Annotated in this window: 41 protein-coding genes; 18 read left to right on the forward strand and 23 right to left on the reverse strand. The window is 69.0% G+C overall.

The genetic code is table 11. From position 1 onward, the window contains the following. Positions 1–32: 32 nt before the first annotated feature. Complete coding sequence (locus ABT130_RS32805) at positions 33–959, reverse strand: nitroreductase/quinone reductase family protein (protein WP_350962014.1); 927 nt, start codon at positions 957–959, stop codon at positions 33–35. 656 nt (positions 960–1,615) lie between these two features. On the opposite strand from ABT130_RS32805, the gene soxR reads away from it, so the two are divergent. Continuing rightward, entirely contained in the window at positions 1,616–2,065 is a 450-nt protein-coding gene (gene soxR, locus ABT130_RS32810) for a redox-sensitive transcriptional activator SoxR (protein WP_350962016.1), read from the forward strand. A 129-nt stretch (positions 2,066–2,194) separates the two neighbouring features. Here the strand turns inward: soxR and ABT130_RS32815 are convergent, their stop codons facing one another. Further along, positions 2,195–3,034 carry an alpha/beta fold hydrolase gene (locus ABT130_RS32815; protein WP_350962019.1) on the reverse strand — a complete coding sequence of 280 codons (840 nt, stop codon included), beginning with the start codon at positions 3,032–3,034 and terminating at the stop codon, positions 2,195–2,197. Beyond that, on the reverse strand, positions 3,031–3,462 hold the full coding sequence (locus ABT130_RS32820) for a helix-turn-helix domain-containing protein (protein ID WP_350962022.1): 432 nt from the start codon (positions 3,460–3,462) through the stop codon (positions 3,031–3,033). The genes ABT130_RS32815 and ABT130_RS32820 overlap by 4 nt, the downstream gene beginning before the upstream one ends. 419 nt (positions 3,463–3,881) lie before the next feature. Between ABT130_RS32820 and ABT130_RS32825 the strand changes: the two genes are divergently transcribed. Beyond that, positions 3,882–4,751, forward strand: coding sequence for a bile acid:sodium symporter family protein (locus ABT130_RS32825; RefSeq protein ID WP_350926104.1), 870 nt, complete (start codon positions 3,882–3,884; stop codon positions 4,749–4,751). 102 nt (positions 4,752–4,853) lie between these two features. Here ABT130_RS32825 and ABT130_RS32830 read toward each other — a convergent pair whose 3' ends face one another. From ABT130_RS32830 to ABT130_RS32840, 3 genes are all read right to left on the reverse strand, one after another. Further along, positions 4,854–5,666: an aminoglycoside 3'-phosphotransferase gene (locus tag ABT130_RS32830; RefSeq protein ID WP_350962025.1), complete on the reverse strand. Its 813-nt coding sequence runs from the start codon at positions 5,664–5,666 to the stop codon at positions 4,854–4,856. A 203-nt stretch (positions 5,667–5,869) separates the two neighbouring features. Beyond that, positions 5,870–6,418, reverse strand: a complete 549-nt coding sequence (locus ABT130_RS32835) for a permease (RefSeq protein WP_350962027.1) — start codon at positions 6,416–6,418, stop codon at positions 5,870–5,872. Between the two features lie 171 nt (positions 6,419–6,589). Continuing rightward, positions 6,590–6,883 carry a DUF2795 domain-containing protein gene (locus tag ABT130_RS32840; RefSeq protein ID WP_350926108.1) on the reverse strand — a complete coding sequence of 98 codons (294 nt, stop codon included), beginning with the start codon at positions 6,881–6,883 and terminating at the stop codon, positions 6,590–6,592. A gap of 827 nt (positions 6,884–7,710) precedes the next feature. On the opposite strand from ABT130_RS32840, the gene ABT130_RS32845 reads away from it, so the two are divergent. Continuing rightward, positions 7,711–8,100, forward strand: a complete 390-nt coding sequence (locus ABT130_RS32845; RefSeq protein ID WP_350926110.1) for an effector-associated constant component EACC1 — start codon at positions 7,711–7,713, stop codon at positions 8,098–8,100. Position 8,101: 1 nt separating this feature from the next. Continuing rightward, the gene (locus tag ABT130_RS32850) at positions 8,102–12,454 is read left to right on the forward strand and encodes a caspase, EACC1-associated type (protein WP_350962030.1); all 4,353 of its coding nucleotides are present in this window, start codon (positions 8,102–8,104) and stop codon (positions 12,452–12,454) included. A gap of 119 nt (positions 12,455–12,573) precedes the next feature. Here the strand turns inward: ABT130_RS32850 and ABT130_RS32855 are convergent, their stop codons facing one another. Together ABT130_RS32855 and ABT130_RS32860 are read right to left on the reverse strand one after the other, a co-directional pair. After that, positions 12,574–13,392, reverse strand: a complete 819-nt coding sequence (locus tag ABT130_RS32855; RefSeq protein ID WP_350962033.1) for an SGNH/GDSL hydrolase family protein — start codon at positions 13,390–13,392, stop codon at positions 12,574–12,576. Continuing rightward, entirely contained in the window at positions 13,379–13,948 is a 570-nt protein-coding gene (locus tag ABT130_RS32860; RefSeq protein WP_350962036.1) for a PadR family transcriptional regulator, read from the reverse strand. Before ABT130_RS32860 ends, ABT130_RS32855 begins: the two co-directional genes overlap by 14 nt. A gap of 93 nt (positions 13,949–14,041) precedes the next feature. Here ABT130_RS32860 and ABT130_RS32865 point away from each other — a divergent pair, with 93 nt between their 5' ends. Then, on the forward strand, positions 14,042–14,473 hold the full coding sequence (locus ABT130_RS32865; protein WP_350926118.1) for a nuclear transport factor 2 family protein: 432 nt from the start codon (positions 14,042–14,044) through the stop codon (positions 14,471–14,473). Positions 14,474–14,658: 185 nt separating this feature from the next. Here the strand turns inward: ABT130_RS32865 and trpD are convergent, their stop codons facing one another. Then, the gene (gene trpD, locus ABT130_RS32870) at positions 14,659–15,534 is read right to left on the reverse strand and encodes an anthranilate phosphoribosyltransferase (RefSeq protein ID WP_350962038.1); all 876 of its coding nucleotides are present in this window, start codon (positions 15,532–15,534) and stop codon (positions 14,659–14,661) included. On the opposite strand from trpD, the gene ABT130_RS32875 reads away from it, so the two are divergent. After that, positions 15,501–16,061, forward strand: coding sequence for an isochorismatase family protein (locus ABT130_RS32875; RefSeq protein ID WP_350962041.1), 561 nt, complete (start codon positions 15,501–15,503; stop codon positions 16,059–16,061). The genes trpD and ABT130_RS32875 overlap by 34 nt on opposite strands. 227 nt (positions 16,062–16,288) lie before the next feature. Here ABT130_RS32875 and ABT130_RS32880 read toward each other — a convergent pair whose 3' ends face one another. Then, positions 16,289–16,693, reverse strand: coding sequence for a DUF3147 family protein (locus tag ABT130_RS32880; RefSeq protein ID WP_350962044.1), 405 nt, complete (start codon positions 16,691–16,693; stop codon positions 16,289–16,291). Next, on the reverse strand, positions 16,690–17,031 hold the full coding sequence (locus tag ABT130_RS32885) for a DUF3147 family protein (protein ID WP_350962046.1): 342 nt from the start codon (positions 17,029–17,031) through the stop codon (positions 16,690–16,692). Before ABT130_RS32885 ends, ABT130_RS32880 begins: the two co-directional genes overlap by 4 nt. A gap of 101 nt (positions 17,032–17,132) precedes the next feature. On the opposite strand from ABT130_RS32885, the gene ABT130_RS32890 reads away from it, so the two are divergent. Beyond that, positions 17,133–17,468 (forward strand): hypothetical protein, encoded by a 336-nt coding sequence (locus ABT130_RS32890; protein WP_350962049.1) that lies wholly within the window; start codon positions 17,133–17,135, stop codon positions 17,466–17,468. A gap of 56 nt (positions 17,469–17,524) precedes the next feature. Here ABT130_RS32890 and ABT130_RS32895 read toward each other — a convergent pair whose 3' ends face one another. Beyond that, the gene (locus ABT130_RS32895; RefSeq protein ID WP_350962051.1) at positions 17,525–18,313 is read right to left on the reverse strand and encodes an inositol monophosphatase family protein; all 789 of its coding nucleotides are present in this window, start codon (positions 18,311–18,313) and stop codon (positions 17,525–17,527) included. 158 nt (positions 18,314–18,471) lie between these two features. Continuing rightward, positions 18,472–19,392, reverse strand: coding sequence for a LysR family transcriptional regulator (locus ABT130_RS32900; protein ID WP_350926128.1), 921 nt, complete (start codon positions 19,390–19,392; stop codon positions 18,472–18,474). Between the two features lie 116 nt (positions 19,393–19,508). Between ABT130_RS32900 and ABT130_RS32905 the strand changes: the two genes are divergently transcribed. Both ABT130_RS32905 and ABT130_RS32910 read left to right on the forward strand, forming a co-directional pair. Further along, on the forward strand, positions 19,509–20,630 hold the full coding sequence (locus ABT130_RS32905; RefSeq protein WP_350962054.1) for a diaminopropionate ammonia-lyase: 1,122 nt from the start codon (positions 19,509–19,511) through the stop codon (positions 20,628–20,630). A gap of 206 nt (positions 20,631–20,836) precedes the next feature. After that, the gene (locus ABT130_RS32910) at positions 20,837–22,024 is read left to right on the forward strand and encodes an ArgE/DapE family deacylase (RefSeq protein ID WP_350962056.1); all 1,188 of its coding nucleotides are present in this window, start codon (positions 20,837–20,839) and stop codon (positions 22,022–22,024) included. Between the two features lie 135 nt (positions 22,025–22,159). On the opposite strand, the gene ABT130_RS32915 is transcribed toward ABT130_RS32910, so the two are convergent. The 3 genes from ABT130_RS32915 to ABT130_RS32925 are packed head-to-tail and all read right to left on the reverse strand — an operon-like array spanning position 22,160 to position 24,851. Then, entirely contained in the window at positions 22,160–22,705 is a 546-nt protein-coding gene (locus ABT130_RS32915; RefSeq protein ID WP_350962058.1) for a hypothetical protein, read from the reverse strand. Continuing rightward, complete coding sequence (locus ABT130_RS32920) at positions 22,702–24,165, reverse strand: ATP-binding protein (protein WP_350962060.1); 1,464 nt, start codon at positions 24,163–24,165, stop codon at positions 22,702–22,704. The genes ABT130_RS32915 and ABT130_RS32920 overlap by 4 nt, the downstream gene beginning before the upstream one ends. Then, positions 24,162–24,851: a response regulator gene (locus ABT130_RS32925; protein WP_350962063.1), complete on the reverse strand. Its 690-nt coding sequence runs from the start codon at positions 24,849–24,851 to the stop codon at positions 24,162–24,164. The genes ABT130_RS32920 and ABT130_RS32925 overlap by 4 nt, the downstream gene beginning before the upstream one ends. Positions 24,852–24,994: 143 nt before the next feature. Between ABT130_RS32925 and ABT130_RS32930 the strand changes: the two genes are divergently transcribed. Continuing rightward, complete coding sequence (locus ABT130_RS32930; protein ID WP_350962066.1) at positions 24,995–25,273, forward strand: hypothetical protein; 279 nt, start codon at positions 24,995–24,997, stop codon at positions 25,271–25,273. Position 25,274: 1 nt separating this feature from the next. Then, complete coding sequence (locus ABT130_RS32935; RefSeq protein WP_350962068.1) at positions 25,275–25,907, forward strand: class F sortase; 633 nt, start codon at positions 25,275–25,277, stop codon at positions 25,905–25,907. A 426-nt stretch (positions 25,908–26,333) separates the two neighbouring features. On the opposite strand, the gene ABT130_RS32940 is transcribed toward ABT130_RS32935, so the two are convergent. Beyond that, positions 26,334–26,894: a GNAT family N-acetyltransferase gene (locus ABT130_RS32940; protein ID WP_350962071.1), complete on the reverse strand. Its 561-nt coding sequence runs from the start codon at positions 26,892–26,894 to the stop codon at positions 26,334–26,336. Positions 26,895–27,231: 337 nt separating this feature from the next. Between ABT130_RS32940 and ABT130_RS32945 the strand changes: the two genes are divergently transcribed. Further along, the gene (locus tag ABT130_RS32945; protein WP_350962074.1) at positions 27,232–28,041 is read left to right on the forward strand and encodes an SAM-dependent methyltransferase; all 810 of its coding nucleotides are present in this window, start codon (positions 27,232–27,234) and stop codon (positions 28,039–28,041) included. A 198-nt stretch (positions 28,042–28,239) separates the two neighbouring features. Further along, a complete protein-coding gene (locus tag ABT130_RS32950) occupies positions 28,240–28,824 on the forward strand; it encodes a hypothetical protein (RefSeq protein ID WP_350962077.1) in 585 nt (194 codons plus the stop codon). A 176-nt stretch (positions 28,825–29,000) separates the two neighbouring features. On the opposite strand, the gene ABT130_RS32955 is transcribed toward ABT130_RS32950, so the two are convergent. Next, complete coding sequence (locus ABT130_RS32955) at positions 29,001–29,435, reverse strand: IS110 family transposase (RefSeq protein WP_350962099.1); 435 nt, start codon at positions 29,433–29,435, stop codon at positions 29,001–29,003. Positions 29,436–30,054: 619 nt separating this feature from the next. Between ABT130_RS32955 and ABT130_RS32960 the strand changes: the two genes are divergently transcribed. Both ABT130_RS32960 and ABT130_RS32965 read left to right on the forward strand, forming a co-directional pair. Continuing rightward, positions 30,055–34,014, forward strand: a complete 3,960-nt coding sequence (locus ABT130_RS32960) for a metallophosphoesterase (protein ID WP_350962079.1) — start codon at positions 30,055–30,057, stop codon at positions 34,012–34,014. Positions 34,015–34,082: 68 nt separating this feature from the next. Beyond that, a complete protein-coding gene (locus ABT130_RS32965; RefSeq protein ID WP_350962081.1) occupies positions 34,083–35,216 on the forward strand; it encodes a HupE/UreJ family protein in 1,134 nt (377 codons plus the stop codon). Positions 35,217–35,302: 86 nt separating this feature from the next. Here the strand turns inward: ABT130_RS32965 and ABT130_RS32970 are convergent, their stop codons facing one another. The 5 genes from ABT130_RS32970 to ABT130_RS32990 all read right to left on the reverse strand — a co-directional run bounded on the left by ABT130_RS32970 (position 35,303) and on the right by ABT130_RS32990 (position 38,776). Continuing rightward, positions 35,303–36,733, reverse strand: coding sequence for an aldehyde dehydrogenase (locus tag ABT130_RS32970; protein WP_350962084.1), 1,431 nt, complete (start codon positions 36,731–36,733; stop codon positions 35,303–35,305). 1 nt (position 36,734) lies between these two features. Next, positions 36,735–36,941 (reverse strand): tautomerase family protein, encoded by a 207-nt coding sequence (locus tag ABT130_RS32975; RefSeq protein WP_343969653.1) that lies wholly within the window; start codon positions 36,939–36,941, stop codon positions 36,735–36,737. Between the two features lies 1 nt (position 36,942). After that, positions 36,943–37,176, reverse strand: a complete 234-nt coding sequence (locus tag ABT130_RS32980) for a hypothetical protein (protein ID WP_350962087.1) — start codon at positions 37,174–37,176, stop codon at positions 36,943–36,945. Positions 37,177–37,244: 68 nt separating this feature from the next. After that, the gene (locus ABT130_RS32985) at positions 37,245–38,135 is read right to left on the reverse strand and encodes a VOC family protein (RefSeq protein ID WP_350962090.1); all 891 of its coding nucleotides are present in this window, start codon (positions 38,133–38,135) and stop codon (positions 37,245–37,247) included. Next, positions 38,132–38,776: a class II aldolase/adducin family protein gene (locus ABT130_RS32990; RefSeq protein WP_350962093.1), complete on the reverse strand. Its 645-nt coding sequence runs from the start codon at positions 38,774–38,776 to the stop codon at positions 38,132–38,134. Before ABT130_RS32990 ends, ABT130_RS32985 begins: the two co-directional genes overlap by 4 nt. Before the next feature lie 102 nt (positions 38,777–38,878). On the opposite strand from ABT130_RS32990, the gene ABT130_RS32995 reads away from it, so the two are divergent. The 3 genes from ABT130_RS32995 to ABT130_RS33005 form a co-directional block, all read left to right on the forward strand. Continuing rightward, positions 38,879–39,457 (forward strand): PadR family transcriptional regulator, encoded by a 579-nt coding sequence (locus tag ABT130_RS32995; protein WP_350926164.1) that lies wholly within the window; start codon positions 38,879–38,881, stop codon positions 39,455–39,457. A 312-nt stretch (positions 39,458–39,769) separates the two neighbouring features. Next, positions 39,770–40,630 (forward strand): aldo/keto reductase, encoded by an 861-nt coding sequence (locus ABT130_RS33000; protein ID WP_350926168.1) that lies wholly within the window; start codon positions 39,770–39,772, stop codon positions 40,628–40,630. Positions 40,631–40,667: 37 nt separating this feature from the next. Next, positions 40,668–40,855: BlaI/MecI/CopY family transcriptional regulator (locus ABT130_RS33005; RefSeq protein ID WP_350962096.1), on the forward strand; the 188-nt coding region annotated here is incomplete at its 3' end.

Here is a 40,855-nt window from a genome sequence, read left to right on the forward strand (position 1 = left end):
AGCGCTCACGACACGCTCTCTCCGGTGCTCCGTCAGGCGGTGCTGTCGTCAGCCGGTTGCGCGGGAGGAGGCGGAGGCCACGGAACCTCGGCGAGGAGAGGGAGAAGCGACTCCTCCTCGTAGTCGAGGTGCGCGTTCAGCTCCGCCGACATCCGGTCCAGCTCGGCGCGGAAACACCGAGGGTCGGCGACGCCGATGTCGGCCAGCAAGGCCACCAGCCGGCCTTGAATGTCCGCGACGGTGCGGTGTTCGTCGCGGAGCCGGTCGAAGGTGTCGGCCAGATGGGGGTGATAGCCCGCGATTCCGGGGAACAGGTGCGCGTCCTCGCTGCTGTGATGGAATTCCAAAGACTGGCAGAACGCCAGGCAGCGCTGCCGGATCTGCAGACCGAGACCCGGTCCAGGTGGTTCGCCGGGACCATGATGGGCCGCCCGTGCGGCGAAGTGGGCGTCGACCTCCGCACTCACCTGACGCAACTGGGCACGCAGCCAGGTATGGACCTCCATCAGCTTGTCGGCGAGGCTGTGGACCTCGCGGGGACCCTCCCAGGCGTCGGGCTCGGCACGCTCCAGCACCACGACAGGCAGGGGCCGGGTGGTCCGGACCTGGTAGTCGCCGTATCCGGGCGCCATCCGCACGACATGTCCGAACAGTTCCTCGCGTCGCGCCCCTTCGGCGGGAACCGCGAGTGCTTCGAAGGTCTCGGTGCCGACCTCCACCCGTACCACGGGATGGGCGAGCAGGTTGTGGTACCAGCCGGGGTGAGACGGGGCACCGAGGTTGGATCCGACGATCAGCAGCGAATCATCGTGGCGGACGTAGCCGAGGGGAGTGGTCCGCTCCGTCCCCGACTTCGCGCCGGTGGTCGTCAGCAGCAGGAGATCCCCGCCTTCGAAGGGGCCACCGACCTTCCCTCCGTTGGCGCGGAACTCCTCGATGATCGATTGGTCGAAAGACATGGGCATACGGTTTTCTGTCTCCGGAAAAGGTACGTGGATCCGCAGTGACTGCGGTGATGGTGGATGGCGGTGATCCGCGCGGCACGGAGCGACCGCCGCGCCTCCCGCCGTACGCGGACAGCGGACGACGCGCCGCCGCTGACGGCCTGACGCGGTGCGGAAGTCCAGGGCACGCATGGCGGTGCCCGGAACTCGAAGAGTGAGAGACGACGTGCGGCTGCGCTACGTCAGATACAGGGCGCTGAGTACGAACTCATGGCGGGTCCTCTGCATGAAGGGTGTTCGCCCGATCGCCGACCGGCCCACTGCTCTTTGGTCGGCGTCACACGACACCGGAGCCATTACACACACCCGGCGGCCGCCTGTCAACGCCGAAGATCACGCACGTGCGTCGGGCCGGACTCGGCCGCTGTCACAGACGCCACTCTCACCGGCGGCCGTTTGCGAGAGACGTGTCCGGCCGTCCGCTGTCAAGGCGGTCGAGCGCGTCGCGGGCGGCGGTCGTCCAGAGCGGCGCGGCGGCCTTGTTCGCGGTTGAAGCGGCTCTTCGGGCAACAGTTTCTCCACTGGTCACAAGGGATATGCGGCATCCTTCCGGCGCCTCGCGGACCGGGTTCATTGTTAAACCAAGGTTTAGGTCAAGCTAGGTTGGCCGTATGCCGGATTCCGAAGTGATCGTCACGGAGTTGACCATCGGAGAGTTGTCCGAGCGCAGCGGCGTGCCCGCCTCCGCCTTGCGCTTCTACGAGCGCAAGGGGCTCATCGCCAGCCGTCGCACCACCGGCAACCAGCGTCGCTACCACCGCAGCACGCTGCGCAGGCTGGCGTTCATCCGCGCCTCGCAAAACGTCGGCATCCCCCTGTCGGTGATCGAAGGCGTCCTGGAGTACCTGCCGCACGATGTCTCGCCCACCCGGGAGCTGTGGCTGAAGGCGTCGGAGTGCTGGAGCGAGGCCATCAACGGCCGCATCGAGAAGCTGGAGCGCATGCGCGATCGGTTCACCGAGTGCATCGGCTGCGGTTGCCTGTCCTTCGACCAGTGCCTGCTGGTCAATCCCGGTGACAGGCTCGCCGGGCGAGGTGCGCGCCCCCTCCTCGACCCCTGATGCGGGAGCGGTCGTGCAGGTCCTGATCTACTCCTGCTCACCGACCCGGCTGGGTGCGGAAGTGTCGCCGAGAGACAGGATCAGTTTGGATCTTGTCTGTCCCCGTCACGGACGAACTGCAGCGACGGGTCAGCCGCGCAGGAACGCCGAGATCGGCTCTGCCTGGCCGGGGATCGAGTGCCCGGCCTCGGGCAGAAGGGTCACGGTCGCGTGGGGGATGCACTGCTGCACGCGCCGGGCGGTGTCGTGGGAGTCGAGCATGACGTCGCGGCCCCCGACGATCACCAGCACGGGCATGGTCAGGCGGTGCAACGCGTCGTCGGGGAACACGGGCAGTCGCTCCGTGCGCGGCTTGAACTGCGCGAAGGTCAACACCAGGTAGTCGAGGACGGGCTGGGCCTGCGGCGACGCCAGGCCTGCGACGGCCTGTGCGGACCGCCGCAGCCCCCAGCGTCCGAGCGGGCGCAGAAGCAGGGCCTTGACCAACCACCCCATCCTCTGCCGGCCCAGGCCGCCGGGGCAGAGCAACCCCAGGCGCCTCACCCGCTCCGGGCGGCGAGTGGCGTAGTCCAATGCCAGCCAGCCGCCGAGGGAGGCCCCGACGATCGCGGTGTCGGTGATCCCGAGACCTTCCAGCACGTCGTCCAGCCATAGCGTGAGGGCGTCGGAGTCCAGGGGCGGGCGGGACGGCGCGCTCAGGCCCGGCTCGCCGATGAGGTCGATGGCGTAGACGCGGGAATGCCGCGCCCAGGAGGCGACGTCGGCCCGCCACATCGTCGTGTTCGCCCCCGAGCCGTGTAGCAGCAGCACCGGCGGTGCGTCCTGGGGGCCGGAGATGACGACGAAGGTCTCGCCCTCGCGGGTGGGCACCCGCACATGCTCGGCGGGGACCGGCCAGGTGGCCAGTGCCTCCCGGTACCGCTGCTGGATCTCGCGCCCGCCGGCCTCGGATTTGTAGATCGTGCTCATGAGGCGAGCGCTCCCTCCATGTAGTCGAACAGCCGGGCGGTGTCGCCGAGGCTGCCCAGAACGATGATCTTCATTCGGCCCCTTCCCTTGTCGTAGGCCGTCTCGATCCGCAGGGGATCCTCCCCCGGGTGACGGTTGGCGGCCGCGCCCATCAGGAGAGCGGTCAGGCGATCGGCCGTCTCGGCGCTGATCGCGTCGATCTCCACGATGCTTGACACCTCGGTATGCCGTTGCCGCCCGGCAGGGGCGCGCAGGGACGCGGGCACCGGACGGCCGGTGAATGTCTCCAGGTCCTCATGCGCGATCCGGTACTGCTTGCCGATGCGGACCGCGGTGAGCCGTCCGTCACGCACGTAGTTGCGGATGGTGCGTACGTGCAGATCCAGGTATTCGGCGACCTGTTCCACAGAGTAGAAGCTATCAGTCACAAAAATACTCTATCTTTCGGTGTCTATAAGGAGCAATAGGGAAGTTTGAGGAATTTCCGGAGGGTGTTGCTGTAACGCCCGACGTCTCATGCAGTTGCTCGTCCGGCCCGCACCCCCAACGCCCGGCGGTGGGGCCGGCGTGGGGATCAAGGCCCACAGGCAGGTGAGCGGCACAGGAACGGCGACAGTCGTAGCCCTGGGCGCGGAGCCGGTCCAGGGATCACTCACCGTTGTCCTGATCGGGGGCTCGCGGTCGCCGACCTGCCGCATGGGACCGCGGCGGCGGTGTACGGCCGAAGGTGACGATCCGTGCCGATGGGTTGCTCACCGCCATGACCGTGACGATGATCGTGGGGGTGGTACCTCAGCTATGGCACTACGCCGCCCCAGCGACAGATCGCTGATAAGGAGCACCCCCCATGGCCCTTGCCGGAACCCTCCTGCCCATCGCGTTGGCGATCATCATGTTCGGCCTCGGGCTGAGCCTGACGATCTCCGACTTCCGCCGTGTCGTCGTCTATCCGAAGGCCACCGTCGTGGCGCTCGGCTGCCAGATCCTGGTGCTGCCCGCGATCTGCTTCGGTCTGGTGGTCGTCTTCGACCTGCCGCCGGCGCTCGCCGTCGGCATGATGCTGCTGGCCGCCTCGCCCGGCGGCACGACGGCCAACCTCTACAGTCATCTGTTCGGCGGTGATGTCGCGCTCAACGTGACGCTGACCGCGATCAACTCGGTGCTGGCGGTCGTGACGCTGCCACTGGTGACCAACCTGTCACTGTCCTACTTCGAGGTCGGCTCGGGCACGCTCGGCCTGCAGTTCGACAAGAGCCTGCAGGTGATGGCGGTCGTGCTGGTTCCGGTCGCCATCGGCATGGCGGTCCGCGCCATGGCACGGAGCTTCGCCGAACGGATGAACACGCCCGTGAAGATCGCCTCAGCGGTCATCCTGGCGCTGGTGATCGCCGGCGCCCTGCTCCAGGAGCTCGACAACCTCAGCGGCTACATCCAGTCGGTGGGCCTGATCACGCTGGTGTTCAGCGTGATCAGCCTGACCGTCGGCTACTGGGCGCCGCGCCTGGCCGGGGTGGAGCGCGGCCAGGCCGTCGCCTCCTGCATGGAGATCGGGATCCACAACGCCACCTTGTCGATCGCGGTGGCGCTCTCCCTGTTGAACAGCTCCCAGATGGCCGTCCCGGCCGCCACGTATGGTGTGCTGATGTTCTTCACCGCGGCAGGAGCCGGGTTCCTGCTCAGGTCTCGCGCGGTGGAGCCGATGCCTTCGGACCGGTGATCGCCGCGATCGTCCCGGTGGCCACCGTCGCTTCGCCCGCCCATGCCTGGGCAGGTGAGGTGTACGTGGCCCCGGGGGGATCTGCCGATCGGGTGTGACCGGTCACGCCATGTCCCAGAGCAGGCGGTAGTAGGCGATGCGTTCCGGGTCTGGGGCGATCCCGTACGCGTCGTACACGATGCCGTCGTACCCCGGGCCGTGGTTCCACTCCGTGCTCCACGCGGCCACCGCGAGGTCCGCCCACCGGTCGGCCACCCCGAGCGAGCCCAGGTCGACGTGCGCGGCGAACATGCCGTCGTCGCGCAGCAGGGTGTTGGGGGCGCACGCGTCCCCGTGGCAGACGACGAGGCGGTCGATCGCGGGCGGATCGCCGATTCGCGCCCGTGCTTCGGCGAGTTCCAGGTGCCGGTGCTCGGGGAACCAGTCGGCCGGTCCCTCCCCGCCGGTGATGCGCTCGTCGGCGCGGGCGAGCCGTCGATCGATGGCCCAGTCGAACGGGCACTGCTCCACGGGCAGGGCGTCGTGGAGCAGGCGCAGCCCTCGGCCGATCGCGGCCGCCGCGGCCGGTGGGTCGGCGATCCACCGGGGATCCACCGCCGAGCGGCCGGGGACCGCCGCCGTGACCAGCCACGTGCCGTCGGTGTCCGTGCCGTGTTCGATGACCCGCGGGACGGTCACCCAGCGCCGCGCCCAGGCCAGGCGCTCCGCCTCGCCGGGGAGATCGATCTCCGGGGTGCCGGCGGCGACCCATTTGACGTATCTGACGCCGTCACGCCCGTCTTCGAGGCGGAAGGTCAGGCCGCCGAGTTCGTTGCGCCATACCGGGGTGACGGTGTCGCCGCCGGCGAGCGCCACGACGACGTCGGGGACGGGCACGGGACCGATCGGGACCTCGGAGACGACGGGGTGGCTCATGAAGACAGGATCCTCCCAAGGAGGCGGCGCCGACGACAAATGGATTTCCGAGCCCGAAGCCGCGTCGCCGCGACGGCCGGGTGTTCAGTCGCGCTCGAACAGCCGCGTCACCCGCGGGAAGAACGCGACGAGGACGGTCGCGGACCGATGCGCTCGCCTTCTCCCGCGCCGTGGCTTCGGGATCGCAGGGCCCGGTCGGCTGTTCACGGCAGCGGTTCTCGCACGACACCGGAACCGTGGCGCGAACCGGCGCCGCCTGCCCCGGCCTGACGGTCCATCGGCCGCGAGCGAGGACGCCGACCAGGCTTCGCGACCAGCGCGATCGGGTTGATCGCGGGAGAGGCGAGCAGGAACGCCGGCGCGGTGGCCGGGGTCACCCCCCGGGCCATGAGTCCCGAGGCGACCGGGACGGACGCGCACTCGCACCCCGGCAGCACCGCCCCCGCCACCCCGGCGACCGGCACGGCCACGGCCGGGTTGCCGGGCAGCGCCCTGGTCCAGAACGACGCCGGGACGAACGCGGTGATCGCCGCCGACAGCGCCACCCCGAAGACCAGAAACGGCAGCGCCTGCACACAGATCGCCACGAAGATCGTGGACCAGGTCTGCAGCGCGGGCGCCGTCAGATACGGCGCCAACGTGAATCGGCCCACCACCAGCAGCACGATGACGAGCGTGAACCCCCACGGCAGAGCGCTTCTCGCGGACTCCGCGCGTCCCCAGGAGTCAGGGGGGGAGCGGGCTGTCGTCATCGGTCCACACGCTCCGCTGACCGGTTCGAAGCTCAGACATGCGCCCTATCGTGTCAGGTCGTCCCAGTGCTCCCGACGGAATCCTGATCTTTGAGCTTGGGCTTGCCGCCTGGGCTCGGGTCACGTCCAGGGGAAAGCTATGAGTCGTCCGAACGGCCGTGAGCGGTGCGGTCAGTCATGCTGCTCCCCGCCGAGGCCGAGTTCTTGGGCGACGCCTTCCATGTTCTCGTAGGTGCGATCGGGCAGCGACCGGATGGCCGAGAGCACCTCGTCGGGTGCCGACTGGGCGCGCGCCCGCTCCAGTAAAGTCTCGCGATCGGCCGGAAACGCGTGCGTGCCGCTGATCCAGGTGGCCAGGTCGCTTCGGCTGTCCATCTCCTGCGCGCTCAACCCTTCGGGTGAGCCTGGCTGGTGCGCACGATCGGTGCCCAGTTTTTGCCTGTCGTTGGCGTTGTCCCGTTCCATCCGCTGTTCCCTTCGCGCGTTGTGACAGGGGGGCATACCCGCCTTACGCTGGGCAAACATCTCCGCCACCTCGAAGCTCCCTCGCGACTCGGCAAGCTGGACTCGTGGGACGGTAGTGGCTCGTGTTTCTCGGGGAAACGGCGGACATGATTTCAATATTCAGCATAAAACGAATAACCTGATCACCGTGATCCGCCGTACGGACGGGCCGCCTCATGGGGTGGGAGAGCGGAAGAAAAAAGCGCCGTCGTGCCCGGCCGGGCCTGCTGGCCTGGAAATACGTCTCAGGAGTGCGCGCCGCCGCGATCCGCCGAGGAAGACAGCTCTTTCCGAATCAATCGAACTTCCACCGGAACAATTTCAACAGCGGGCATCGCCGACCTCGTTTCGCCCGGCACAAAACGCGATGGTCAAGGCCGTCCCGGCTTTCCGTCGTTTCGTGATGGGAAGGATGCGGTTGCTCGCCCGTACCTTTGCCGGGGCTCCCGCGGAAAGATCGGTGACCTGTGCGGAGCAAGAGGTCCGGAGCCCCCGTCCTTTGGCGTCGAGGTGCCCGTCGTCCTCCGCCCGAACCCGGTCGCCCGGCGGTTCCGGCGGTGGTGTCACGAAAGGGCATGCGCACCGAACGCAATCCGTTTACAAAACGAGCCTGTGGCGGCATCCTCGGATACAAACAAAACCTCCTTGGCCGCGCCGTGAAGCCGAGGAGGCCCGAAGGTCGTGCCAGAGATAAGCTCCAGCCTGGAGTTCCAGGTGCCTCACATTCAAAGCGGTCCGCAGCCGGTATTTCCAGTGCGTTCATCGGATAAGTGCGAGACGAGCAGCCCATGGATATTGAGATTTCCGTTTCCGAACCGGATTCGGTAGACGCCGCGAACGATCTGTACGAATGGCTGGTTGAGGAACCCGAGTTCGCGGGCCGGGTTCGCTCCCTTGAGGCCCCGCCGGTCCCGGGCACCCTCGGGCCTTTGACCGAGGCGCTGCGGATCGCGCTCGAACCGGGTGGAGCGGTGATGGTGCTGGCCACCCTGGTGGTCGCCTGGCTGCGATACCGGACGGGCAAGGTGACGATCACGATCGTCACCAAGGACGGGGAGTCCAGAGTCGACGTGCTCGCGGAACGGGTGAAGGCCCTCGACGCGGCGGGCACCCAGGCGCTGGTGTCGGAGGTCGTCCGAGCCGTCGAGGGCCAGATGCCTGACGAGAAAGGTGCCTAGGATGCCGGGCATGCTCACCGGCCCCGGCTCCCGGGCCCTGCTGGTCGGATCCTCCACGCACTCTCCCGACTCGATCCTCCAGCCGGTCCCGTCGGTCACGACGACGGTCGCGGCGCTCGCCGACTGCCTGGTGGAACGGGCGGGACTCGACCCGCTGAACCTGACCAGGGTCATGGACCCCCAGACCCCGAACGCGATCGGCGCCGCCCTGGTGTCGGCGGCCGAGTCGGCCACCGACGTGCTCTTCCTCTACTACGTGGGGCACGGTCTGATCGGCCCGAACCGGGAACTGCATCTGGCCACGCGGGCCACCGTCGATCTGAGCCGGGGCGTGGCGGCCTACCAGGCACTGCCGTTCCCGACGGTGCGAGAGGTCCTGTCCCGCTGCCGGGCCCGTCTCATCGTCATCGGCCTGGACTGCTGTTTCTCCGGCAGGGCGTCCGGGCCGGTGGCGGCGGCGACCGACGAGGTGTTTGGGACCACCTGGCGGCACGGCACGTACCTGCTCGCCTCGGCGAGCGGGCAGGAAAGCGCCTGGGCCCGTCCGGGGCAGCCGCACACCGCCTTCACCGGCGAGCTGATCCGGCTGCTCACCGAGGGAGATCCCCGAGGTCCGCGCGAGTTCACCCTTGACGCGCTCTACCGCTCCTTGGATCGTTCCCTGGCCGGGGAGGGACTGCCACGGCCACGCCGCCAGGCCACCGATCACACCGACACCCTTCCGCTGGCCCCCAACCCCGCCTACCGGGCTCCCGTTCCCCCCGACCTGCCGTCCGAGGCAGGCGGCCCGGATGGCTTCAGCCCCTACCAGGGACTGGCCGCGTTCGGCCCGCAGGACGCCCACCTTTTCTTCGGCCGTGACGAGCTCACCGAGGTGCTGCGGGCCCGGGTGATGGAGGGCCCCGCCGGTGGTGTCCCGCTCGCGGTGGTGGGCTCCTCGGGCTCGGGGAAGTCGTCGCTGCTGGGGGCGGGGCTGATCCCGGCCCTCCGGCAGGCCGGCCGCCCGCATCTGCTGATCACCCCCGGTGACGACCCTCTGGGCAGACTGGCCGAACGCATGTCGAGGTTCCCGGCGGAGCCGTCCCGTGTTCCGCCCACCGAGATCGCGAAGAATCCGGATGCGCTGAGCGCCGTCCTGCGAGAAGTGCCTCGCGTGTCCGGCAGGCCGGTGGTGATCGTCGACCAGTTCGAGGAGGTGTTCACCGCCTGCGCCGACGAGAGCGCGCGGCGGGCCTTCGTCGAGGCGATCTGCGCGGCCTGCCGCGGGGAACAGGGGGAAGAGCCCGCGGCCACCGTCGTCATCGGCGTGCGCGCCGACTTCTACGGCCACTGCAGCCGGTACCCCCGGCTGGTCGCGGCCCTGGAACAGCCCATCGTCGTCGGGCCGATGACCGCCGCCCAACTGCGTGAGGCGATCGAGAGGCCGGCGATGCTCTCCGGCCTGGCTCTGCAGGACGGCCTGGTGAATCTCCTGCTGCGCGAGCTCGGCGCGACCAGCAGCGTCATGGCCGCGAGCGCGGGGGCCTCCCTGCCCCTGCTCTCGCACGCGCTGCTCGCCACCTGGCAGCACCGGGAGGGACAGATACTGACCCTGGCCGGGTACCACGCCACGGGTGGCATCGACCGTGCCATCGCCGCCAGCGCGGACGAGGCCCTCTCACGGCTCGACGACGACGGTGCCAGAACGGCACGGCGGATCCTGCTGAGGTTGGTGCATGTTCAGGAGGGGGCCGAGGACACCCGCCGGGTCGTCGCGCTGCCTGACCTGCTCCCACCGCCCGCCTCGGCCGGTCATCCGCCCGCCCGGCGAGCGCTGGACGAGTTCATCGCCGCGCGCCTGGTCACCGTCGACGAGAACACCGTCCAGATCGCCCATGAGGCCCTCATCCGCGCCTGGCCCCAGCTGGGGGCGTGGATCGGCGCCAACCGGTCGAACCTCATGATCCAGCAGCAGCTGGCGGAGGACTCCGCCGCCTGGGACCGGCACGGCCGCGACCCCTCGTACCTCTACACCGACACCCGCTTGGTCGCGGCGCGGACGATCACGGCCGAGCTGGAGCAGGGCGATCTCCGACCGCTGGAGACCGCCTTCCTGGACGCGAGCACCCGGCTGGGTCGCCGCCGTACGCGGATCACCCGCCAGGTGATCGCGGCGCTCACCCTGCTCCTGCTGGTCGCCATGGGGGCGGGAGGGACCGCCTTCCTGCAGCGCGGGACCGTCCAGGAACAACGCGACGACGTGACCTCGCAACGGACCGCCGACATCGGCAACCGGCTCACGGACAGGACGCTGGGCGCCCAGTTGAATCTCGCCGCCTACCGGGTCAGCGTGACCCCCGAATCGCGGGGAGCGCTGCTGTCGACCCTCTCGCGGGCCATGCCGACCAGGATCGTCGCCGATCACGCCCAAGCGTACGATGTCACGTTCGCCCCTCAGGGGGGAAGCGTCGCCGTGGCCTACGCGGACGGTGCGGTCGAGATGTGGGACATCTCCGACCGGAGCAGGCCGGGGAAGCTGGCGGAACTGAAGGTGGATTCCCACCCCGTGACCGGGGTCGCGTTCAGCCGGGACGGCCACCTGCTCGCCACGGCCTCCAGCGGTGGCGTGGCCCGGCTCTGGGACGTCACCGTTCCCGGGAGACCGAAGATGACGGCTGTTGTGGCCGGGCATCGGGAAACGGTCACCGGCATCGCTCTCAGTGCCGTCGGGACGATGGCCACCGCCTCGGAGGACGGGACGGCGAAGCTCTGGAATGTCTCGGACCCGGGGCGACCCGGGCTCCTCTCCACGCTGAAAGGCCACCGGGCCGGAGTGCGGGAAGTCGCCTTCAGCGCAGACGGGCGGATGCTGGCCACGGCCTCCAACGACACCACCATCCGGCTGTGGAACATCTCGGACGGCAAGCGGCCCAAGCACGTCTCCACGCTGAAGGGGCACGTCAACGCGGTGAGCGCCGTCTCCTTCAGCCCTGAAGGGAAAACCCTGGTCAGCGCCTCAGAAGACTGGGGCATGTCCCTGTGGGACGTGTCACGACCAGCTCGGCCGGCGAGGTTGAGTAGTTCCTATCCCGCGAAGGAGCGCCTCTACGGAGTCAAGTTCAGCCCGAACGGGTTCATGGTCGCCGCAGCCTCGGCTGACAACCTCGCCTACCTGTGGAACGTGGCCGACCCGAAGAAACCCTTGTTCCTCCTGGCACTGGGCAGTCACCTCGCGGAGGTTCAGCAGGTGGCTTTCAGCCCGGACGGACATACCCTGGCGACGGCCTCCTCGGACGGCGCAACCCGCCTGTGGAACATAGACGGCCCCGGGATCATCACATCCCTGCCCACACTCAGGGGGCACACCGACGCCGTCACGAGCCTGGCGCTCAGCGCCGACGGAAGGTTCGCCGTCACCGGGTCCGTCGACCGCACCGCTCGCCTATGGGACATCTCAAACTTCTCAAAGGCGACACTCCTGGCCAGCCTCCAGGAAGAGAACAACACCATCGAGGGGGTCGCGCTGAGCCGCGACGCGAAACTGCTGGCCACGGCGTGCGGCTGTGGGCTGGGGCGCCTGTGGGACATCGCGAATCCCGCGAAACCCCGGCTCCTGTCCACGCTCAGGAGCAATGCCGGCAGGGCCGACGCGGTGGCGTTCGCCCCGGACGGGAAACTGCTGGCCATGGCGTGCGGGTGCGGTTCCGTCCAGCTATGGGACCTGTCCACGCCGGCCAAGCCGAAACTGCTGTTCGACAGGCGTGTACACGGCGACGCCGCCTGGGACATCACCTTCAGTCCAGACGGGAGATACCTGGCCACCGCGTCCGCCGACAGGACCGTGACGATATGGAACGCCTCGGACCCAGGTAACCTCTCGATGCTCTCGAAGATCACCGCCCACTCCGTCGACGTCAACTCCGTGACCTTCAACTCCGACGGCACCCGCATGGCCACGGCGTCCAACGACGGAACCGCACGCGTATGGGATGTGTCCACCCCTTCCAAACCACGGCAGCTCTCCGAGGTGCGCGGCCACTCGGCGGCGGTGAAGTCGGTGGCGTTCAGCCCCGACGACCGGATGCTGGCGACCGCCTCCGCCGACCAGACGGTGCGCCTCTGGAAGGTGGACGACGTGACGGATCCGCGGCTCTGGGCGGTCCTGTCCGGCCACTGGGGAAAGGTGTCCAGCGTACTGTTCCATCCCAGGACCGGCACCCTTGCCACCACCTCGGCGGACATGACCGCCCAGTTCTGGAGCACCGACGTCACACTGGCCGAGAAGAGGATCTGCGCGGCCTCCGGCACACCCATCACCAGGAAGGAATGGAGCCAGTACCTTCCGGACAACTCCTACGCCTCGCCATGCGGGTGAGCCGCGGGATTTCAGCAGGCTGTGGGCGCGGCCTCCTGGAGCCGTGCGATGTGGCCGGCGTTCAGCTCCAGATGGGTGCCGGTGAAGCGGGTTCGCATGCGGCGGTCATGGGTGACGATTCACCTGCCGTTCTCCCTCGTCTCGCCACTTGCGAAAGCAGCGTGCAAGGGAAGGAGGTCCGGGCGTTTGGCCGTGCGGCCGTCGCCGGAGGAGCGGCCGCGCAGGCGCCTGCCGAGCCAGGGGCCGAGGAAGGAGGCGGCCCATCGTAGTTCGCCTGCCGCGGTGCGCCAGCCGGCGGGGACGGCCGCTCGCGGGTCGGCCAGCGGCTGGGTCCAGGAGTCGTCGCTACCGGGCAGGTCGAGGGCGTGGGCGACGGCGGCGGCGATCCGTTCGTGGCCGAGCGGGCTGGCGTGGAGCCGGTCCGGGCACCACAGCCGGGGGTCGGTGACCACCGGATGGTGGGAGGTCTCGGCGACGATGACGCGGTGCCGGTGTGCCGCCTGCCGGATGCGGTGGTTCAGGGCGGTGACGCGGGAGCTGATCGGGCGGGCGAGCGGGGTGATCCGTGCGACGTCGGGGAAGGTGAGGGTCGCGACGCGGGCACCTTGGGCGGTGAGCGCCGCGAACATCGCCTCCAGGTGGCCGGCGACCTCGTCGGCGTTGAATCGGGGCCGTAGCAGGTCGTTGACCCCGGCGACGACGGTGGCCAGGTCGGGGCGTAGCGCGAGGGCGGGTGCGAGCTGTTCCTGGTGAACCTGCGCGGCGAGGCGGCCGCGTACGGCCAGGTTGGCGTACTGGACGCCGGGGTCGTGCAGCGCGAGCCGCTCGGCGAGCCGGTCGGCCCACCCCCGCAGGCCCACGGTGTCGTCGCCGTCGCCGAGCCCTTCGGTCTGGCTGTCGCCCAGGGCGACGAAGCGCAGGTGGTCATCGCTCGGCATGGGCCGCCCGCCTCTCCCGCAGGATCGCCACGGCGCGTTCGCACCAGTCCCGGTTGCCCCGTTCGAAGTCCAGGCCGCGCAGGCAGGTCAGATAGGGCCCGATCCGCTCGCCGTGGCGCAGGAAGTCCTCCTCGCTGTGGTCGCCGCGTATCTTCCGCAACAGTACGTCGAACAGCGCGATCTTGGCCTCGGCGAAGGTGGCCCGTTCGGTGAGCTGCGCGATCAGTATCTCGGTGTCGACGTGGCCGGCGGCCTGGACCTTGACGAGCAGGTCGTCACGGATGAAGGAGGGCTTGGGGGTGCTCGCCGCGAACTGTTCCAGCTCGGCCAGTCCGGCGTCGGTGACCCGGAACAGACGCTTGTTGGGCCGGGTTTCCTGGACCACCTCACGGCCGGTGATCAGCTCTTCCTTCTCCAGCCTGGTCAGCTCGGCGTACAGCTGCTGTGGCAGCGCGTGCCAGAAGTTCGCCACCCCCAGGTCAAACGCCTTGGCCAACTGGTATCCGCTCAGCTCCTCGTCGAGAAGCGCCGCCAGCACGGCGTGACGCAAAGCCATCGGACCACCTCTTTTCCACCTCTGTCCACGGAACTCACGCCCATGGTAGTAAAGAAACTGACTAATCACATCCATGACTATCTGGGAGAAGCCATGGCCACCGCGGACCGCTTCCGCGCCGCTGTCGACAGCCGCGACCTCACCGCTCTGGACGACCTGTTCACCGAGGACGTCCGGCTCTACAGTCCGGTGAAGTTCAGTCCCTTCGAGGGCAGGCCGATGGTGTTGGGGCTCTTCGGGGTCCTCATGCGTACCTTCGAGGACTTCCGCTACATCGGGCACTTCGACGGCACCGCCGAGACCTGCGCCGACGGTACTGAGGCCCCGTCGGTGGTCCTGCTCTTCCGGGCCACCGTGAACGGCAGGCAGATTCACGGCATCGACCTGTTGCATCTCGACCACGAGGAGCGGATCAAGGAGTTCACCGTGATGGTCCGTCCGCAGTCCGCGGTGCACGCCCTGGGCGAGGCGGTCCTCGCCGGTCTGGTCGCCGACGGCCTCGTCCCGGCCCCGGCCGATCACTAGAAAGAGTCATGGCAGCACGGGCGGCCCGGCCTTCAGGCTGACCGGTGTGAGCCGCCCGGCTCTGCCGACGCGGCTGCCTCGGCAGAGCGCGAGTGACATGCTGACCGGAAACCCCAGGTCGAGCCGCTTGTCCATGACACCGAACAGGTCCCTTCCCTGATGACCGGCCCGGCGGCCGGGTCAGGTCAGGTCCGCGAAGGCCGATCGGTGTGATTGGTGGAGATCCATCGGCCCAGTGTCGCCTCAGCCGCTCCGTTGTCGACGGCCTCGGCGCAGCGTGCCATCCCCACGGCGAGCCGGTCGGCGAGGGGGGCCGTAGAAGGGGTGACCGTCACCAGGGCGGCCGCGGCGTTGAGGAGGACGACGTCGCGGATCGGTCCGCGTTCTCCGCCGAGTAGAGCCCGCAGGACGCGGGCGTTGCCGGCCGCGTCGCCGCCGCGCAGCGCCGAGGGTTCGGCACGCGGCACACCGAGGTCGCGAGGGTCGAGCAAGGTCTCGGTGACGTCGCCGTCGCACACCACCCAGACCTGTGATGTGGTCACAGTGGTGAGTTTGTCGAGTCCGTCGTGCCCCCGAACGACCAGAGCGGACAATCCGCGTGCGGCCAGGAGTTCAGCCACCACCGGCGTCATCCGCGGATCCGCCACGCCGACGACCTGGTGCCGGGGGTCGGCCGGATTGACCAACGGTCCCAGGATGTTGAACGCGGTCGGCACGGCCAGCTCCCGGCGTACCGCGGCGACACGGCGCAGGGCGGGGTTGAAGTTCGGGGCGAACAGGAAGGTGATGCCCGCTTCGGCGGCTTCCCGTGCGGCCTGCTCCGGGGTCGAGCCCAGGGACACGCCGAGGTGTTCGATCAGGTCGGCGGCCCCACCGGTGGACGAGGACGCGGCCCGGCCGCCGTGCTTGACCACGGTCACCCCGGTCGAGGCCGCGACGATGGCGGTCCGAGGTTCGTTCCGCCCGTTGTCGGTGGGCCGCTCTACCGTGAGTGGGCACAGAAACCCAGCGCGAGTAAGGGGAGACCATGACCACCCTCGAGAACCGGCCGAACACTGCACTTCTCGTCGTCGACGTGCAGAACGGTGTCGTCGTGGGAGCTCACGAGCGCGACGCGGTCGTCGCGAACGTTGGCGGCCTTGTCGAGAGGGCACGGCGGGAACGGGTTCCCGTTGTCTGGATCCAGCACTCCGACGAGCAGCTCGCGAGAGGGAGCGACGACTGGCGGATCGTCCCCGAGCTGACTCCGGGCGACGCCGAGCCGCTTGTCGAGAAGAACTACGGCGACTCCTTCGAAGACACCGCTCTGGAGACCGTGCTGTCGGGCCTTGGCGTCGGGCGGCTCGTCGTCGTCGGCGCACAGACCGATTGGTGCATCCGCTCGACGCTCCATGGCGCGTTCGTCAGGGGATACGACACGACCCTTGTCGGCGACGCCCACACGACGGAGGACCAGACGGCATGGGGGGCGCCGCAGCCGGACCGGGTCATCGCGCACACGAACCTGTACTGGGCCAACCAGACGGCGCCGGGGCGGACGGCCGGGACGGTCGAGACCAAGGATGTCGACTTCGGCGGCACCTCCTGAAACCTGTGCGACACGGACCGGGGCCGTCCGCGGGCTGAGCGGTCAGGACTCGGACAACATTGCCGGGCCGATGGATCGGCCGGGGCCTGCCGGCTGATGCGGAGCTGCTCGACATGGCGCCGGAGTCGGCCCCTGCGGTGGAGGACGCTCAGAGACACTCCGGTTCGGGCGGCCAGGTCGCGGATGGTGATCTGTTCACCGTTCTTGGCCATCTCGGTCCGGGAGTGTCACCGGCTCCGGCGGACGTCCCAGATGAGCAGGTACAGAACAGCGGCGACGATCGCCCACGCCACGAGCGCGACCCCCATCGCCACGAGCGTGGGGATCCGGGTGGCGAGCGCCCAGACGCACAAGGCGAAAGCGATCATGCCGACCGCGCCAAGCACTGCGCCACGGGCGTCATTGGAGGCCGGAATCCGGCTGTGCTCCTCGTCCTGGATCAGGGTGAGGGTGGCGGCCAGAACAGCTGGAAAGGCGAGGAAGACCCCGCCCGTGACCGACCCCCAGCGGTTTCCCACCAAGCCGGCGGCCATGGAGACGACCGCCCCGAAGGCGAAACGCAGTGCCATCCCCGGCAGCGTGACCTTGCGCAGCTTGGAAGGCTGGATGCGCATCTTGCGCGGGGCGCTCATGCGATCAGCAGCCAGCCCGCCGCCGCGACGACCATCCATACCGCGATCGCGGCCGCCGAGCCGGCGAGGGCTCCCAGACGCCGCACCAGGGGCACCGCCGAGGCGCAGTACGCCACCAGCGCCACCGATCCGACGATCATCCCCAGCGCGGAGTCCGCGACCTGCCGGCTGCCCATGAACAGCAGGGTCACGGTCATCCCTGCCAGGGCGACGGCCGGCCCCGCGGCGAAGATGCCGGCGAACCGCTTCGGGCTCACCATCTCGCCGATCAAGGCGAAGGTCATGACGAGCAGGCCGCCGGACAGCCCGCGCAGGGCGATCGTCCACACCTGGCTCATATGTGCTCGCCCCCTCACACCGGGATCTCCGACGGAACGGTTTCCCACGTCATCACGTTGCCCCATGGTCGCGGCCGCTGACCAGGACCAACACCCCTCGTGTGCATCTGGTGACAGCGTCGTTGACGGCAGGCCAAGACGGCGCCGCTTTCGTCGTGGCGGTCGCGCCCGATTCTGCCGGCGGGTGTCTCCAAGTCCGGCGCGAAGGCATGATCGTTATTGTCAGGCAAAGGGGGTTCCCGGTGCGGGAAGAGCGGCCGGCCCGGTTCGAGGAGCTCGGGGTGCTGTTCGGCTCACGCCGGTGGCAGGACCTGGTAGCCATCAGAAAGGCCGGCCCCGAGGTCGTCGTGGACCCGGACAAGCTCCACGACGAGCTGTACCGGGCCGAGCCGGGGTCCCGGCAGCAATGCGGGAATTTCCCATGTAGATACCGTTGACCTGCGGCGATGTACGGTTCTGTGGACGAGCTCTCGATTCGCTCCCGCTGACGGGACTACGGGTTGCGGATGAGGTCCAGCAGCGCCGCGTGGGTCTCCGGGTCGGCCGCGACGATGAGCCCGCCCGCGCCGGTATGCGGCGGCCGGCCGTCGAGGCCGGTCAGCACACAGCCGGCGGCCCGGCACAACGCGATCCCGGCGGCGAAGTGCACGCTGTCGTGGAGCCGGCCGTCGGTGACGTATGCGGCTCGCCGACCGGCGGCGACCCAGGCCACCGCCAGGGTGGTGGAGACGACGCGCGGGCGGAACCGCTCGGTGAACCCCGGATCGGCGAGCAGGGCGGCGGCACGGAAGGCGGGTGAGTTCGGGAACGGCGGGTCGAGGTTGACGTCCACCAGCCGCGAATCCGGCGACGGCTTGAGCGGCTCGTCCAGGTCGCCACGGCGGACGTAGGCGCGGACGCCATCGGTCCAGAACACTTCGTCGGCGAACGGGTCGGCCGAGGCCGCCACCGTGATGTCCGGGCCCACACGCAGGGCGACGTTCACCGCCGCCAGCATGGTGTGCACGGCGTAGTTCAGCGTGCCGCACAGAGGGTCGACCAGCCACATGCGCTCCGCCCCCGCCGGGCCCGAAGGCCCGCACTCCTCGCCGGTCACGGCATCACCGGGCCGGGCGGTGCGAATGACATCAAGGATGGCCTGCTCCGCTTCCACGTCGGCGGCCGTGGCGAAGTCACCACCGGATTTCTCCAGGCGCGTCAGCGGCGCGCCGAACATGGTGCGCACGACGGCTGCTCCCGCCTGCGCCGCCGTACGGGCCAGCTCGACGTCAGTGATCGGCATGAACCGCAGGATAGATCAGGCGGGGTCGGCCGCTTGACACCGGTGCACAGTGCGGCGGAAGGCCGCGAGCTCGTCGTAGACCTTGCGGCCCTGCAGGCAGCCGAGCATCCGGTACTCGACGATGGCGGCCTTGATGACGCGGTTGCGTACCGTCCCTGTCAGGTGTCGATCGGGGCCGTCGCTTCTGTGGCGGCTTGCCGGAGTGCGTGGCGGCATGCCTTGATGGCGGGGTGCCGGCTGCGGCCTCGGCGTACCGCGGTGAAGATGCGGCGTGTCCGCTGGCCGCGGGGAAGTTGCCGCAGTGTGACGGTCGGGGACTGTCCGATCCATACGAGGTCGGGAAGCAGTGCGACGGCGTGGCCCTGTTCGACGAGGCGAAGGTGGATCAGGAGGTCGGTGGTCTCGAACCGTACGTCGGGTTCGAAGCCGGCGTTCCGGCACAGGGTCATGGCCCAGTGGCGGGCTGCCGTACCCTCGGGTTCCATGGCCCAGGGACGGTCGGCGAGTGAGCGCAGCGACGCCGTGGGGCCGTCCGCGTCATCGGCCGGTTCGGGCAGCGCGAGACGGAGGAAGTCGTCGAGCAGGTCCTCCTGTTCCAGTTCGGCGGGCCGGGGGTTGGGATTGCCCGGGTACTCCTCGGCGATGACCAGGTCGAAGTCGCGGGCCTGAAGTGCGGGCAGGGCCGTTTCCGGCGGCATCTGTGTGACGTGGGTCCGAAGGCCGGGGTGAAGATCGCGCAGGATGTTCAGTGCGCTGGGTATCAGGGCGAGGGTGGCGGTCTGGAACGAGGCGACGCGCAGGGTCCCGGTCAGTTCGGTCAGGGAGGCGGCGATGTCCGCCTCGGCGCGCTCCAGGCGTTTCAGCACCGCTTCGGTATGGGCGACGAGGATCTCCGCCTGCTCGGTCAGCCGCACGCGTCGCCCGATCGGCTCCAGTAGCCGGACGCCGGCCTCCGCCTCCAGTTGGGAGAGCTGCTGGGAGACGGAGGAAGGGCTGTAGGAGAGGGCGGCGGCGACGGCCGCGAGGGTGCCACGGTGCTTGAGTTCGCGCAGCAGGCGTAGTCGATGCAGGTCGAACATCGGCGGACCGTTCTCTTCGTCGTCGCGGCGAGCTTTTGATCGGTTGGTTTCTCTGATGAATATAGGTCGGAAACATTCGCTGGACCGATTGGAGTGTGTGCCGCACGCTGGCTGAGATGCCTGAGATCGCTTCTTCCGTCCGTACGCTGCCGTGGTTCGCGCGGCCCGCCGCCAGGTTCTGGACCTGTGCGCCCGCCCCCGCCGAGGTGCGGGAGTTCCATGCCTCCCTGTTCGAGTACGCCCCTACCGCGCTGGTCGAACTTCCCTGGCTTGCCGTCGAGCTGGGGGTCGGGCGGGTCTTCGTCAAGGATGAGTCGTCTCGTCTGGGGCTTCCCGCTTTCAAGGTGCTGGGCGCATCCTGGGCGGTGCACCGTGCCCTTGCCGAGCGGGCGGGGCGCGGTGGGGCGGGTCCGGTCACCTTGGTGACCGCCACCGACGGCAACCATGGCCGCGCTGTGGCTCATATGGCACGTCTGCTCGGCCAGCGCGCCCGCGTTTTCATCCCGTGGGGTGTTCATCCGAGGGCTGTGGCGGCCATCGCCGCCGAGCAGGCCGAGATCATTCAGGTCGCGGGCCCGTATGACGAGGCGGTGCGCCGGGCGGCCGGGGCGGCCGCCGCGTTGGATACGGTTCTGGTCCAGGACACCGCCTGGCCGGGCTATGAGCAGATCCCCGGTTGGATCGTCGAGGGCTATTCCACCCTCTGTGCCGAAATCGACGAGCAGTTGACGGCGGCTGGAGCCGGGATGCCCGATCTTGTCGCCATCCCGGTGGGCGTGGGCTCGCTGGCCCAGGCCGTCGTCACCCACTACCGCAGTCGTCCGCCGGGGCCGGCCCCGGCCCCGGCGCTGTTGTCGGTGGAACCTGTGGCCGCCCCCTGTGTCATCGAGAGCCTCGTGCGTGGCGAACCGGTCAGCGTTACCACCGGTGAGACCATCATGGCCGGTCTGAACTGCGGCACACCCTCCACTATCGCCTGGCCTTACCTGCGGGGTGGGCTGGATGCCGCCGTTGCCGTCGCCGATGCCGACAGCGCCCGCGCGGCCGGTGACCTCGCCGCCCTCGGTGTTTCCTGTGGCCCCTGCGGTGCGGCCTCGCTCGCCGGCGTCCGCGCTGTGCTCACCGGCGACGGCGCCGGCGAGCGCCGTACCACGCTGGGGCTTGGTCCTGCCTCGACGGTGGTGTTGCTGTGCACCGAGGGCAGTGCGGCCAATCCGCATGCCACTCCGGATGTCTGAACTCATCTGTTTTGGCCTGTCGGGCTGGTCCGCATATGTCGACGCAGGCCCTTCCCGGCTTCGAGACGGCGACCGTTCGGGGCTTCCGAAGCGTACTGCTCAGAATTTTTCGCCGGACGAGGTGAAACGAGTGGTGCACGGTGCTCGAAGGTAGATCGTCTCGCACTCCTTACCGTCTCGCCCGTTCCCGTGCCAGGGAGGCGACAGTGCTGTGGAAGGTCCGCATGCTCCACGAAACTCCCGCGGTTCCCGATACGTCAGACCCGGCTGCCCTCCTCGCCGGGCTCATCGCCATCGACTCCGTCAACCCCGAACTGGTGCCCGGCGGTGTGGGCGAGACGGTCATCGCCGATTTCTGCGGTGAATGGTTGGCCACCCGTGGCTTCGAGGTGCACCGCCTGGAGAAGCGTGCCGGCCGTCCCTCGCTGGTCGCGATCGCTCGTGGCACCGGAGGTGGACGGTCGCTGATGCTCAATGGCCATCTCGACACCGTCGGCCTGGCCGGCTACGAGGGCGACCCGCTCGAACCGCGGATCCGTGACGGAAAGATGTTCGGCCGCGGGGCCTTCGACATGAAGAGCGGTATCGCGGCCATGATGATCGCCGCCGCGCGTGCCACGGCCCGGGGGCGCCTCCGGGGAGATGTCATCCTCGCCTGCGTCGCCGACGAGGAGCACGGCAGTCTGGGCACCGAAGAGGTCCTGGAGTCCTTCAGCGCCGACGCGGCGATCGTCACCGAGCCGAGTCATCTCGAAGTGACCCTCGCGCACAAGGGTTTCGCCTGGTTCGAGGTGGAGATCGAGGGGCGAGCGGCTCACGGGTCCCGTCCTGAGCTGGGCATCGACGCCATCGTCAAGGCCGGTCACTTCCTCGTCGCGCTGGAGGAGCTGGGGTGGCGCCTCGCCCAGGGACCGGCGCACCCGCTTCTGGGGACGGGGACGGTGCACGCCTCCGTTATCCAGGGTGGGGAGGAGCCGTCCACTTACCCGGCGCGCTGCCGCGTCACGCTGGAGCGCCGCACCGTACCCGGCGAGAACGCCGACATCGTGGAACGGGAGCTGACCGCGGTCCTCGACCACTTGGCCGCCGTGGTCCCGGACTTCCGCTACCGGCTGTCCCGCGGTCTGTGCCGCCGGCCCTTCGAGGCCGACCCGCAGGCCGCGATCGTACGCACCCTCACGCGCCACGCGACAAGGGCCCTCGGTCATCCGCCTGTGGTGCGAGCCGAGTCGTTCTGGACCGACTGTGCGCTGCTGGATCGGGCCGGCATTCCCTGCCTGCTCTTCGGCGTCGACGGCGGGGGTGCCCACGCGGCCACCGAGTGGGTCGACATCGCCTCCCTGCACCGAGCGGCCGAGATCCTCACCGACACCGTCGCGGACTTCTGTTCCTGAGCCTTCGGCCGGACCTGCCCGAGGAACTGCGCACTCGGGTCCGTGTGACAGGCCCCCAAGACATCCCAGCAGCTTAAGTGTCAAGCGGCTGCCCCATGCCCGCGGCCTATCGGCCGGGTGTGACACCGAGCCGTGTCACTCCGGTGCCCGGGGAAACTCCGAACAGCGGAAGGAGCCGAGCTCGGCACCGCCGCGCTGGATGGTGACCGTGACCGCGTCGGGGTCGAGGTTCGAGCGCGTGGCCACGGCGCTCGCCGCCGTGCAGGTGAGTTGCCCCAGCCACAGATTCTGGTCACGTGGCCGGACCTGCGCGGCCTCCCGGGGGGCGAGGCTGGGGACGGGGACGGGGATGGGGGCGGCGAGGAAGATGCGGACCATGGCAGCGTCGGAGGTGACCTTGCTCGGTGTGTCCGTGCCGGGTGCGAGCTCGGTGCGCACCCCCCGCCGCCGCTCCTCGGAGCTGGGCCCCGCCAGCAGCAGGTCCAGCGTCTCCCGCAGCGGGGGCCACGGCAGGGGCCGGCTCACAGCGCGCAGCCGCGCGCCCGACACGAAGTAGAGCCGGGTGCTGGGCTGAAAGCCCACGGCGGGTTCGCCCCCGTCCATCACGCGGGTCGGGCTGATGCCGCATCCGGACACGACGGAGGCGAGCACCAGCGCGCACGCCATCATGCGGGTGTTCATCTCGGCTCCGGGTGGCGGGGAAGGGTGAGGCGGAACAGGGCGCCGCCGCCGAGCGGGTTGGCCACGCCGATGGACCCGCCGTGCAGGCGCGCGTTCTCCAGAGCGATGGAAAGGCCGAGCCCGCTTCCGTCGGACCTCGTCCGGGCCGCGTCGGCCTTGGAGAAGCGGTCGAAGACATGCGGAAGGAGGTCCGGGTCCACCCCCTGGCCGGCGTCCTGGACCTCGATGAGGACGTGGCCCGTGTCCCGCGGGCCGTCCGCGCGCAGTCGTACGGTGACCGGGGGAGCACCGTGCCGGAGGGCGTTGCCGACGAGGTTGGCCACGATCACGTCGAACCGGCGGGGGTCCATGCGGATCCGCACGCCAGGGGGCAGGTCCAGGACGACGCGCGCGTGCCAGCCGCGGGTGCGCAGGCAGGCGCGGATCGCGTCCGCCACATCGACGTCGTCCAGGATGAGGTGCGCTGCCCCCGCGTCGAACCGGGAGATCTCCATGAGGTCTTCCACGAGCCGGACCAGCCTGCCCACCTCCAGGTTCAGCAGCCGGGCCGCCTGTGCCAGGTTGCCTTCAAGGCGACCGGCCTCCTCCTCGAACATCTCCGCCATCGCCAGGATGGACGCGAGCGGGGTGCGCAGCTCGTGGGACACGTCGGCGACGAACCGGCGGGCCCTGACCTCCATCTCGCGCAGCTCCGACACGTTGGTCTCCAGGGCGGCGGCCGTGGCGTTGAAGGTCTTCACCAGCCGGGCCAGTTCGTCGCCGCCGGTCGCCTTCAGCCGCGTGTCCAGCTCGCCGGCGCCGAGCCTGCGCGCCGCCCGGTCCAGCTCGCGTACCGGACGCAGCACGCCCCCGGCCGCCAGCAGGGCGAACAGCACGGCCAGCGCCACGACCGGGAGCACGCCGTTCCACGCGGCGGCGACCAGCGCGTCCTGGTCCGCGGCCTCCTTGCCGAGCGGGGCGACGAGGTAGACCTCGACTCCCGAGGGGGTCCGCTGCCGGCCCAGCAGCACGGGCGTGCCCACGACGAGGTAGGGGGTATCGGCGGAGACGACGCGCTGGTAGGCCAGGCGCCGCCCGCCGGCGACGCTGCGGCGCAGCGCGGACGTGATCGGGCCGGTGCCGTCCCCGGAGGCGATCAGGCCCGAATCCTCGTAGGCGGCGGCGCCGGTCGCCTCCAGAAACGCGGGCGCCACACCGTTGGCGAGCCGTTGCAGTGCAGCCCGGTCGGGAGGGTGTTGCATGTTCTCGGTCAGCGTCGCGACGCGCAGCCGGAACTCGTTGACGACCGACCACTCCGTACGCGACAGCATGAGGTCGCGTGCCTGGTGGTAGACGAGTCCGGCGGCGGTCAGCGCGCTCAGCCCGGCGAGCAGCACGAAGACGACCACCAGCCGGGCCCGGAGCCCGCGCGCCCCCAGCGGGAGCCGCGGCCTCCATCTGCCTCTGGCCGCGACTGTCACAGAGGGCCGAACCGGTACCCGAACCCGCGCACGGTCTGGACGTATCGGGGCTTCGACGGGACATCCTCGATCTTCGTGCGCAGCCGTTGCACGCACGCGTCGACCAGCCGGGAGTCACCCAGGAAGTCGAGGTCCCAGACCGACTCCAGAAGCTGCTGGCGGCTGAACACCTGGCCGGCCGCCGCGGACAGTTCCAGCAGCAGCCGCAGTTCCAGCGGCGGCAGCGTGATCTGGACGCCCGCCTTGGACACCGTGAGCGAGCCGCGGTCGATCGCCAGGTCGCCGTGGGCCTCTGCCCCGGCCCCGGCCCCGGCCGCGGCGGCCGGGCCCCCACGCCGCAGCACCGCGCGGATCCGCGCCTCCAGCACCCGCGGACGTACCGGCTTGACCACGTAGTCGTCGGCGCCCGCCTCCAGGCCGCTGACGACATCGAGGTCGTCGCCGCGGGCGGTGAGCATGACGATGGGCGTGGGGCCGCCCGCCCGGATACGGCGGCACACCTCGAAGCCGTCCAGGCCGGGAAGCATCAGGTCGAGCACGACGATGTCGGCGGGTGTGACCCGCAGTCGCCGCAGCCCTTCCTCGCCCGTGCCGGCGGCGTCGACATCGTGGCCATGGCGGCTGAGCGAGAGGCGCAACCCCTCGCGCACGGACGGGTCGTCTTCGATCAGCATCACTCTGGCCACCGTCTAAGTATCCGGCTTGATCACCCCGTTTCCCGATGATGGCGACATTCATTACACGCTCATGACATTTCAGTCATGGCCCGCGGACATCGCGCTGCCAGCATCTGAGCCGCTCTTCATCGAACCGTCACCTAGGAGGATGTATGCGATTCGCTCGGAACGCCCTGGCCGCGGCGGGGCTCGCCATCGCCCTGCTGCACGTCGCGGCGCCGGCTGCGGCGGCCGCGACGCCCAGCCCCGTGCCGTCACCGGCTCAGCTCCGTCCCGCGGAGCAGGAGCCCCCCTTGGTGCCGGAGGGGGCTCCGGAGACCGGGGGTGGTCCCAGCGGCAGTGTTCTCGTCCCGGTTGGCGGGGTCCTTCTCGTAGCGGGGGCCGGGACGGGCCTGCTGGCACTGCGCCGCCGTAAGCACACCCAGGTCTGAGATGCCGGATGCGACACGGGGCGGCCACCGGGCCCTCGGCCTGGTGGCCGCCGCCCTCGCGGTCACCGGCGCCGTGTTCCTGGGCAGCACGCTGCTTCCCCGGCAGACCCCTCCGGTCCCACCCCCCGCGCAGGCCCTGGCAACCGCTTCCCCGGTCGCTTCCTCGCGGCCCGCTCCCGTCCTGCCCCGATCCGAACCGCGCCACCTGGACGTGCCGAGGATCGGCGTGCACGTCCCTCTCTCCCGGCTCAGCCTCAACGCCGACGGCACCGTGCAGGTACCGCCGGTGGACCGGCCCGAGCAGGCCGGCTGGTACGCGCGCGGCTACACGCCCGGGGAGCGCGGGGCGTCGGTGATCCTCGGGCACGTCGACGGCGGAGGACGCAAGGGCGTCTTCTACGATCTCGGACGGATGCGCCGGGGTGACAGCATCTCGGTCACCCGCGCGGACGGCTCGGCCGTGACCTTCGTGGTGCAGTCGGTGGAACAGGTCGCCAAGAGCCGTTTCCCCTCTCAGCGCGTGTACGGTCCGCTCGATCACGCCGGCCTGCGCCTGGTGACCTGCGGCGGCGGCTTCGACCGTCGGACCGGCCACTACACCGACAACATCATCGTCTACGCGCGCCTCACCTGACCGGCCCACCTGCCTGGTCTCCGCACACGTCAGGCGAGCCGGGCCCAGTGGCGGTTCAGGCCTCGTGGTCGCGGTCGGCGAACATGTCCAGCAGGACGCACACCGGCATATCGGATTCTGCCGGGGAAGTGGCGCTCGGGGTTGATGCTGTAGCTGTTGGGCCGCCCGACGCGGTGCCGGGTCACGTATCCCGCCTCATGCAGGTCGGACACGATGTCCTGCACGGCGCGCTCGGTGATCCCGAAAGATCTATGCCGAGGGCGGTGGTGTGGGCGAGGACCAGGGCGGCGGCATGAGCACCATCAGCGCTGCGAGCACCTTGTAGAGGGTGGCGCTGCGCATCTTCACCGCCCAGGATGGGGGCCGAGGAGGATCCGGGCAGGATTGAACGTTAAGGCGAAATGGCCGCTATGTTGGATGCTGAGATCAGATTCGGAACATGGACAGGGGAGCCGTGCAGAGGGTCTGCTCGGCGCCGAACTCCTCGAACGTGCCGACGGGGCGGAAGCCAAGGCGGGCGGCGAGTTTCAGAGATCGCTTGTTCGCGGTCTGGGTCACGAGCAAGACCGGCTGGTCGGGGAGTTCGTCAGCCGCAGCGCGCAACGCGGCCGTTGCGGCCTCGAATGCGAACCCCGCGCCCCATGCACTGCGCCGCAGCACATAGCCCAGTTCCAGTTCCTCACCATCCTCGGTGACATGCCCGGGCTGATCGGTCGACCGGCGGGCGAGCATCAATGTCCCGATAAGTCGGTTCGTCGTGTTGTCCGCGATGACATAATTGCCGGGCCTGGATGTCGCGTTGGCGATCGCCGCGTCGAAGCGCTGCTCGACGTCACTCCGAGGCTGGGGGCCACCGATGTATGCCTGAACCTCGGGATCGGTATAGAGCTCGATGAATCCTTCACGGTCGGCATCGTGCAACGCTCCGCGAAGCAGGAGTCGTTCCGAAGGGACCTCCGTGGCAGACAGCATGCGCAATTGGCTCATAGGCCCGTGATCCTAGAACACGGGACCCTTGTTCGAGCGGTACACGGTCTGGACCGGTGGTAGAACGGGGCCGAACACGCTGGGGTTGATTGCTTTGAGTGTGCCGTCGGGATATCGGAGGCGCAGTTCGTACAGCATGCTGTTGCCCGGCACGCCGGCCAGGAAATTCGAGTGCGTTGACGAGGCCGTGGACCTTGTAGATTGCCTCCGTTACTCACCGTAAAGAGATCTCTCGTGGCCTTCATGCCTTGTCATGGCGGTGCGCGCAGCCGCCGAGGCTTATGATCGCTCTTGCACGGCTCTCGTCACCTCACCCCTTCCTTCGGAGTTCGAGCACATGGCTGATCCTCTGATCCCCTGGCGCGGCGACCTGGCCGCGAAGATCCAGCCGCAGATTCCGCACGCGGCGCGGATCTGGAATTACTGGATGGGCGGCAAGGACAACTTCGAGGCGGACAGGACGGCTGGCGACGCGGTCGCCGCGGTCTACCCCGAGATCGTGACGATGGCGGCGCAGTCGCGGAAGTTCCTCATCCGGGTGGTGCGTCACCTGGCCGCGGAGGCGGGAATCGACCAGTTCCTCGACATCGGCACCGGCTTGCCGACGATGCAGAACACCCACGAGGTGGCTCAGCAGGTCATGCCGCATGCGCGGATCGTCTACGTCGACAACGACCCCATGGTGCTGGTGCACGCCAGGGCGCTGCTGAGCAACACCACTCCGCAGGGTGTGACCGCCTATGTTGACGGTGACTATCACGAGCCCGAGTTGATCGTGGGGGACGCCCGCAACGTCCTGGACTTCACCCGGCCGATCGCCGTGATGTTCATGGGCGTCCTCGGCTATGTGGAGGACTTCGCGGTGATGCGCTCCATTGTCTCGCGCGTCATGGATGCCGTGCCCTCCGGCAGCTACCTGGTGCTCTGGGACGGGACCGACACGGGCGAGACGGTCAACGAGGGCAGTGAGAAGCTTGCGGAGAGCGGAGCCGTGCCGTACCATCTGCGTCGGCTCGACCAGCTGGCCGAGTGCTTCGCGGATATGGAGCTGGTCGAGCCGGGGCTGGTGCCCATCACACGCTGGCGGCCCGACACCGACGACGCGCCCTGGATCGACGCGCACGGGGCTGTGGCGCGCAAGCCGTAGCCCGCTGTTCTGGGCCCCCACTCAGGTCTTTACCAGTCCCGAAGGCCCATCCTGCCGCGTCGTCCTAGGCCCGCCGCGGTGCGTCGACCCGGCGGCACGGCCCGGTCGACGCACCGCACCCGGCGGGCCCAGCGGGGGCCGCTCCATCTGCACTCAGTTGCAACTGGTCTTCAAGGGTCCGCACCCAGAATTTCGATCATGTCGAAGACGACGCGGGGCGACATTAGGAGACAACGTCGGCGAGAGGCCGCCCAGGCGCGCGAGAGGCGAGTCCACGAAGCGGCGCGGGCAGACAACAAAGGGAGCTTCTTCGGTGTGCTCCTGGTGCTCCTGCTGCTGTTCGGGTTTCCGATCCTCGTCTTTTCCATCGCCCTGCCCGACCTACAGACGGCGCTCGGCATGAGGGGTACGCCCGGGACCGCGACTGTGCTGTCCTGCGAGGCACACGGAAGTGGACGCAATAGCAGACGCGCTTGCCAGGCGCGGTTCGTGTTCAAAGACTTGGCGACGCCGCCGGTCGTCCTCCCGACCGTGGCGGATGTGGAGGTGGGTGAGACGTTCCCGGCCGCGATCAACTCCGAGGGGGACCTCGTCCTGCCCACGGGGGCGCGGGGCGTGTGGAGGTGGGTTCCGCCGGCAGTCGCCATCTTTGTCATACCGGCCGTCCTGCTGATCATTTTCGGTTTTTTTGTGGAGCGTTCCTGGGGGCTGGGGATCGGCGGGATCGCGCTGGCGCTGGCGACGGCCGCAGCCATGATCGCAGGACTCGTACTCGGCGGATGAAACGGAGGATGAATCGGAGTGCCGTCAAGAACTCCGGGGTTGGCCCTCCGCTCCCGAACGTGTCCCCAGACATCCGAGCACGTTGTGGTGTCAAGCAGCGGCTACCAGATGAGGTGGAAAGGCGATGGACTCGTCGTAGGTTCGGCGCGTTTCAAGGCAGTGGTGGAGGCAGCCGATCAGGCGGTCGAACAGGTGCCGCGGAGCTGCGGTGTGGGCGTCGCCGGCTTCTTTGCGGCGGTCGTAGTGCGCCCGAGCTCCCGGTGGATATCGGCCAGGATCAACGCGTCCTGCTCGTCGGACTTCTTGCGCGCGACTCCTTGTCGGTCTCGATAGCGCGAGACCGCGTACGGGTTGATGGCGAACACCTGTCGTCCGGTCGCGCGTAGACAGGCCACCAGTAGGCCATGCGGCTTCTCGATCGCGACCGGAATCGGGTCGCCCGAGTGGTCACCGACGCCGGCCGGCAACTCCGGCAACGCCTGCAGACCGTCGACGTCGTTGCTGATGCGAGCCTTTGTCATCCGGGCACCGGTGTCGTCGACGATGGCGATGCCGTGGTGGTGTTCGGCCCGGTCGATCCCGCAAAACAGCTTCGTCGATGTTTCTCCCAGGACAAGCAGTCGGTCATCGGTGCAGTTCACAACCACAGCGAAGACGCGCGGCCCGCTAATCGAAGGACTCGCCGGTCCGACATCCGATCAGCCGTTCGCGACCCCGGCGATCCACAGGGACTCCTTCTGCCGCAAGAGCTCTCGGGCTCGGCCGCGTTTGGGAGGTCGGCCCCGCAGACGGGCTCGAACCACGAACACCACGCTCGTCGAAAAGCCGTAGCCATGACGGGAGAACGCCAGGAGGGCCGGTCTGGGGTCAGGTCTTGAAGACCCTCCCAAAAGTCAGGCTCATCAGCCCGGCATTCATCAGTCGCGACTACGGCCGATCGGTAGACAAAGCAGGCACCGGCCGGGGCCTGCGCCGCCGATCCGGGGGCCTGATGGTGACGGGTTTCTCGGCCAGCCGCCGATGCCAATGTTCAGATACATAGCTATTTGTCGACCTTGTGACCTATTTGGTCCCGTCTCGTAATAGATGACCAGAATGAGCCGATAGTTTCGCTTCCCTTCAGTCCCTTCATGCACACCGTTCACTCGCCCGCTCCAGTGTGTCCGCCCGAAGGGCAAACCGCTCGATCGGTGCTTGTCGGAATAGAAGGGACTGCACCTGATGCAGCCAATGGCAGCGCGAAAGTTACTGGGGGGCCTGGGGAGCCGACGGCGTTTCGCCGCAGCCGGCGCGATCGCGGTGCTGCTGGTGAGCAGCCTTGTGACGGCGGCCTACGCCGACCCGGGACCGGGGGAACAGAATCGGGGACGGCCCAGCCCGACGCCGACGAGCTCGCAGATCCCTCCGACGCTCACCCCCGCCAACGGTTCGTACCTCGTGGGCACGGCGAAGGTCGCGGCGGTCCCGGCCGCGGCCGGTGACAGTGTCACGAAACTCGCCATCGACGACACCGCACTCGACGCCACCCGGACGGTGGGCGTCTCCAAGCTCAGCTTCGACGTCGGCTCGAACTCGACGGAGGCGCAGTACCACAGCTACGTGCTCGTCAACGGCGGGTACCGCAGCGACATCGGCGACCATGTGAACGAGCGGGCGACCATCGAGATCCCGAACGAGCACCTCGTCAAGGGAGAGAACACCGTCGAGATCGTCGTCGGTACGATCCAGTCCTCATGCGGCCTCAACTACGACGACTTCGTGCTGTCCGATGTGGGCCTCGAACTGCTCGGTGAGGTCGCGGACGGCGAGGAGAACCCCTATACCCTCTCCTTCGGCGACGGCAGCTGCGGCACGAACTCCTCGCTGCTGAAGCGCGCCACGCTCAAGTTCTTCGTCCAGTCCGACCCGCAGGGCACCACGGGTCTCACCGCGGACGTGGACACGACGAAGCTGGCCAACGGCGAGCACGTCATCACCGCCACGACCGCGGCCGGGGCGACCGTCAAGAACACCGTGACCGTGAACAACGCTCCGGCCGGGGCACCGTGGTTGCTGCCCGTGGACGGCACGCTCGTGGCGGGCACCAAGCCGGTCTTCGCGACGATCCCGGCCGGCGGCGAGGGCGGCGTCGCCTCCCTGACCGTCGACGGCGACAGGCCTGCCACGAAGGCCACGCTCGGCAACGGCGCCGCGAAGTTCAGCTTCGACGTGGGATCGGACTCGATCGACGACAAGTTCGACAACTTCCTGCTCGTCAACGGCAAACGCATCGACCTGGGCGGCTCCTGGGTGAGCCGGCGCGTGACCATCGCGGTTCCGGCCCGGTTCCTGGTGCCCGGCGACAACACGATCAAGGTCGTCACCGGTGACTTCAAGGAGTCCTGCGGCAACAACCGCGACGATTTCACGATCGCCAACCTGGACCTCGCCCTTGACGGTGCCACCGTGACCGGCCAGGACGTCAAGCCGTCGTACGACATGGGCGACGGCGACTGCGGCAGCAGCCAGACCCTCCTTCGCGAGGTCGAGTTGCGCTACACGATCGACGCCCCGGCGGTGAACGTCATCGAGACGCTCGGCTCGGGTAACGCCACCCTCAGCTTCAACGTGGGCAGCAACTCGATCGAGGCGCGCTACCAGAACTTCGTCCTCGTCAACGGCCAGAAGGTCGTACTCGACGGCGACTTCGTGAGCCGGCGCGTCGACCTCACGATTCCGAACGAGTACCTCGTGCCCGGCTGGAACACGATCGACTTCGTGACCGGTACCTTCCCGACGTCGTGTGGCAACAACCGCGACGACTTCGCGATCTCGAACATCGTCCTGACCCCGGTGCAGGGCACGGCGACCGGCCAGATGCTCAAGACCTCGTACGGCATGGGCGACGGCAACTGCGGCGACAACGTGAACCCGCTGACCGAGATCGACCTCGAATTCCTGGTGGACGCGCCGGCCCGCGGCCTGCGCGCAGACCTCGACACCACCGCCATCAAGGACGGCAAGCACACCCTCACCGCGGCGTCGACCACGGGCGAGGTCGCCACCCGCCTGTTGATCACCGACAACTCGGCGCCGGCGGTCGCCAAGAGCGTCCCGGCCGCGGGCGAGAAGATCAATGCCTCGGTCGTGCTGGACGTCAAGCTCGAGGACGCCTCCGGCGTCGTGTCCGGGCCGGACGTCGAACTCGACGGCCGGCCGATCGAGCTGGGCGCCCAGGTGGGCCCAGGCCTGCACGCCGGTAAGCACACCCTGGCGGTGACCGGCACGGATGGGCTCGGCAACACCACGAGCCGCGAGATCGTGTTCGAATCCGCGGGCATCCCGGACGTCCCCACCGAGCTGACCCCGGCGTTGGGGGCCGTCGGGGTGTCGGATCCCGTCACCCTCTCGGCGAAGGTGGCCGAACCTGATGGCGGCCAGGTGACGGCGACGTTCTCCGAGGCCGAGATCCTGACGCCGAACCAGGTGTTCCAGGGCACGGCCAAGTCCGTCCCCACGACCCTGAAGGTCCCGGGCGAGAGGAAGGTCAAGGCCGAAGGGCTCGAACCCGCCGATGGCAGGACGCTTGACGCGCCCACCGGCCAGGACGTCACCTACCAGCGGTACGACGTCCAGGTGAAGGGGCACGCGGACTCCCCGGTCCTGCGCTGGGAGGGCGTCATCGACCCCGAACGCCTGGCCTCGCTGCGGGCGTGGAACACGAGAACCAAGGCATGGGATCTGCTGACGAGCGCCCGTGGCGCCGCCGAGGGCAAGACCGTTCTCACGGCCGTCGTCGATGGGGACCACATCGACAAGCAGCAGGTTCACGTCATGGTGACGGGCGAGGACCCGTTCGCCGACGACATAGAGCCCGGTGACCCGAACGGTTTCGCCGACCCCGCCTCCTACGACTTCTCGATCGTCCACTTCACCGACACGCAGTACATCTCCGAGGGCGCGGTGGAGCAGGAGAGTGCCGAGGAGCGCGCGGTGTGGGAGTCCGCCTACGCAGGCATCGTCGACTGGATCGGCGCGAACAAGGACCAGCGCAAGATCTCGTACGTCGCGCACACCGGCGACATCATCGAGAACAACATCCGCAAGCCCGCCGACGAGGCCATGCAGCAGCAGGTCGTCGGCGAGTTCGAGGTGTCCTCGAGGCAGCAGCGCGTGCTGGACGACGCGGACATCCCGAACGGCGTGATCGCCGGCAACCACGACAACCAGTCGGGTACCGAGAACGGGCCGGACGCGATCTACAACAAGTACTACGGCCCCAGTCGGTATCAGGAGGCGTCACAGGGCTGGCAGCACGCCAACTACGGCGGGCCGTGGAGGGAAGGCGACAATCAGAACCACTACGACCTGTTCTCCGCGGGCGGGCTGGACTTCGTCGTGGTCGGCCTGTCGTACGGTGTGACGAGGGAGGAGGCCGAATGGGCCGACTCCATCTTCAAGAAGTTCCCCAACCGCAACGGCATCCTGCTCTCGCACGACTACATCGTGCCGAGCACCAACCCCGACGGGCGCGGCGCTGGATTCTCCGCCCCCGACGGCTCGATGCTCTACAAGACGGTGGTTGAGAAGAACTCGAACGTCTTCCTCATCCTGGCCGGACACGAGCACGGCGTGGGCACCAACGTGAAGCCGAAGGTCGGCCAGGTCGGCAAGGGCGTGGTCGAACTTCTGGCGGACTACCAGTTCTACACGGTGTCGGCCGACCGGCTCGGGCTCACCGAGATCGGCGGGTACAACCCGACGGACCAACTCCAGTTCGGCGCGAGCTTCTTCCGGCTGCTGCAGTTCAACGTCGAGCGAGCGGAGCTGACCGTGGACACCTACTCCCCGCTGCTCAACGACTTCGGCGCCACCGAGTTCGACCCGCTGCGCCGCTACAACGGGCACGAGGACAACATGGTGCTGCCGGTCGATCTCACCTCCCGCACGACGAGCTTCCAGACCGACTCGCTGGCGCTCTACAAGCCCACCCGGGTCGTCGGCAGGAGCAAGGTCGCGTCGGGTCAGGTCGCCTCGGTGACCTGGGACCGTCTCAAGGACGACACGGCCTACGCCTGGTTCGTCACGGCACGCTCCGCCGGCGGCGGCGTGACCGCCTCCGAGCCGAGCGTCTTCGTCACGAAGGACGAGCGCGGCCGTCCCGGCAAGTGGGGACCTGACTCGCCCATGTACCACTGGTTCCGCCGCTGACCCATCACCGCCGCCCCGGACCGGGTCCGGGGCGGCATTCCCTCATCCCCCATCTGGAGAGACGAGACATGTCCCGCAGGCGCTGGCTGTTCGCCGTCGTCCTCGCCGTCATTCTCGGCGGTGTGCCGGCCGGCCTGGTGCGTCCCGCTCCGGCGGCGGCGCACGACGCGACCACGGCCGCCCACGCCGAGGTGACCGGCACGGGCGCGAACGTCGAGGTCGTGCTCGACCTCGAGTACGACCTCCTCATGAAGTCGGCCTGGCTCTACGCGGAGGCATATGAGGCGAAGGAGCGGACCGAGCAGCTCCACCAGCTCAAGATCAACCGTGATGCCGTGACCGGCTATGTCACGGGCCGCTTCGCCGTGGCGTACCACGACGAGCCGTGCGCGCCCACGCCGGTGGGCGACGCGGACGTCCGTGTCCGCGGCAAGGCGGCCTTCGCGGTGCTGACCTACGCCTACGCCTGCGCGGGCGGGGATGGGGGAGTCCACGCGATCTCAAGCGCGCTGTTCCCCGACGCCGAGAGCTTCGTGCACAGCACGAAGACGATCGTCCGCTACGACCTCGACGGTGAGCAGGGCTCTGCGGTCCTGGTCGCCAAGAACCCGACGCTGCGGATCGGTGAGTATCCGGCGTCGTATCAGGTCCGGGAGTTCTTCCTGCTCGGTGCCGAGCACCTGCTGTTCGGCCTCGACCATCTCTTCTTCCTGTTCGCGCTGCTCATCGGCGCGCGCCGGCTGCGTGACGTCGTCGTCACGGCCTCCGCCTTCACCGCCGCCCACAGCATCACGTTTCTGCTGGCGGCCATGGGGGTCGTGGATGTTCCTGGGGAGATCGTCGAGCCCGTCATCGCAGCGTCGATCATTGTCGTGGCGGTCGCCAACCTCCTGGACCGTGGGGAAGACAGATTGGGCAGATGGCGGCTGCCGATCGTCTTCGTCTTCGGCCTGGTGCACGGGCTGGGCTTCGCCGGTGCGCTGGACATCAAAGAGAGCGGATCGTGGGAGCTGCTCCTGTCGCTGCTGAGCTTCAACCTGGGCATCGAGGCGACGCAGCTCGCGATCATCGCTGTGCTCTTCCCGCTGCTGGTGCTGCTGCGCCGGGCGTCCGCGGCCCGCTGGGTGGTGGCCGCGATCTCGGTCCCCATCGTGGCGGTCAGCCTGTACTGGTTCTTCGATCGCATCCCGCTGCCGCTCTGACGGTGGCGGGCGTCGGTTCGCCGACGGCCCCCCACCTGGTTGTGACGCCGCCAACGCCACTCGCCGCAGTCAGGTCCCGCCGCGGATCAGTCGATCTGCATGACGACGGCCTTCGGCTCGGTGAAGAACTCGCGGCTGAAGGTGCCGCCCTCGCGCCCGACGCCTGAGTCGCCCGCCCCGCCGAACGGGGCGCGCAGGTCGCGGACGAAGAAGCAGTTCACCCAGACGGTCCCGGCCCGCAGGCGGGCGGAGACTCGGTGCGCCCGGGACAGGTTCTCGGTGAACAGCATCGCGTTGAGCCCGTAGCGCGTGTCGTTCATCAGCGTCACGACCTCGTCCTCGGTGTCGAACGGCGTCACCGTGACGACCGGGCCGAAGATCTCCTCGCGCTGGTGGCGGCCGGTGGCGGGCATGCCGGTGATCACCGTGGGGCGAACGAACCAGCCGTCGCCGAGGCCGCCGGAGCGGATGGAGCCGCCCTCCTCGGCGACGGTCTCGACGTAGCCGCGCACCTTGCGGTAGTGGGTCTCCGAGGCCAGCGGGCCGAGTTGGGTGGAGTCCAGCTTGGGGTCGCCCAGGCACATCGCCTCGGCCGCGGCGGTGAAGCGGGCGATGAACTCGTCGAACACCGGACGCTGGACGTACAGCCGCGAACCCGCCAGGCACACCTGCCCGGCGTTGGTGAAGATCGCCTTGATGGACCAGCTCACCGCGTTGTCGAGGTCGGCGTCGGCGAAGACCGCGTTGCCGCCCTTGCCGCCGAGTTCCAGGCTGACCGGCACGAGGTGCCTCGCCGCCGCGGCCGAGATGACCCGGCCGGTCGCGGACTCGCCGGTGAACGTGATCCGGTCGATCCCAGGGTGCTCGGTGAGCGCCTGCCCGGCGGAGTCCGGGCCGTGGCCGTGGACGACGTTGAGCACTCCGGGCGGCAGGCCCGCCTCCAGCGCGAGCCTGGCGAGGATGGTGGCGGAGGCGGGGGTGTCCTCGGCGGGCTTGAGCACGACCGTGTTGCCCCAGGCCAGTGCGGGTGCGATCTTCCAGGTCTCCAGCATCAGCGGGAAGTTCCACGGGGCGATGGCGGCGGCGACCCCGACGGGCTCGTAGCGGGTGTAGGCGTGGTGGCCGGAGTCCATCGGCAGCGTCTCGGCCGTGGTCAGCCGGGCGTGGTCGGCGAAGAAGCGGAAGTTGTCGGCGGCGCGGGGCACATCGTTGCCGCGGCTCTGGGTGATCGGCTTGCCCATGTCGCGGGTGTCGGCCAGGCCGAGCTCGTCGGCGTGCTCGAGGATGAGGTCGGCGAGGCGATGCAGCAGCCTGCCGCGCTCGGCGCGGCCCATGCGCGGCCACGGCCCCTCGTCGAATGCCCGCCGCGCCGCCGCCACGGCCCGCTCCACCTCGGCCGCGCCGCCGAGCGCGACCTCTGCCCACGGCTCGCGGGTGTAGGGGTCGACGCTGGTGAACGTCTCGCCACCGGAGGACTTCACTTCAGCACCGTCGATCACGTGTCCGAAGAATTCCATGTCAATCACCTTTGTTGATCTCGTCGCGTTCGGCGAGCGTCTGGTCTCCGGCCGCCCAGTGGGTGCGCGGCACCTCGCGTACGATCACCCGGATGCTCTGAGCAGGGGCGCCGAGCGAGCGCTCGACGGCGGCGTGCACCTCGTGGATGAGCGCCCGGATCGCGCCGGGTTCGCGGCCCTCGGTCAAGGTCACCTCGACCAGCGGCATGTCACACCCCTGCCACGGACACGGAGCCGAGGCCGCTGAGGCGTACGGTCACCGACGAGCCGCGCTGGAGCGGCATCGCGCCGGTCATCTCGCTCGTCAGCGGCGCGTGCCGCGCCCGGTAGGCGGTGGCCAGGCCCGGACTCGGCCGTTCTTCGATGATGGGGCCGTGGTCGGCACGGTTCCGCCCGGCCTCCAGCAGCACCTCGGCGGTGCGTTCTATGGTCCATTCACTCATGCGATCGATCCACTTTCCGGTGGCCGCCGTTTCGGCCGGGTGAGGCGCGGGGGAGTAGGGGAGAGGGCTCAGCTCTGGCCGAGAGGGCGGCGGATCTGAGGTTGGCTGTGGACGCGGCGCGTGGGGCCCTGCCACATGTCGATCGAGCCCGGCTCGGTCGGGTCGAAGTAGCGGGGCCGCCAGGCGTCCTCGTCGGTGATGAGCCGCACGCCCCAGGAATACTCGTAGGTGATCCCCTCCGGCCCCTTGAAGTAGACGAACACCGCCGTCGACTGCGGGTGGCGGCCGGGGCCCATCTCGATCTCGACCCCGTTGGCCTCCAGGAAGTGACAGTTGCGCATCAACGCGTCGAGCGAGTCGACCTGGAAGTTGATGTGGCACAGCCCCGGCTGGCTGCCCTGGAACACGGCCAGCTTGTGGTGGACCTGGTCGATGCGCATGAGACAGGCCCAGTCGCCGATCCAGTCCGACACGCGGGCGTTGAACAGGCCGGACCAGAAACGGTACGCCTCGCGCACGTCCGGGGCGTCCAGGCACAGGTGCCCGAACTCGGTGATGCCGGCCTCGCGTCCGTAGCGGACCGGTGCGGTTAGCGCCACCTGGTCGATCACCAGGTCGATGCGGTTGCCGAACGGGTCGTCGAACGACAGGAAGTCCCGGACCCGGCGTGAGTCGGCCTCCTTGGCGTCGCCCCGTACGACGGTGACGCCGGCCTTCTCCAACTCGATCTCGGCGGCGGCGAGCGCGTCCTCGTCCCGGACGGTGAACCCGGAGCTGATGACCCCGGACTCCCCCTCGACCAGGGCAAGGCAGTGGTGGCGCTGGTCGGCGCGCAGGTAGGCGACGCCGTCCTCTTGGGCGGTGAGCTCCAGGCCGACGATGTCCACGGCGAACCGTAAGGCGGCGTCCAGGTCGGCGGCGCCGGACCGGACGTAGGCGATGTCGTCGAGCTCGATCATGACAACTCCCGGAGATAGGACCAGATGCGGTTGGACAACTCGGATCGCACGGCCCGCCACGCCTCCTGCTCGGCGGGCGTGAGAGGGACGGGGGTGCCGGAGGCGGTGGCGGTGGCGTTCATGCGGGCGGAGGCCTCCAGCACCCACATGAGGGCGACGGCCTGGCCGACGCTTTCGCCGACGGTCACGGCGCCGTTGCCCCGCATGATCAGGGCAGGCGCCTCACCCAGGCGCTCGGCCAGCGCCCGCCCGCGCGTGCGGTCGCGCACCAGCGTCGCGTCGTCGAACACGGGCACCTCAGGCCCGAGGAACGCCCCCTGCCCGTGCAGCGGCAGGATCGGCACCCCCGCCGAGGCCAGAGCCGTGGCAGTGGGCGGCTGTGCCCGGCAGATCGCCCGCACGCCGGGTCGCGCCCGGAAGATCTCCAGGTGGATCCACGCCTCGCGCGGCGTGCCGTCGGGCAGGTCGGTGGCATCCAGCGGGACCTCGGCGTACTGCGTGTCAGGTCCGAGCGTCCCGAGCGGCACCGGCGGGGTCATCAGCAGCCGATCGTCCCCGACTCGCAACGACACGTGCCCGAACGCGGTGACCAGCCCGGCCGCTGCCAGCGCCCGCCCGGCGTCCGCCAGCCCTGTGTTCACACCAGTACCTCTCTGCCCGTGCGTATCTACAAAAACAGGCAGGACAATACATGTATATTCGTACATGTTCTAGGGCAAGTGGGACACCCCTATGCTGAGGGCATGTCGCTTCAGCACGCACTGCTCGGCGTCCTGGAGGCGCGCCCGATGAATGGGTACGAACTGACCCGCTTCTTCGATGCCGCCCCGCGCTGGGTGTGGTCCGCGCCGCAGAGCCAGATCTATCCGACGCTCCGCCAGATGGAGCAGGCCGGGCTCATCGAAGGTCAGAAGGAGATCCGTGGCACGCGGCTGAAGCGGACGGTGTACTCGATCACCGAGCGCGGGCTTGAGGAGCTGAAGACCTGGCTGGGCACCGGCCACGCCCTGGCTCCGGTGCGCGACTCGTTCTTCCTGCAGGCACTCTTCTTCGACATGATCGACGCGGATCGGGCCGCGCCCGTGCTCAAGGCGTACATCGCCGAGCAGGAGCAGCTGATCACGGAGTGGCGCGCGCACCGGGAAGCGCTGCTGGCCAAGGACACCGACCTGCTCAAGGAGCGGCTGAAGAACCGCCCGCCGGCCGAGCACGACCGCATCGCCGGGCTGAAGGCGCACGTCTTCGCGGGCCAGATCGCCGTCGCCCAGGCCCGCGCCGACTGGGCCCGCGAAAGCCTCCGCCTCCTCGCGGAAGGCGTCTGACCGAGCGAGGGACGCCCGGACGGCCGCAGCAGAGCCGGAAGACTGCTGTCACCGGCTACGCGTGTTGACGTTTGCGCAGGTAAGCGTAGCTATTTGCAGGTCCCTCCAGCCGTCGGGGTCGGGACCTGTGGCCACGCCCGGCGCTCGTGACGAGCGCCGGGGTCGAGGCTTGGGGCCGGGCCTCAGCGGTAACCGGTCGTGTTGGCCGGCGTGCCGGTGTCAGCAGGCCTTCGTCTGGCGACCCTCCGCCGGATATGGCGATCACCGGCACTGTTATCTTGATCAACTTTGAGTGAGAGGCGAAACCGGCACATGACATCGAGCACCTTCCGCATCGGGGGCGCGATCGACGTACGGCGGCTCGGCTTCGGGGCCATGCAACTGCCGACCGAACCCGGACCGGCTCGGGAAGCAGCCATCGCTGTGGCCCGACGAGCCGTCGACCTGGGCGTCACACTGATCGACACCGCGCACCTGTACGGGTGGGGCGCCAACGAGGAACTCCTCGCCGAGGCGCTGCACCCCTATCCGGACGACCTGCTCATCGCGACGAAGGTCGGGATCGCGCCGCCGAACCCCCCGCACGATGCGGCGATCTGCGGACGGCCGGACTTCCTGCGGGATCAGGTCGAGCAGGGCCTGCGCCGGCTTCGCGTCGAACGGCTCGAACTGCTCCAGTTGCATCGCATCGATCCGGAGGTGCCGCTCGCCGACCAACTGGGGGCGCTGCGCGAGCTCCAGACCGAGGGCAAGATCGGCCTCATCGGACTGTCCGAGGTCACCGTCGCCGAGCTTGAGGAGGCGCGGCAGATCATCGACGTCGCGAGCGTGCAGAACCGCTACAGCATGCTCGATCGCGAGCACGAGGCCGTGCTCGAGGCCTGTGCCGCGGCGGGGATCGCCTTCCTGCCCTGGCGGCCCGTCCACCCCGCGGTATCGGCGGCGACGGCCGAGATCGCCGCCGTGGCGGCCGAACTCGGCGCCACCGCGGCGCAGGTCGCGCTGGCGTGGCTGCTCCACCGCTCACCGGTCGTGCTGCCGATTCCGGGCACCGCCACCATCGACCACCTGCGGGAGAACGTCGCCGCGGCGAACCTGCGGCTGAGCGGCGATCAGCGGCGGCGACTCGATGGTGGAAGTGATGCACGGCCGGACATCTACGACGGCCGGTAGCATTGAGTGATCCGCTGGTAGATGGGAGTCGCACCTGATGCGTGGTCTGGGAGACCTGGAGTCCACGGTCATGGAGCGCCTGTGGTCGTATCACCGGCCGGCGTCGGTCAGGGACGTGCTCGAAGATCTTCGTCGTGAGCGGGACATCGCCTACACGACCGTCATGACGGTGATGGACAAGCTACAGAAGAAGGGCCTGCTCCGCAGGAAGCCGGTCGGCCGGGC

This window comes from Streptosporangium sp. NPDC001681 (assembly GCF_040298085.1).
In the GTDB taxonomy this organism is placed as follows: domain Bacteria; phylum Actinomycetota; class Actinomycetes; order Streptosporangiales; family Streptosporangiaceae; genus Streptosporangium.

What these genes read in the sequence shown, in the direction of transcription:
- ABT130_RS32905 (WP_350962054.1), top strand. Translation starts at nt 19,509, where the DNA reads ATGCCTGAGATCGCTTCTTCCGTCCGTACGCTGCCGTGGTTCGCGCGG.
- ABT130_RS32875 (WP_350962041.1), top strand. Translation starts at nt 15,501, where the DNA reads ATGACCACCCTCGAGAACCGGCCGAACACTGCACTTCTCGTCGTCGAC.
- ABT130_RS32825 (WP_350926104.1), top strand. Translation starts at nt 3,882, where the DNA reads ATGGCCCTTGCCGGAACCCTCCTGCCCATCGCGTTGGCGATCATCATG.
- ABT130_RS32960 (WP_350962079.1), top strand. Translation starts at nt 30,055, where the DNA reads ATGGCAGCGCGAAAGTTACTGGGGGGCCTGGGGAGCCGACGGCGTTTC.
- ABT130_RS32900 (WP_350926128.1), bottom strand. Translation starts at nt 19,392, where the DNA reads ATGTTCGACCTGCATCGACTACGCCTGCTGCGCGAACTCAAGCACCGT.
- ABT130_RS32980 (WP_350962087.1), bottom strand. Translation starts at nt 37,176, where the DNA reads ATGAGTGAATGGACCATAGAACGCACCGCCGAGGTGCTGCTGGAGGCC.
- ABT130_RS32830 (WP_350962025.1), bottom strand. Translation starts at nt 5,666, where the DNA reads ATGAGCCACCCCGTCGTCTCCGAGGTCCCGATCGGTCCCGTGCCCGTC.
- ABT130_RS32895 (WP_350962051.1), bottom strand. Translation starts at nt 18,313, where the DNA reads ATGCCGATCACTGACGTCGAGCTGGCCCGTACGGCGGCGCAGGCGGGA.
- ABT130_RS32950 (WP_350962077.1), top strand. Translation starts at nt 28,240, where the DNA reads ATGTCGAAGACGACGCGGGGCGACATTAGGAGACAACGTCGGCGAGAG.
- ABT130_RS32945 (WP_350962074.1), top strand. Translation starts at nt 27,232, where the DNA reads ATGGCTGATCCTCTGATCCCCTGGCGCGGCGACCTGGCCGCGAAGATC.
- ABT130_RS32985 (WP_350962090.1), bottom strand. Translation starts at nt 38,135, where the DNA reads ATGATCGAGCTCGACGACATCGCCTACGTCCGGTCCGGCGCCGCCGAC.
- ABT130_RS32965 (WP_350962081.1), top strand. Translation starts at nt 34,083, where the DNA reads ATGTCCCGCAGGCGCTGGCTGTTCGCCGTCGTCCTCGCCGTCATTCTC.
- ABT130_RS32975 (WP_343969653.1), bottom strand. Translation starts at nt 36,941, where the DNA reads ATGCCGCTGGTCGAGGTGACCTTGACCGAGGGCCGCGAACCCGGCGCG.
- soxR (WP_350962016.1), top strand. Translation starts at nt 1,616, where the DNA reads ATGCCGGATTCCGAAGTGATCGTCACGGAGTTGACCATCGGAGAGTTG.
- ABT130_RS32840 (WP_350926108.1), bottom strand. Translation starts at nt 6,883, where the DNA reads ATGGAACGGGACAACGCCAACGACAGGCAAAAACTGGGCACCGATCGT.
- ABT130_RS32850 (WP_350962030.1), top strand. Translation starts at nt 8,102, where the DNA reads ATGCCGGGCATGCTCACCGGCCCCGGCTCCCGGGCCCTGCTGGTCGGA.
- ABT130_RS32835 (WP_350962027.1), bottom strand. Translation starts at nt 6,418, where the DNA reads ATGACGACAGCCCGCTCCCCCCCTGACTCCTGGGGACGCGCGGAGTCC.
- ABT130_RS32995 (WP_350926164.1), top strand. Translation starts at nt 38,879, where the DNA reads ATGTCGCTTCAGCACGCACTGCTCGGCGTCCTGGAGGCGCGCCCGATG.
- ABT130_RS32865 (WP_350926118.1), top strand. Translation starts at nt 14,042, where the DNA reads ATGGCCACCGCGGACCGCTTCCGCGCCGCTGTCGACAGCCGCGACCTC.
- ABT130_RS32805 (WP_350962014.1), bottom strand. Translation starts at nt 959, where the DNA reads ATGTCTTTCGACCAATCGATCATCGAGGAGTTCCGCGCCAACGGAGGG.
- ABT130_RS32845 (WP_350926110.1), top strand. Translation starts at nt 7,711, where the DNA reads ATGGATATTGAGATTTCCGTTTCCGAACCGGATTCGGTAGACGCCGCG.
- ABT130_RS32885 (WP_350962046.1), bottom strand. Translation starts at nt 17,031, where the DNA reads ATGAGCCAGGTGTGGACGATCGCCCTGCGCGGGCTGTCCGGCGGCCTG.
- ABT130_RS32880 (WP_350962044.1), bottom strand. Translation starts at nt 16,693, where the DNA reads ATGAGCGCCCCGCGCAAGATGCGCATCCAGCCTTCCAAGCTGCGCAAG.
- ABT130_RS32970 (WP_350962084.1), bottom strand. Translation starts at nt 36,733, where the DNA reads ATGGAATTCTTCGGACACGTGATCGACGGTGCTGAAGTGAAGTCCTCC.
- ABT130_RS32815 (WP_350962019.1), bottom strand. Translation starts at nt 3,034, where the DNA reads ATGAGCACGATCTACAAATCCGAGGCCGGCGGGCGCGAGATCCAGCAG.
- ABT130_RS32935 (WP_350962068.1), top strand. Translation starts at nt 25,275, where the DNA reads ATGCCGGATGCGACACGGGGCGGCCACCGGGCCCTCGGCCTGGTGGCC.
- ABT130_RS32930 (WP_350962066.1), top strand. Translation starts at nt 24,995, where the DNA reads ATGCGATTCGCTCGGAACGCCCTGGCCGCGGCGGGGCTCGCCATCGCC.
- ABT130_RS32860 (WP_350962036.1), bottom strand. Translation starts at nt 13,948, where the DNA reads ATGGCTTTGCGTCACGCCGTGCTGGCGGCGCTTCTCGACGAGGAGCTG.
- ABT130_RS32940 (WP_350962071.1), bottom strand. Translation starts at nt 26,894, where the DNA reads ATGAGCCAATTGCGCATGCTGTCTGCCACGGAGGTCCCTTCGGAACGA.
- ABT130_RS32915 (WP_350962058.1), bottom strand. Translation starts at nt 22,705, where the DNA reads ATGAACACCCGCATGATGGCGTGCGCGCTGGTGCTCGCCTCCGTCGTG.
- ABT130_RS32855 (WP_350962033.1), bottom strand. Translation starts at nt 13,392, where the DNA reads ATGCCGAGCGATGACCACCTGCGCTTCGTCGCCCTGGGCGACAGCCAG.
- ABT130_RS33000 (WP_350926168.1), top strand. Translation starts at nt 39,770, where the DNA reads ATGACATCGAGCACCTTCCGCATCGGGGGCGCGATCGACGTACGGCGG.